This is a genomic window from Luteimonas sp. TWI382, assembly GCF_039674545.1.
Lineage (GTDB): Bacteria > Pseudomonadota > Gammaproteobacteria > Xanthomonadales > Xanthomonadaceae > Luteimonas.
In genome coordinates, this window is record NZ_JBDJNS010000004.1 from 55,453 (window position 1) to 112,778 (window position 57,326).

Consider the following 57,326-nt stretch of genomic DNA (forward strand, 5'->3'; position numbering starts at 1 on the left):
GCTGCTGGCCTATACCCACGTCGCCCACGACTGCATCGTCGGCAACCATTGCGTGTTCTCCAACAACGCCACACTGGCCGGCCACGTCGAGGTCGGCGATCACGTGATCCTCAGCGGCTTCGTCGGCATCCACCAGTTCTGTCGGATCGGCGCGCACGCGTTCATCGGCATGGGCGCGTTCGTCAACGGCGACGTGCCGCCGTTCGTGATGGTCGCCCAAGACGGCTACGGCCGCCCGCGCGGCATCAACGCCGAGGGTCTCAAGCGCCGCGGCTTCGACGCCGACCGCACCGCCGCGATCAAGCGCGCCTATCGCGCGCTGTACGTCTCGGGCGAACCGCTCGAGGCTGCCCGCGCTCGACTGGCGGAACTGGCCCAGGACAGCGCCGATGTCCGCGCGATGCTCGCGTTCATCGACGCCAGCGAGCGGCCGCTGCTGCGCTGACGCCCGGATCGGGAATTCGGGATTCGGGCGTCGAGCGGGCACAATGCCCCGATCCCTGCGCCGTCGATCTGTCGTGTCGAATCCCGAACCCAGCATCCAGAACGTCCAACGCGCCGCCAAGCCCCCGCTTCGCGTCGCGCTGGTCGCCGGCGAAGCCTCCGGCGACCTGCTCGGTGCGGGGCTGATCGAACGCTTGCGGGCGAGCCACCCCGATATCGAGTGCGTCGGCGTCGGCGGCGATGCGATGCGCGCGGCCGGGATGACGACCTGGTACGACGCCTCGGAACTGGCGGTCATGGGCTTGAGCGAGGTGCTGCGGCACCTGCCGCGCTTGCTGCGGTTGCGCCGCGCGTTGCGCGCCCGCCTGCTGGCCTGGCGGCCGGACGTGTTCGTCGGCATCGACGCACCGGACTTCAATCTCGGGCTGGAGCGCACGCTCAAGCAGCACGGCATCCGCACGGTGCACTACGTCAGTCCGTCGATCTGGGCTTGGCGCCAGGGCCGCGCGGCGAAGATCGGACGCAGCGCAGACCGGGTGCTGTGCCTGTTCCCGACCGAGCCGCCGATCTACGCCGCACACGGCGTCGATGCGCGCTTCGTCGGCCATCCGCTGGCCGAGATGCTCGCGCTCGAGCCCGATCGCGATGCCGCGCGCCGGGCGCTTGCGCTCGACGGCGACGCGCCGGTGCTGGCGGTGCTGCCCGGCTCCCGGCTGGGTGAGATCGGGCGCCTGGGCGACACCTTCCTCGATGCTGCCGCCCGCGTCGCCACCCGTCTGCCGGGCCTGCGCATCGTCGTGCCGGCGGCCAATGCCGGTTGCCGTGCGGCGATCGACGCCCTGCTGGCGCATCCGCGGTTCGCCGCGCTTGACGTGCGCGTCCTCGATGGCCAGGCGCGCGCCGCGATGGTCGCCTCCGACGTGGTGCTGCTGGCCTCGGGCACCGCGACCCTCGAGGCACTGCTGGCCAAGCGGCCGATGGTCGTGGGCTACCGCATCGCCCCGAGCACGGCGTTCATCGTCCGGCTGCTGAAGCTGATGAAAGTCGATCGCTATTCTCTGCCCAACATGCTCGCCGGCCGCGCGATCGTGCCCGAGCTGATCCAGGAGGACTGCACGCCCGAACGGCTGGCCGAGGCGGTGCTGCACTGGTTCGAAGACCCCGCCGCCAGCGCCGCGCTGCAGCCCATCTACCGCGACCTGCATCTGCAGTTGCGCCAGGGCGCTTCGGCGAGCGCCGCCGACGCCGTTGCGCAGCTGGCGCCGCCAGCGCTGCCGGCCGGTTCCCATCACGGGACGCCGGCATGACCCGGCGCCTGCGTGTGGCCGGCGTCGATGAAGCCGGGCGCGGCCCCTTGGCCGGCCCGGTCGTGGTCGCGGCCGTCGTGCTGCACCCCAAGCGGCCGATCGCCGGCCTCGACGACTCCAAGAAGCTGACCGAAAAGCGCCGCGAGGCGCTGTATCCGCAGATCGTCGAGCGCGCGCTGGCCTGGCGGATCGAGTTCGTCGGCGTCGAGGAAATCGACCGCATCAACATCTACCACGCCACGCACGTCGGCATGACCCGCGCGGTGCAGGCGCTGGCCCCGGCCGCCGAGCGGGTGCTCGTCGACGGCAACCGGCTGCCGCCCGGCCTGCCGTGTCCGGCGCGCGCGATCGTCGGCGGCGACGCCATCGAAGAAGCGATCATGGCCGCCTCGATCCTCGCCAAGGTCGCCCGCGACCGCGCGATGGTCGCACTGCACGCGCAGTTTCCTGTCTACGGCTTCGACCGCCACAAGGGCTACAGCGCCCCGTCGCACTTCGCCGCGCTCGAGCGCCACGGCCCGTGCATCCACCATCGGCGCAGCTTCGCCCCCGTCTCCCGGCTGCTCGCACCCGCGCCGCCGCCCGCGCTGGCGGATCTGTTCGGCGCGCCCGCCCTGGCCTGAACGCCGACTGCCCTGCGGCGGCTGCCCGGCCGCGCCGCGCGGCAGTCGCCCGGCTGTCAAGCCTTGTCCGCCCCCCGCCACGGCCCTACCCTGACGCTCCGGCCGCCTCGCCCCCGCAATGCCCGCGCGCTTCGTCCACCTTCACGTCCACAGCGAATACTCGCTCGCCGATTCGACGATCCGGATCAAGGCGCTGGTCAAACGCTGCGCCGAGCTCGGCCAGCCCTCGGTCGCGCTGACCGACCGCAACAACCTGTTCGCGCTGGTGAAGTTCTACCGCGCGGCCGAAGGCGCGGGCATCAAGCCGGTCATGGGCGCCGATATCTCGCTGGCCGAAGGCGACGAGCCGGCCTCGACGCTGACGCTGCTGTGCCGCGACCACGACGGCTACCTGTCGCTGTCGCGTCTGCTGACGCGCGCCTGGATGGAGGGCCACCGGACCGACGGCGTGGTGGTGCGGCCCGATTGGCTGCGCGAATGCAATGCCGGCCTGTTCGCGATCGCCGGGCGCCACGGGCCGGCCGCGCGGTTGCTCGCTGGTGGCCGCCATGACCTGGCACGGCAGTGGTACACGCAGTGGCGCGAGGTGTTCGACGAGCGCTTGTTCCTGCAGCTCACCCGCTGCGGCGTCGATGAGGAAACGGTCCACAACGCGCTCGCGATGCAGGTCTCGTCCGACCTGTCGCTGCCGGTGGTGGCCGGCAACGACGTGCGCTTCCTCGATGCCGAGGGCTTCGACGCGCACGAGGCGCGCGTGTGCATCGCCACCGGCCGGGTGCTCGACGATCCACGCCGGCCTCACCTCTACACCCGCGAGCAGTACTTCAAGTCGGCCGATGAGATGGCCGCGCTGTTCGCCGACGCGCCCGATGCGATCGACAACACGCTGGCGCTGGCGCAGCGCTGCAATCTCGAGTTGCGCCTGGGCACCTACTACCTGCCCGCTTACCCGGTGCCCGCTGAGGAAACCCTCGACAGCTGGATCCGGGTGCAATCGCGCGAGGGCCTGGAGGAGCGGCTGGCGAAGTACCCGCTGGCGCCCGGACACACCCGGGAAAGCTATTTCGAGCGGCTGGACATCGAGCTCGACGTCATCTGCAAGATGGGCTTCCCGGGCTACTTCCTGATCGTCTCGGACTTCATCAAGTGGGCCAAGGAGCACGACATCCCGGTCGGTCCGGGCCGCGGTTCGGGCGCCGGTTCGCTGGTGGCCTGGGCGCTGAAGATCACCGATCTCGACCCGCTGCCCTACGACCTGCTGTTCGAGCGCTTCCTCAATCCCGAACGCGTGTCGATGCCCGACTTCGACATCGACTTCTGCATGGACCGGCGCGACGAGGTCATCGATTACGTCGCCGCCAAGTACGGCCGCGACCGCGTCAGCCAGATCATCACCTACGGCACGATGGCGGCCAAGGCGGTCGTACGCGACACCGGCCGCGTGCTGGGCTTTCCCTACGGCATGGTCGACGGCATCTCCAAGCTGGTGCCGATGACGCTGGGCATCGGCCTGGAGGATGCGCTGGGGCGCACCGACAAATCGCGCAGCGACGATGCCTGGCGCTCGGACGAGTTGATCGCGCGCTACAACGACGAGGACGACGTCCGCGACCTGCTGGACCTGGCGCTACAGCTCGAGGACCTGACTCGCAACGCCGGCAAGCACGCCGGCGGCGTGGTCATCGCGCCCTCGCCGCTGTCGGATTTCTGCCCGCTGTTCGCCGAACACGACGAAGGCGGCCGCGGCCGCAACCCGGTCACCCAGTTCGACAAGGACGACGTGGAATCGGTGGGCCTGGTGAAGTTCGACTTCCTGGGCCTGCGTACGCTCACCATCATCGACTGGGCGGTCAAGGCCATCAACCGGCGGCGCGCGGCGGCCGGCGAGGCGCCGCTCGACATCGCCGCGCTGCCGCTCGACGATGTGGCTTCCTACGACCTGTTTGCCCGCGGCGATACGGTCGCGGTGTTCCAGTTCGAATCGCGCGGCATGCGCGAACTGCTCAAGCGCGCGCAGCCCGACACCTTCGAGGACATCATCGCGCTCGCCGCGTTGTTCCGTCCCGGCCCGCTGGGTTCGGGGATGGACAAAGAATGGGTCGACCGCAAGCACGGCCGCACGGACGTGACCTATCCGCACCCCTCGCTCGAGCCGGTGCTCTCGCCCACCTACGGCGTCATCGTCTATCAGGAACAGGTGATGCAGATCGCCCAGGTCCTGGCCGGCTATTCGCTCGGCGGCGCGGACCTGCTGCGCCGCGCGATGGGCAAGAAGAAGGCCGAGGAGATGGCCAAGGAACGCGCCAAGTTCGAGGCCGGCGCGGCCGCGAACGGTGTCGATCCCAAGGTCGCCACGTCGATCTTCGACCTGATGGAGAAGTTCGCCGAGTACGGCTTCAACAAGTCGCACTCGGCCGCCTACGCGCTGGTCGCCTACCAGACCGCGTGGCTCAAGGTGCATTACCCGGCCGAGTTCATGGCCGCCGTGCTGTCCTCGGACATGGACAACACCGACAAGGTTACCGGCTTTCTGACCGAGGCGCGGGCGATGGGCCTGGAGGTGCTGCCGCCCGACGTCAACGCCTCGGCGTACATGTTCGAGGCGATCGACCCCACGACGATCCGCTACGGCCTGGGCGCGGTGAAGGGCGTGGGCCGCGGCGCCTGCGAGAACGTGGTCGAAGCGCGCGCGCGCGGCGGGGTCTACACCGACCTGCTCGACTTCTGCCGCCGGGTCGATTCGCAGCGCCTGAACAAGCGCACGCTCGAAGCCCTGATCAACGCCGGTGCGCTCGACGCGCTGGGCCGCAACCGCGCCTCGCTGATGCTGCAATTGCCCGAGGCGATCAAGGCCACCGACCAGCTCGCGCGCAACCGCAGCGCCGGCATCGTCGACATGTTCGGCAGCGCCATGGGCGGCGACGACGTGCTGCACATCGATCTGCCCGAATGCGACGAATGGCCGCTGCGGCAGAAGCTCGACGGCGAACGCGAGACACTCGGCCATTACCTCAGCGGACATCCGCTCGACCCCTACCGTGAGGAGTTGCAGGCGCTGGTGGGCACCGACCTCGGCCAGCTCGACAGCCTGTGGGCCGCGCGCGATGCCAAGGCCGGCGGCAACAGCTGGCGACCTGAGACCCAGGTCATCGTCGCCGGCCAGGTGTCGTCGATGCGCAAGCGCGGCGACGCGCAGGCCTTCGTGCTGCTCGAGGACGGCCGCGGCCGGCTCGAGTGCGGCTTCTTCTCCGAGACCAGTGCCGAGTACGCGCATCTGCTGACCCGCGACCGCATCCTGATCGTCGAGGGCGGCCTGCGCGAGGACGAGTTCAGCGGCGGCTTCGCGTTGCGGGTCAAGCGCTGCTGGGATTTCCACGCGGTCTGCCCCGAACACGCGCGTCGGCTGTCGCTGCGCCTGGACCTGCGCGTGCCCGGCACGATGGCGCGGATCGAACAGCTCCTGGCGCAGCACCGGCCCGGCAAGACCGCGCTGCGCCTCGACCTGCTGCTGCCCGCCGGCGCAGCCGGCACGCTCGAGGTCAACGGCAGCCACGGCGTCCGCGCCGATGCCGAACTGCCCGGCACGCTGCGCGCGCAGCCGGGCGTGCGGGTCGCTCGGCTCGACATGAGCAAGCCATGGGCGCACTGAACCGGGCCGGCTGAAGGCCCCACTCCCCCCCGTCCAAGAGAGACACGATGATCCGATCCTTCGCTACGGCGAGCGCTGTGTTGCTGCTCGCCGCCTGCAGCCCGTCCACGCCCTCGTTCGAGATCGATAACCCCACCGACGCGCCAGTCCAGGTCACCATCGACGGCAAGACCCACGAGGTGGCGCCCGGCGCGAGCGCGGCGCTGGAACTCGACGCCGGCCCGCACACACTGCGCGCCGAGCGTACCGGCGAGGTCCGGATCTCGGTCTGCGGCGCCGAACGCGGCACGTTGATCAACCCGACGCTGTCGGACTACGTGCTGGCCCGCGAGATCTACGTCGCCGACGCGTCCAAGCTGCGCAACTTCGGCGCGGCGATCGCCACCGTTGAGCTCGGCGACGCGGTCTACGAAGGGCCCTTCGAGCAGTACACCGGCCTGTTCATCGACCGGTCCTGGGACTTCGGCGTGCGCGAGGCGTTCCCTAAGCAACAGACCGTGGCGCGGATTCCGGAGAATGGCGGCAAGATCAGCACCAAGCTGTTCACGCCCCAGGCATTCATCGACTACATCGAGGACGCCAGCGACCGCCAGGGCGAGTTTGCGCGGCTGCACCCAGGCGGCTACACGCAGCCGGCGCGGGCGCTGGAGACCGCACCGGCCGAGCTGCCGCCGCTGCCGCAGGCGTTCGAGCCCCATTCGGCGCCGCTGCGCCAGGCCTACGCGCAGCGCCTGCAGGTCAACGATGCGGCCGATTGCGAGGCGGTGCGCAAGCGCTCGCACGAGGCCCTGATGGCCGTCACCGGCGCAACCGCGATGCTGCACGTCGATCAGAGCCCCCAGGACAACCAGGCCTACAACGATTTCATCGACCTCTACGGACGGCTGATGGGCGCCGGCGCGCTGGTCCTGCCCCGGTGAGGCCCGGCCGCCCGGTCGCCCTTCCGGCCGTTCCAACGCACCCCGCCGTACGGGGCGCCCAGGGCCGGTCGGCTACACTTTCCCCCAAGTCACCCGACGGCGCGTCATGAACCCGAACTACCTCGATTTCGAGCAGCCCATCGCCGACCTGGAAGCCAAGATCCAGGAACTGCGCCAGGCCAGCGATGGCCCGGCCGTCAACATCGACGCCGAACTGGCCACGTTGCGCGACAAGCTGCGCAAGCGCACCGCGCACATCTTCCGCGATCTGACCCCGTGGCAGGTCTCGCAGTTGGCACGCCACCCGCAGCGGCCCTACACCAACGACTACATCCGCACGTTCTGCGACGAGTTCGAGGAACTGGCCGGCGACCGCGCCTACGGCGACGATGCCGCGATCGTCGGCGGCCTGGGCCGCATCGATGGGCGCAGCGTCATGATCATCGGCCACCAGAAGGGCCGCGACACCAAGACCAAGGTGCGGCGCAACTTCGGCATGCCGCGCCCGGAGGGCTACCGCAAGGCGCTGCGGCTGATGAAGATGGCCGAGCGATTCAAGCTGCCGCTGCTGACCTTCATCGACACGCCCGGTGCCTACCCGGGCATCGGCGCCGAGGAGCGCGGCCAGTCGGAAGCGATCGCGCGCAATCTGATGGAGATGGCCGAGTTGCGCGTCCCGATCATCTGCACCGTCATCGGCGAAGGCGGCTCGGGCGGCGCGCTGGCGATCGGCGTGGGCGACCGTACGGTGATGCTCGAGTACAGCACCTATTCGGTGATCTCGCCCGAAGGCTGCGCGTCCATCCTGTGGAAGGACGCGGCCAAGGCGCGCGATGCCGCCGAGCAGCTCGGCCTGACCGCCAAGCGGCTCAAGCAGCTGGGGCTGATCGACAAGGTCGTGCGCGAGCCGATCGGTGGCGCCCACCGCAATCCGCGGCAGACCGCGACGCGGCTCAAGGCGGTGCTGATGAACGAACTCGACCAGCTCGAGCAACTGCCGGTCGAGACCCTGCTGCAGCGCCGCTACGAGCGTCTGCGCAGCTACGGCGCCTACGAGGCAGCGTGATCGCATCGGGACGGGCGTCTGCCCGTCCCGTACCGCGCTTTTCGGGCGACGCGCGCTGTTACCAAGCGCGCTGGTACTGCGCCGGCGGCTCGAGCGACGCGCCCAGCGCCTGCGCCGCGCGCCTGGGGAAGTAGGGATCGCGCAGCAGCTCGCGCGCCAGCAGCACCACGTCCGCGTCGCCGTCGGCGACGATGCGCTCGGCCTGCTCGGGCGTCGTGATCAGCCCGACCGCGCCGGTCGCGATGCCGGCCTCGGCGCGGATGCGCCGGGCGAACGGCACCTGGTAGCCGGGCACCGCATCGATCTGCTGCGCCGGCGACAGCCCGCCCGACGACACGTCGAGCAGGTCGACCCCGCGCGGCGCCAGCAGCCGCGCCAATGCGACGCTCTGCTCGACGTCCCAGCCGCCCTCGACCCAGTCGGTCGCCGAGAGCCGGAGCCACAGCGGCAGCCGCTCGGGCCAGACGTCACGCACCGCATCGACGACCGCCAGCACCAGACGCGTCCGGCCTTCGAAGCCGCCGCCCCAGGCATCGTCGCGGGTGTTCGACAACGGCGAGAGGAACTGGTGCAACAGATAGCCGTGGGCGGCGTGGAGTTCGACCAGCTCGAAGCCGGCGGCGAGCGCGCGCTGCGCGGCCGCGCGGAATGCCGCGACGACGCCGGCGATGCCGTCGGCATCGAGCGCGACCGGCGCGGGGTAACGCTCGCTGTAGGCCGACGCCGACGGCGCGACGACCTGCCAGCCGCCGTTGGCCTGCGCGACCGCGCCATGGCCCCGCCACGGGGCGTAGGTGCTCGCCTTGCGCCCGGCGTGCGCCAGCTGGATTCCAGGCACCGCGCCCTGCGCACGCACGAACGCCGCGATCGGCGCCCAGGCCTGCGTCTGGGCATCGTTCCACAGGCCGACGTCGTCGGGCGAGATGCGACCTTGGGGCAGTACCGCCGTGGCCTCGGCGATCACCAGGCCGGCGCCGCCGACCGCGCGGCTGCCCAGGTGCACCAGATGCCAGTGGTCGGGCATCCCGTCGACGGCGCTGTACTGGCACATCGGCGAGACGGCGATGCGGTTGCGCAGCGTCAGCGCGCGTTGCGCCAGCGCAGAGAACAGATCGGACATTGCAGGTTCCTGCAGGCGGGTCGCCGACTGTAGGCCCTGTGCCCCCGCGTCCGCGACCACGCGGCCGGATCGCTGCATTCCGATCGCATGGCACCATGCGCGGATGTCCGCGCCGTTCCCAGACCCGACGCTGCCCGCGCCGCCCGGCGACGGACCGCTGCACGTGGCGTTCAGCGGCGGCCTCGACTCGACCGCCCTGCTGCACCTGCTCGCACACGATGCGCGCGCGCGCGTACGCGGCCTGGTCGCGCTGCACGTCCACCACGGCCTGCAGCCGCAGGCCGACGCCTGGGCCGCGCATTGCGAGGCCGTCTGCGCCGCGCTGGGCGTGCGCTGCGAGGTGCTGCGCGTGACCGTCGCGCGCGACGGCGACCGCGGCCCGGAGGCCGCGGCGCGCGAGGCCCGCCATGCCGCGCTGCAGGCGCGGTTGCCACCCGGAGCGGTCGCGGTCCTGGCCCACCACCGCGACGACCAGGCCGAGACCGTGCTGCTGCGCGCGTTGCGCGGGGCCGGTCCCGACGGGCTGGCCGCGATGCGGCCACTGCGGCCCTTCGGCGCCGGCTGGCTGTGGCGGCCGTTGTTGGCAGTAGCGCGCGCGCAACTGCTGGCCTATGCCATGCGCCACGGCCTGCATTGGATCGAGGATCCGAGCAACGCCGCAGACGACGCCGACCGCAACTTCCTGCGCAATCGTGTGCTGCCGCTGCTGCGCACACGCTGGCCGCAGGCCGACGCCGTGCTGACCGATGTCGCGACGCTGCAGCGCACGACGATCGCCCTGCTCGACGACGAAGACACCGCGGCCCTGGCCAAGGTGCGCACATCCGACCCGGCGATGCTGGACGTGGCACGGCTGCGCACGCTGCCGACCGCGCGCCGTGCGCGGGTGCTGCGGCGCTGGATCGCCGCGCTGGGCCTGCCGCCGCTGCCGCGCCAGGGCAGCGCCTGGTGCGAGGCCACGCTGCAGATGCCTGCGGGGGATCGCAGCCCCCAGTTCGACTGGGCGCACTGCCGGCTGCAGCGCTGGCGCGACCTGCTGCACGCAGGGCCGCAACGCACGCCGCTGCCGCGCGAGTTTGCCGTCGACTGGGCCGGCACTGCGCCGCTCGTGCTGCCCGGCGGCGACCGGTTGCACCTGCACGGGCCACCGCCGGACGCCCCCTTGGACTGGCAGGTCCGGGCCCGGCGCGGCGGCGAGCGGATCGCCCTGCCCGGTCGGCCCCATTCGCACGCGCTCAAGCACGTGCTGCAGGATCGCGCGGTGCCGCCCTGGCTTCGCGAGCGATTGCCGCTGCTCATCGATGCCAGCGGTCGAGTGCTCGCTGCCGGCGACCTCGTCCTGGACGGCGCATTCGAGGCCTGGCTGCACGACGGCGGCCGCCGCTTGCGCTGGGCGCACGACGCGGCAGTGCACGACACACCGGCTGAGACGCCTTCGCCTTGAGGGCCGCACTCAGCCCTCGCCCAGGCGTCATCGCTTAGAATCCAGGCATGGCCAAATCCGCTTCCACGCCCACCCCGCCCGCCCAGGATCCGTCCCCGGTCGCCGACTTCGAAAACGCCCTGGGCCAGCTCGAAGCGCTGGTCGAACGCATGGAAGGCGGCGAACTGAGCCTGGAGGAATCGCTCGGCGCCTACGAGCGCGGCGTCGGCCTGTACCGCCGCTGTCGCCAGGCGCTCGAGGACGCTGAGCAGCGCGTGCGCCTGCTCAGCGACCCGGCCGCCCCGGAGCGCAGCCAGCCGTTCGGCGGCGAGCAGGTCGACGATCCCGATGCCTGACGCCGCCGGCGCGATCGCCGCGCGCATCGGTGACTGGCGCGCCCGCACCGACGCCGCATTGCAACGCGCGCTCGACACCGCCGCAGGCGGCGAGCCGCGTCTGGACGCCGCGATGCGCCATGCGGTGCTGCTCGGCGGCAAGCGCATGCGGCCGCTGCTGGTCCACGCCACCGCGGCGGCCTTCGGCGCCGCGCCCCCGCAGGCCGATGCGCCGGCGGTCGCGGTCGAACTCGTACACGCCTATTCGCTGGTCCACGACGACCTGCCGGCGATGGACGACGACGCGCTGCGTCGCGGCCAGCCGACCGTGCACGTCGCCTTCGACGAAGCCACCGCCATCCTCGCCGGCGACGCCTTGCAGACCTTGGCGTTCTCGGTGCTCGCCGAAGCGCCGCTTGCGGCCGAAACGCGGCTGGCGATGGTCGCGCGGCTGGCCTCGGCATCGGGCGCGCTGGGCATGTGCGGCGGCCAGGCGATCGACCTTGCCGCGACCGGCGGTGGCGGTACGCGCGACATCGCGGGCCTGGAGCGTCTGCATGCGCTCAAGACCGGCGCGCTGCTGCGCGCGGCGGTCGCGCTCGGGGCACTGGCGGCCGACGTCGACGCCACGACGCGGGCCCGGCTCGACGATTTCGCGACCGCACTCGGCCTCGCGTTCCAGATCCGCGACGACCTGCTCGACATCGAAGGCGACAGCGCGACGCTGGGCAAGACCGCCGGCAAGGACATCGCACAGGACAAGGCCACGTTCCCGGCCCTGATCGGTGCAGACGCCTCACGCGCGCGACTGTCCGAGCTCGCCTCGCGCATGCGCGACGCACTGGCACCGTTCGGCGACACCACCGCGCCGCTGGCCGAGCTCGGCCGGCAGGCCATCGAACGCGACCACTGAGCCGGGCGGGCCGGAAACGCAGTCCACATCCGCTGCCGGCCTGAGCCGGCATCTTCCCGTCGACGCTCTGCGGCTGCGCATGACCACACCGGCCGCCCTTGCGGTGCTGGACCCGACCGACGCGAGCGGACACACCCCACGCTGATGCACACGAGCCCGCGCGATGCCGCACGGAGGCCGAGCGGACTGCGCGCTACGGCGTCAGCCGATCAGGCGCAGCGTGAGCGGGTAGCGGTAGGTCTCGCCGTTCCAGGCCTTGACTGCGGCCACGATGCCGCAGACCAGCCAGAGCACTGCCAGGGCGACCGCGCCCAGCACCAGCAACAGGCCGAGCGGCAGCGTGACGATCGCCCCGATGCCCAGCGTCAGCACCGTCATGCCGAGCAGCATGAGCCCGGTCACGCCGAGCGCGCAGGCGTAGAGGAACATGCTCAAGTTGAAGTTCAGCGCTTCCAGCGCATGGCCGGCAACGAAGGCATCATCGTCGCGCTTGACCAGGTAGACGGTGCCGGCGACGACGATACCGGCCACGCCCGACATCCAACTCGTCAGCAAGGCAAGCACCAGTGCGCCGATGTGCGTACCGGCGGCCCACTGGCGACTGACGATGGCGGGCGGGGCCTGGGGAAGGGTCGATGCATACATGGGGGGGGTCTCCAGGAAACGTCGAGGGCAGATCCATGATGGCGCCGCGCGTCGGCGGCGCAAGCCAACCGATGGCACCCAACCGATGGCAGGGGTGCGATACGACCGCAGGGGATCGCCCTGAGATTGTAAAATCGCGATCGCCCCAACCCAACAACGGGGGTCAGAGTGCAATTTCGCCTCGCGAAATTGCACTCTGACCCCGGTTTTGATGGCGCTGGGCGCGACGCCCTGCCACCAGTCTGCTGCAGACCTCTGCAATCTGCCTTCGATCACCGCTTGGCCGTCTGCTGAAGGGTGCGCATTCCCGCACGCTGGAGAAGAAGGAAGAACCCCGGCACACAGGCCGGGGTTCGAGAGGCTGCGGTGCGTGCCGGTCAGCTGATCAGGCGCAGCGCGAAGGGATAGCGGTAGGCCACGCCCTCTTTGGCCTTGAGTGCGGCGACGATGCTGAACACCACGCACAGGATCCACAGCACCAGGTTGATCAGGCCGCCGATCAGGATGATCGTCAGCACCATGCCGATGACGTAGCCGATGGTCAGCGTGATCTGGAAGTTCAGCGCTTCCTTGGCCTGGTCGGTGACGAAAGCCTTCTCGGGCCGGTCCTTGTGCACCAGCCACATGATCAGCGGCACGATGAAGCCCAGGATGATGCACGACAGATGCGTGAGCATCGCGAACGTGCGGTCGTCCTGCGTGGTGGCCGCGGCCGGTGCCGGATCGAAATCGTTCATTGCGAAGTCCCCATAGGCAAGGTGAAAGAAGATGCGCTGGGCCAGGCGACGATCGCCGCCGCGGCCGGCGGTGCGAGCATACGTCAATCCGTGCCGGCGACCGTCATCCGGCCGACCAGAATCGACCCGGTGCGCACATGCGACCGCGGATCGACATCGGTGCCCACCGCCTCGATGCCGGCGAACATCTGCCTCAGATTGCCGGCGATGGTGATCCCGTCGACCGCGTGGCGGATCTCGCCGCGCTCGATCCAGAACCCGGCCGCGCCGCGCGAATAGTCGCCGGTCACCGCATTGACGCCCTGCCCCATCAGCTCGGTCACCAGCAGTCCGCGGCCCATGTCGCGCACCATCGCGTCGAGATCGCCTGCATTGGCGGCGATCTCCAGGTTGTGTACGCCGCCGGCGTTGGCGGTGCTCTGCAGGCCGAGCCGGCGCGCGGAATAGCTGCCGAGGATGTAGCGCTGCAGCACGCCGGCCTCGACCAGCGGCGACTCGCGGGTCGCCACGCCTTCGGCATCGAAGGCGGCGGACTGGAACCCGCGCGTCAGGAACGGCCGCTCGTGGATCGAAAACCAGGTGGGGAACAGCTGCGTGCCGGCGCTGTCGAGCAGGAAGCTGGCGCGCCGATACAGCGCGCCGCCCGAGACCGCACCGAGCAGGTGCCCGACCAACGACCGGGCGACGTCGGCCTGGAACAGCACCGGGTAGCTGCCGGTCGGCACCGGCCGGGGATCGAGGCGCGCGAGTGTGCGCTGCGCGGCCCGGCGGCCGATCGCCGTTGCCGGCTCCAGGTCGTCGGCCGCCAGCGCCACGCTGTACCAGCCGTCGCGCTGCATCTGCTCGCCACTGCCGGCGATCAGCGCGCAGCCGATGCTGTGGTGGCTGCTGCGCTCGGCGCCGACGAAGCCGTGGCTGTTGGCGTAGACGTGCAGCGCACGCGCGGTCGAGACCGATGCGCCATCGGAGTTGCCAATGCGCGCATCGGTGTCGCGACCCGCGGTTTCGCAGGCCAGCGCCAGGTCGACCGCGCGATCGGCGTCGAGCGCCCAGGGGTGCCAGGCGTCGAATTCGGGGAAGCGACCGTCGGCGCCCGGCCGCGCCATCAGTTCGGCGTCGGCCAGGCCCGCGGCGGGGTCGTCCTCGGTGAAGCGGGCGATCGCGCAGGCTTGGTCGACGGTCGCCGCCAGGCTCTCCTCGCGCAGGTCCGCGGTGCTCGCGCTGCCCTTGCGGCGGCCGAAGTAGACCGTCACCGCGATGCCGCGATCCTGGGTGGACTCGACCGTCTCGACCTCGCCCATGCGCACGTCGATGTTGAGACCGGCATCTTCCGAGCAGGCGACCTCGGCCTGACTGGCACCCTGGGCACGGCAACGCTCGAGCAGGCGCTGCGACAGCCCGGCCAGCGCATCGAGGCGAGCGATGGCGTCGTCACCCGGCACGCGGTCGGCAATCTGCGATGGGGACATGGTCAATGGCTTATCCTGTTGCGATGAGAGGCATAGACGAAGACAGCGGCGAGTATCTGAGCCCGAGCCGCAAGCAGCAGCGCCGCGAGGCGCTCGAGGTGCTGGCGCTGGCCGAGGCGCTGGTGGCGCTGCCCGAGGGGCGGCTGGCGAAGCTGCCGGTGCCCGACGCGCTGCTGCCGCACATCGCCGAGACGCGACGGATCACCTCGCACATCGCGCGCAAGCGGCAGATGGCGTTTCTGGCCAAGCAGATGCGCCGCGAGGAAGACGAGACGCTGGAGGCGATCCGCGACGCGCTCGACGCCGGCGGCGAGGCTTCGCGCATCGAGACCGCGATGCTGCACCGCGCCGAGAGCTGGCGCACGCGCCTGCTCGACGAGGGCGACGGCGCGCTGGCCGAACTGCTGGAGGCCTACCCGCAGGCCGACCGCCAGCGCCTGCGCCAACTGGTGCGCAACGCGCTGGCCGAGCGGGCGAAGAACAAGCCGCCGGCGGCGTTCCGGGACCTGTTCCGGCTGCTGCGCGATACGGTGGCGCACAAGCCCGAAGCGCCTTGAATCGCCATTGTTGACCGGCGATACGACAGCGCAGCCTGGCTGCGCGCGCGCCAACGTGCAGCCTGGCATCACGAGTCCCGAACCACCGATTACGGCGTTCAAGCCTGGGTACCACCCACGGTGAGCCCGTCGATCAGCAGCGACGGCTGGCCCACGCCGACCGGGACGCTCTGGCCGTCCTTGCCGCAGATGCCCACGCCGTCGTCGAGCGCCATGTCGTGGCCGACCATGCGCACGCGCTGCATCGTCTCGGGGCCATTACCGATCAGCGTGGCGCCCTTGACCGGGGCGGTGATGCGGCCATCCTCGATCAGGTAGGCCTCGGTCGCCGAGAACACGTACTTGCCGCTGGTGATGTCGACCTGGCCGCCGCCAAAGTTGACCGCGTACAGCCCCTTTTTCACCGAGCGGATCATGTCCTGCGGGTCGTCGCGGCCAGCCAGCATGTAGGTGTTGGTCATGCGCGGCATCACCCGGTGCGCGAACGATTCACGGCGGCCGTTGCCGGTCGAGGCGACACCGCTCAGGCGCGCGTTGAGGGTGTCGTGCATGTAGCCGGTCAGCACGCCGTCCTCGATCAGCGTGGTGCACTGGGTCGGCGTGCCTTCGTCATCGACGTTCAGCGAACCGCGACGGCCGGCCAGCGTGCCGTCGTCGACGATCGTCACCCCGGGCGCGGCCACGCGCTGCCCGACGCGCCCGGCATAGGTGCTGGTGCCCTTGCGATTGAAGTCGCCCTCCAAGCCGTGGCCGACGGCCTCGTGCAGCAGCACGCCGGGCCAGCCGGCGCCGAGCACGACGGGCATCACGCCGGCCGGCGCGTCGACGGCCTCGAGATTCACCAGGGCCTGGCGCAGCGCTTCGCGCGCGAAGTGCTCCGGACGTCCGTCGCCGAGCAGTTCGGCATAGCTGTAGCGCCCGCCGTAGCCGGCATAGCCGGACTCGCGGCGGCCGTCCTGCTCGACCAACACCTGGATGTTGAGCCGGACCAGCGGGCGCACGTCGCCGGCGAGCACGCCATCGCTGCGCGCGACCAGGATGGTGTCCACGCCGCCCGTCAGGCTGACGCTCACCTGCTGCACGCGCGGGTCGGCGGCGCGCAGGAAGCGGTCAATCCGGCGCAGCGCTTCGACCTTCTCCGCGCTGCCCAGTGCGTCGATCGGGTCGCCGGATGGGTAGAGATCATGCGCGCGCGCGCGCACCAGCGCCTGCGGGGCATGCGCGCGGCCGTCGCGGGCGATCGCACGCGCCGAGCGCGCCGCGCCCAGCAGGGCCACCGCATCGATGTCGTCGGAGTAGGCCAGGCCGGTCTTCTCGCCGCTGATCGCGCGCACGCCCACGCCCTGCTCGATCGCGTGCGAGCCGCTCTTGACGATGCCGTCCTCGACCGACCAGCTCTCGCGGCGCGCGTGCTGGAAGTACAGGTCGCCGAAGTCGATGCCCGGGCCGAGCAGCGCAGAGAAGGTGCGGTCGAGATGTGCGCTGTCGAGGCCGGCGGGCAATAGCAGACGGGACTGCGCGAGGGCCAGCGCGTCGCCAGTCGCGGGGGAGAGATCGGTCATCCCTCAAGTGTGGGGCCTGGTGGAGGAATGGCAACCCACCGCGCGCGCCTTCCGGTGACGCACGCGATCGATCAAGGGCCGGTCGGCGGCGCAGGCGCCGCCTCGGGTGGCCGCGCATCGCGGCGCTCGACGACCTCGACCTTCGGATCCTGCCACGGGCCGCTGACGTGGTAGTTGCGTGCGCCCATTTCGGCCAGCGGCCGCCGCAGCACTGCGTTGGCGACCGCGCCCACCGCCGCGCCCACCGGGCCTGCGGTCAGCGCCCCGACCGCGGGCAGCAGGTTGCCGGTCTTGGGCAGCACTTCGATGTCCTGGTCGTGGGTGCGCGCCTGCAGATCGGCGGTGCCGCGGATGCGGATCTCCGCCGCCGGGCCGTCGATCGTGACCCCGTCGCTGCGAGCCAGGCCCTGGCCGAAGCGGATCTCGCCGGCAATCCGGCTGAAGCCGAAGCCGCGATTGAAGAAATCGCGGAAATCGAGCATCAGCCGGCGCGGCAGCTCGGCCACGCTCAGCAGCCCCAGCACACGTCCGGCGCCGGGCTCGACCTCGACCAGTTGGCCGTCCTTGACCGTGACCTGCAGCGCCCCTTCCAGCGATGCGACCGCGAACGCGTTGGGCGCGCCGGGCCAGGCGGCATCGAAGTCCACCCGCCCCTGACCGCCGACGATACTGCCGGCAAAGCCCAGGCCGGAGGCCAGACGGCCGAAGTCGTCGCTCTCCAGGTCGGCTTCGAGCGTTGTGCGCGCAGCGGTGCCGCGTCCGGTCCAGCGGCCGCGCAGCTCGATCCGGTGTTGCGGCGACTGCACCCGCAGGTGATCGAGCGCAACGCCGCCGGGCACACGCACCAGGCTGCCATCGGCGGTGCCCAGTTGCAGGGGGCCGACGCGCAGGTCCTCGATCGCCAGCCGGATCGGCCGCAGCGTCGCCGGATCGATCGTGTCGGCATCGCCCGGAGACGCCGGCGGCTGCGCTGCCCGCGGTTCATCGGCCGGCGGCTGCGCCTGCATCGGCCAATGCAGGCGCTGCAGCGTCGCGACCACCGGCGCAGCGTCCGCGTCGGGCACACGCACGCCGCCCGCCAGCGCCGCACCATCGAAACGCAGGCTGGTGCCGGCGCCCTGACGGACCGCGGTGATCCGGGTCTGGCCGAAACCGGCGCCGGGCAGACGCAGGTCGAGCGCGGTCAGGTCCACGCCCACCAGGCGGGGCGCATCCGCGCCCTCGTCGCCGCCGGCCGCCAATCCGATCCAGTCGGCGAGTTCGATGACCGGGGTGCGCCCGCCGATCGCGATCCCCGAGGCCGGCGGCGCCTCGGCGACACGCCCGCTGCCGAAAGTCAGGCGCACGCCGGTGCCGGCATCGCGCGCACGCGCGCGCACCGCGAGTCGATCGCCGAATCCGACCGCGATGTCGCCGGCGTCGAACGGCAGCGACGCATCGATCGTCGTGCGCAGCGCTTCGCCGGCCGGTTTGGCCAGCGGTGCCGGCAGCCGCAATGCCGTGCCGACAAGATCGGAACGCAGCAGCAGGCGCGCCGGAGCCTGGCCTGGCGCGGGCGCACGCGCGACCGAGACCTGCACCTGCCAGGGCGCCGCCCCGTCGACATGGGGACGCAACCAGCCCAGGTCGGGCGCGCGTGCGAGCAGGTCGTTGGCCGCGAGCGTGGCGGCGAGCTCGGCTTCGAACGCCTGGTCGCGGTCACGGACATGGCCCTCGCCCGCACGCAGCGCCAGCGTGCCGGCATGCCCCTCGGTGCGAGCGGCCAGCCGCTCGCCGGAAAACCCGTTCTGATCGAAGCGTGCGCTGCCGCGCACATCGCTGAAGTCGAGCGCAAAGCGGCCTTCGCGTGCCGACACGCCGTCCAGCGCAACGCTGCCGTCGAGCCGCACCGGCGCGTCGTGCGGCACCGCCAGCGTCAGTGCGACGCGCGCCGGACCGGACACCTTGAGGTTGTCGAGGGTCTCGGCATGCTCGGCGTGGAACGGGCTTTGCCGCATCAGCGTCAGCAACGCGCCAGCATCGGCCTGGGTGGTGGCGCGGACCTCGACCGGGCTGTGCGCGTAGTGCTGCATCCCGGCCTCGATCGCACGCACCGGCACCCCGGCCAGTTCGCCATGCGCGTCCTCGACCGAGAAACCATCGTTGACGAAACGCACCCGCCCGCTCATCCGCTCCAGCGCCGGCCAGTCGTCCTGGAAGCGGATCGTCGCGTCTTCGATCCGCGCCCGCGCGTCGAACACGCCCCGGCGATCGTGTCCGTCGGCGCTGCTGAAGGGCCAGTCGCCCAGCTCGCCGGAGACGATCGCGCGGCCGTCGCGGACCGTGCCGGCGACCAGTGCCATGTTCAGCCAGTCCATCGCGGCAGCCGGCATTTCGTGGCGCACCCAGAACTTCTTGGCGACCGGCACCTGCGCCGCGTCGACCACCGCTGCCAGATCGATGCGCGGGCGTGCGCCGTTGCCGTGGAACGCCAGGCCGCCGCGCACGTCCGCGGCGTAGCCGTCGCCTTCGATCCGCAGCGCCGGTGTCTCGACGCGCCAGTCGCCGTCCTCGCGCCACGCCGCGATCTCGCCCTCGAGCCGCAGCGGATGCGGCACGCCGAAGCCCTTGGGCCAGTCGAACACCGGCCGGGCCTGAGGATCGGGACGGAAGACCAGGCCATCGGCATCGCCGGTCAGGGTGCCGGTCAGCCCGTGCAGGCCGGGCGTCGTTCCGACCGGCGCGAAGCCCAGGTTCTCGATCCGCGCGGCGACCCGGGCCGGGCCACCGGGCAACGCGGCGACCTCGACATCGGCGAGCACCGCCTGCGGCGCGGCAGCCTGCAACCAGGCGCGCAGCGACGGCGACAGGCCATCGCCGAGCGCAGCCAGCGCCAGCAGCGGCGCGACTTCGACGCGTGCCGCACGCATCGCATAGCGCGAACCGCCAGCCAGTACGAGCCCGTCGAGCGTCTGCTCGCGACCGTGCTGGACCATGCGCAGCGTCGGCGCGTCGAGTCTCCAGTCCGCGCCCTCGTGCTCCCAGCGCAGTTGCGCGCGCACGCCGTCGAACGCCACCGCACCCTGGGCGTCGCTGCCCTGCCCGCTCGGCTCTGCGCGCCGCAGCGACAGCGTGTCGAGCGCAATATCGGCCGTGGCCGCAACGACCCGGCGCTCGCGCAATTCCAGCCACGCCGCGACCCGGCCGTGGCCTTCGCCGATCGCCGCACCACTGGGCGCCAGCAACGGCGACCAGACCTGGAGGTCGTTGCGCGGCATCGCGACGTAAGCCCGTCCGGTGAGGTCGTCGCGCAGCAGATCGACCCGCAGATCCAGCGGCGCCCCGTTGACCTCGACCCAGGCCCGGGCCGCGGCGCGCACCCGGCGCCGGTCGACCTGCATCCGCAGATCGACCCGCGGCAACGTGTGCCGCAGCGACAGCGAGGGCGCATCGATCGTGAGCCGGGCACCGATGACCTGCAGCTCGCCGAGGCCTTCGAGCGTGGCCAGCGGATCGTCGCTGGGCGTCGCGCTGCCGGGCAGGCCACGGACATGCCAGCCACCGTCATCGTCGCGCTCGAGGGTCAGTGCCAGCCCCTGGATCCGCAGTTCGGTCAGCGAACGGCCCGGCAGCAGGCCCGAGTACGGCGTGACCTGGATCTCGGCACTGTCGATCGGCACCGCGGTCGCCGGCTCGCCGATGCGCAGCCCGGTCACCCGCAGCAGCGGTCCGCGTCGGCTCCACTGGGTGCGCAGGGTCTCGAATGCGACCGGCCGGCCGGCACGTTCGCTGAGCCAGCGCTCGACGCTGCGCGGATTGCGCTCGACCCACGGTAACGCCAGCTGCGCCAGCGCCACCGCGCCGATCGCGACCAGCACCACCGACAACGCCGCCACGTACCACGCGCCCAGATGCGCGCGGCGCAGGCGGTTCGCCCACGCCGCCGTCATCGTCGTGCCCTAGAGCAGCACAACGTCGAACTGCTCCTGCAGGTACTGGTCGTCGGACTGGAACCGGATCGACTTGCCGAGGAACTCCTCGAGCTCGACGACCGCGGCCGACTCCTCATCGGTAATCGTCGCCACGACCTTCGGCGAGGCGATGACCAGCAGCCGGTCGGCATCGAACTGGCGCACTGCGCGCACGATCTCGCGGAAGATCTCGTAAGTCACCGTCTCGACGGTCTTGACGATGCCCCGGCCGCCGCAGGCGCCGCACGATTCGCCGAGCTGGCGCTGCAGGCTCTCGACAGTGCGCTTGCGGGTCATCTCGACCAGGCCCAGCGGCGAGAAGTCGTAGACGGTGGTCTTGGCATGGTCGCGCGCGAGCGATTTTTCGAGCGTGCGCAGCACCTGGCGGCGATGCTCGGGGTCGGCCATGTCGATGAAGTCGATGATGATGATGCCGCCCAGGTTGCGCAGCCGCAGTTGCCGGGCGACCGCCTGCGCGGCCTCCAGATTGGTGCGGAACACCGTCTCCTCGAGATTGCGCTGGCCCAGGAACGAACCGGTGTTGACGTCGACGGTGGTCATCGCCTCGGTCTGGTCGATGACCAGGGTGCCGCCGGACTTGAGCGCGACCTCCTTGTTGAGCGCTCGCTGGATCTCGTCTTCGACGCCGTACAGGTCGAAGATCGGCCGCGACCCGGCATAGCATTCGATCCGGTCCACCAGCCGCGCCTGTTCGGCCGGCCCCGGCGCCGGCAGGTACTGCGCGGCGAACACGCACAGCTTCTCGTAGGTGTCGCGCGAGTCGACCTTGACCTTGTCGACATCGCGGCGCATCAGGTCGCGCACCGCGCGCATCGGCAGGGTCAGGTCCTCGTAGACCCGGCTGCCGACCTTCGCCTCGCCGACGGTGCGCTCGATCAGCGCCCAGGCCCGCTGCAGGTAGGCAATGTCCTCGGCCAGCGCCTCCGCGCTCTGGCCCTCGGCATTGGTGCGCACGATGTAGCCGTGGCCGCCGGTGGCGGCAGCGAGCTCGGACACCAGCGTTTTGAGCCGTAACCGTTCGGCCTCGTCCTCGATCCGCGCCGACACACCGACCGCACGCGACTGCGGCAGCAGCACGAGATAGCGCGAGGGAATGCTGATCTGGGTCGTCAGCCGCGCGCCCTTGCTGCCGATGGGGTCCTTGACCACCTGGACGACGATCTCCTGACCGTCGCGCAGCAGTTCGTTGACCGGCAGCGTCGGCCCCGATGGCGGGAACAGGCTCTCGCCGTCGCCATCGCCGTTGGCCTGCGGCGCACGCATCACGTCGTTGGCGTGCAGGAAGGCCGCCCGTTCCAGGCCGATGTCGACGAACGCCGCCTGCATGCCCGGCATCACCCGCTGCACCCGGCCCTTGTAGATATTGCCGACCACGCCGCGCCGCCAGCCGCGCTCGATGTGCAGCTCCTGCAGCATGCCGTTCTCGACCACGGCCACGCGCGTCTCGCGCGGAGTGACATTGATGAGGATCTCTTCCGACATGCCCGATCAGGCCTCCTGCGCCTGCGCGACGAACGGCCGCGGGGCCAGCCCGAAATCGCCCAGCAGCGCGCCGGTCTGCTGCAACGGCAGGCCGACCACGCCCGAGTAGCTGCCGGCCAGGCGTGCGACGAACAGCTCCGCGCCACCTTGGATCGCATAGCCGCCGGCCTTGCCGCGCGGCTCGCCGCTGGCGACGTAGGCTGCGATGGTCGCCTCGTCGAGCGGAGCGAAGGTCACCTCCGTGATCACCGTCGCCTGGGCCTGACGATCGGCCCCGACCAGCGCCACCGACGAGATCACCTCGTGGGTCCGCCCCGAGAGCCTGCGCAGCATCGATGCGGCTTGGGCATCGTCGCACGGCTTGCCGAAGACCTCACCGTCGAGGACGACCTCGGTGTCGGCGCCGAGCACGACCGCGCCGGGCTCGGCCGCCAGCGTACGCAGCCCGGCATCGGCCTTGTCGCGTGCGACACGGCGCACGTAGTCGCCCGCGCGCTCGCCCGGATCGCGGCACTCCACGACATCGACGTCGACGACGCCAAAAGGGAGTCCGAAACGGGCCAACAGGGCGCGGCGGCGCGGGGATTGCGAGGCGAGATACAACATCGGGCAAGGATACCGCGCAGCGGCCGCGCAGCCGTCGACGCCAAGTCGATCAACCCCGTTCCGGCTCACGACCCGTTCACTGCCCTGTGACGACCCTTGTTCCGTCGTCCTTGGAGACCACCATGCGCCCCAATCCGCTTCGCCCCTTGCTGCTCGCCTGCAGCCTTGCCCTTGGGACCGTTTCGATGACTGCCACCGCCCAGGACCATCAGGTCGCCGCCGCCCCCTCAGACGGCACCCTGCTGTCGATCTCGGCCAGGGCCGAGGCCAGCCGCGTGCCCGACATCGCCACACTGTCGACTGGCGTGGTCACGCAAGCCGGCGACGCCAACGGCGCCATGCGCGCCAACGCCGAGCAGATGACCCGGCTCACCGCCGCGATCAAGGCCGCCGGCATCGCCGAGCGCGACGTGCAGACCTCGGGTATCAACCTGAGCCCGCAGTATCACTACGCCGACAACCAGCCGCCGAAGATCACCGGCTACCAGGCCAGCAACACGGTCAATCTGAAGGTCCGCGACCTGCGTCGGCTCGGCTCGGTGCTCGATGCCCTGGTCGCCAACGGCGCCAACCAGATCAACGGGCCGACGTTCGAGATCGACAATGCGCAAGCCGTGGAGGACGAAGCCCGCGCCGCAGCGCTGAAGCAGGCGCAGCAGCGCGCCGAGCTCTACGCCAATTCGCTCGGCATGCGGGTGCGGCGCATCGTGAGCATCAGCGAAGGCGGCGGTTTCGCCCAGCCGCGCCCGATGATGGCGATGCGCGCGATGGCGCAGGACGCCTCCACCCCGATCGCGCCGGGCGAGAGCACGCTCAGCGCGAATCTCAACGTCGTGTTCGAACTCGGGCGCTGACATGAGCCGCAAGGACACGCCGCCCGCCGCACCGCCCAAGCCCGGCCAAACGCCGGGCTACTCGGAAAACCATCCGCGCGACCGCGAGGACGCACGGCAACCCGCCCCCGAGCGCAAGCGCAATCCGGACGAAGGCGGCCTCGACCGCGAACCCGAACGCATGCCCGGCGACTGACGTACCGGCGGATCCGGTCGCGCGCCGCGCGTGACCGGACCGCCCGTCCGCCGGCAACGACCACTCGTCGCCGGCCGCTTGTCTGGACACAAGATCGGTGCCCAGGCTGCAAACAGACACGGCGACCGTGTGCGGCGCTGCCTGCCCCCGGGTCGCCACGCTTCCGCTGGCCGCCCGGCCGGCACGACAGGAGGTGGCGCATGGTGCTGCAGCAGACCGCTCCCCGCATGCGGGGCTTCGCGAATCCGGACCGCCGTCCGGACCCGGTCCGGATCGTCGGCATCGCCGGCACCCTCGCCTTCAATGCAGTCGTGTTGTCGGTGCTGCTGGTGCCCGCCGGCGGCGGCGACCGGCTCTCCCTTCCCGATGCCGCGCCGCAGCTCGACTTCCGTTGGCTGACGCCTCCGCCGCCGACGCCGCCGCGCCCGCCCGAGACCCGCGAGATCGTCGCACCACGACCGCTGCCACCGGCCATCGCCACGCCGGCACCGGTCGCGGTGGCACCCGCGGTCGATGCCGCCGCCGTCGTCGAGCCCATGCCCAGCCCGTTTGCGGCGCCCGCGCCCGGCACCGATGGCGCGGTGGCGCCCCCGGCACTGAGCGCACCTGCGAGCGGCGTGCAACTGCAGTACGCCGCCGCGCCACCGCCGTCCTATCCGCGCGCTTCGCTGCGCGCCGGCCATACCGGCGTGGTGCAGCTCGAGGTGCACGTCGGCATCGATGGGCGGCCGTTGTCGGTGCGCGTGCACCGCAGCAGCGGGCATCGCGACCTCGACCAGGCCGCGCTGCGTCAGGTGCAGCGGCACTGGACGTTCCAGCCGGCCATGCGCGACGGGCGCCCGATCGAGGCGATCGGCGTCGTTCCCATCGCGTTCGATCTCGACCGCGGCTAAGCGCTGCAACCGGCGCGCCGGCATGCCCGGTGCGTCGGAAAAGCACGGATATGCACACGCGCGGCCGCGATCATGCAGCCCGCGGCCGCGCGCGCCGGTCGCCATGGCGTCGGCGGCGAAGTGCGCGAACCTGGAGAGATGCGATGTACAGAAGCGCGATTGCGGCAACGTCGCGCGCCGGACGTCTCGCGCGTTGGACGTCTCGCGCGCTGGGCGTCGTCGAACCGGCCTGTCGACGATGCGGGTCCGCAGATCCGGGGCATAGCGCGAACTTCGGCACGAGCGAAACGACAGGCAACAAAAAAGCCGACGATCTCTCGCCGGCTTCTCTGTTTGTTCTGGCGCGCCCGGAAGGATTCGAACCTCCGACCCCCAAGTTCGTAGCCTGGTGCTCTATCCAACTGAGCTACGGGCGCCTTGAACAGGAGCGGAATTTTGCAGGTAAAGCGAAATTCCGTCAATGCCTTTACGAAGATTTTTTTCTTTCGTCGGTGTCGCCGACGTCGGAATCCAGGCAATGGCGGAGAGTGAGGGATTCGAACCCTCGATGGAGCTTTTGACCCCATACTCCCTTAGCAGGGGAGCCCCTTCGGCCTCTCGGGCAACTCTCCGAAACATCACGTCAGGCGATGAATTGCTCGACGCGGTGCGAAGGATACCGACTCACCTCGCCTGCGGCAAATCCTCGTCCACATCGGCCTGTGCGTCGACGCCTTCGCCGCGGTGGATCCGCTGGTAGATCTCCTCGCGGTGGACGGCGACATCCTTGGGCGCAGTGATGCCAATGCGCACCTGGTTGCCCTTCACGCCCAGTACCGTTACCGAAACCGAGTCCCCAATCATCAACGTCTCACCGACGCGACGGGTCAGAATCAACATAGAAATCTCCTGAGGCCGGCGTGGAACGCCCCACCGGCGTGGCCTGCAATTCGGACCGTTCTCGACCTTGGGAACCGATTACAGACCAATTGAACCGTGAAGGATGTCGTCTCGAACGCGGCTGGTCAACCGGGCTCGAAACGTGTTTAGCGTGCGCTTATCCGACCCGCGCCCCGACCCAGGCCCCGACCTCGGCCAGGGCCGAGCGCAGTGCGGGGCCATCCTCGCCGCCACCCTGCGCCAGATCAGGACGTCCACCGCCCTTGCCGCCGATCCGTCCTGCGATCTCCGACAACAATTCGCCGGCCTTGACGCGTCCGCTCGCCTTGCCTGACACACCTGCAACCAGCGCCGCACGTCCATTGCTGGCGCCGGCAAGCACGATGACCGCATCGCCCAGCTGCTGTTTGAGCCGATCGACCGCATCGCGCAGTGCCTTCGCATCCAGTCCTTCGACGCGTGCAGCCACCACGTGGATACCGCCCACGTCGACCGCGCCCGTGGCGAGGTCCGCCGTCGCACCGCTGGCCGCCTTGGCCTTGAGCGTATCGAGCTCGCGCTCGAGCTGCTTCTGCCGGTCGAGCAGCGCCCGCAGCCGCTCGCCGACCTCCGCACCGGTGCCGCCCAGCAGGCCCGCCGCCTGACGCAAGCGATCCTCCTCGGCACGCACATGGTCGAGCGCCGCCTGGCCGGTCAGCGCCTCGATCCGTCGCACGCCGGCCGACACACCGCCCTCGGACACCAGCTTGAACAGCCCGATGCGGCCGGTCCGGTCGACGTGGGTGCCGCCGCACAGCTCGACCGACTCGCCCATCGTGACCACGCGGACGCGCTCGCCGTACTTCTCGCCGAACAACGCCATCGCGCCGGCGTCGAGCGCGGCCTGCATGTCCATCTGCTCGATCGAGACCGGATGGTTCGCCCGGACCTCGACGTTGACCCGGCGCTCGATCTCGGCCAGTTCCTCGGCTGCGACCGGCTGGAAATGCGAGAAGTCGAAGCGAAGCCGCTCCGGCGCCACCAGCGAGCCCTTCTGCGCGACGTGCGTGCCGAGCAGCTCGCGCAGCGCGCCATGCAGCAGGTGGGTCGCACTGTGGTTGAGTACGATCGTGCCGCGGCGCTCGGCATCCACCGCGCCGCGCACACGGTCGCCACGCCGCAGCGCACCGTTGGCGAGTCGCCCCAGGTGGCCATGGAACTGACCGGCGAGCTTCTGTGTGTCGCCGACCTCGAAGCGCAGCCCCTCAGCCTCGAGCACGCCGGTGTCACCGACCTGCCCGCCCGACTCGCCATAGAACGGCGTGCGGTCCAGGATCACCACCGCCTCGTCACCCGCCTCGATCGCATCGACCGGCCGGCCGTTCTTGAGCAGCGCGACGACCTCCAGGCCGTCGGCCTGCGTGGCGTCGTAGCCGACAAACGCGGTCGGCGAAAGCTGCGCAACCAGTTCGGCCGGCAGCGCCGTACCCGATGCGAAGCGTCCGGCCGCGCGCGCGGTTTCGCGCTGACGCTGCATCGCGGCGTCGAAGCCGGTCATGTCGACCTCGAGCCCGCGCTCGCGCGCGATGTCGGCCGTCAGATCCAGCGGGAAGCCGTAGGTGTCGTAGAGCCGGAACGCATCCTCGCCGGGAATCGCGCCCTGGCTGCGGGCGGCGACCTCATCGAAGATGCGCATGCCGGCATCGAGCGTCTCGGCAAAGCGCTCCTCTTCGGCGCGCAGTGCGCGTTCGACCAGCGTGCGCTTGTCGCGCAGTTCGGGATAGGCTTCGCCCATCGCCGCATCGAGCGTGTCCACCATCGCGTGGAAGAACGGCTGACGGACGCCCAGCATCCAGCCGTGACGCAATGCGCGGCGGATGATCCGGCGCAGCACGTAGCCGCGCCCTTCGTTGGACGGCAGCACACCGTCGACGATCAGGAAGCTGCAGGCGCGGATGTGATCGGCGATCACGCGCAGCGACTTGTTCTCCAGGTCCGCGGTGCCGGTGAGCTCGGCGGCCTTGCGGATCAGCGCCTGGAACAGATCGATCTCGTAGTTGCTGTGCACGCCCTGCAGGATCGCCGCCAGGCGCTCCAGGCCCATACCGGTGTCCACGCACGGCGCAGGCAGCGGCGCCAGCGTACCGTCAGCCTGGCGGTCGAACTGCATGAACACCAGGTTCCAGATCTCGATGAAACGGTCGCCGTCCTCGTCGGGCGAACCGGGCGGCCCACCGGGAATGTGCGCGCCGTGGTCGTAGAAGATCTCGGTGCACGGCCCGCAGGGGCCGGTGTCGGCCATCTGCCAGAAATTGTCGGAAGCGAACGGCGCCCCTTTGTTGTCGCCGATGCGGACGATGCGGTCCTCCGGCACGCCGACCATGTCGCGCCACAGCGCGTACGCCTCGTCATCGGTCTGATAGACGGTGACCAGCAGACGCTCGGCCGGCAGCTTCCAGACCTGGGTCAGCAGCTCCCAGGCCCAGGCGATCGCGTCCTTCTTGAAGTAGTCGCCGAACGACCAGTTGCCCAGCATCTCGAAGAACGTGTGGTGACGCGCGGTGTAGCCCACCGCATCGAGATCGTTGTGCTTGCCGCCCGCGCGCAGACAGCGCTGTACGTCCGCCGCACGCACATAGCTGCGCTTTTCCGCGCCCAGGAACACATCCTTGAACTGCACCATGCCGGAGTTGGTGAACAGCAGCGTGGGATCGTTGCCCGGCACCAAGGGTGCCGATGGCACGATGGTGTGGCCCTTGCTGCGGAAGAACTCGATGAAATCGCTGCGGATCTGCGCGGTCGTGGAGCTGTGCGTGGTCATGTGCCTGGCGTGACGGGACGGGCATGCCCCAGGCCGGGAATCACCGCCGTTGGCGGGGCCGGTCCGGAACTCGCGCCCAAGAACGGCAAGATTAGCAGGCCGGTCGCCTTCGATGGCCCAACCGTCCGCCCAGGCGCCATCGGCGCCGCCGGAGATTCACGCCTCGCGCAGACGCCGGACCGCCGCGTAGGCGACCTCGCCGCCGAACCCGCGCCGGAGCAGGAAATCCACCGCCTTGCGCCGGAGCGCCGGATCGGCCTGGAGCGCGGCCCCGTCGTAGCGTCGGGCGAGCAGGTCGCAAGCCCGGGCCTGCCAGTCGCCCTCGCCGTCCTCGTCCAGTGCTTCGAATGCGGCGGCGACCTGCGCCGAATCGAGTTGGTGCATCGCCAGTTCGGCCTCGATGCGCTGCGGCCCGTAGCCATTACCGGCGCGCGAGCGGGCCAGGCTGGCCGCAAACCGGGCGTCGTCCTGCCAGCCCTCGCGGGTCATCCGCTCGACCGCGGCGTCGGCGTCTTCGGTCTCGACGCCTTTGGCCACCAGCTTGCGCCGCAGTTCCAACTGCGAGTGCTCACGCCGCACCAACAACGACAGCGCCCGCTGCGCAGGCGTCATCTGCCGACCACGCCGACGCGGGGGCGCAGCCTCGATCGCATCCCCCTCGTCGGCCGCCAACGCGCTGCCCCGCCCGACGTCCGGCACGGAACCATCGTGGTCCCCGATGCCGGACGCCAACCGGGCGCCTCCGGCGCTCGCCTCAGTCGTCGGCGGCGTCTTCGCCATCGCCTGCCACCACAACCGCCGGCATCAGCCGCTCGCGCAGCGCGGCCTCGATCCGGGCGGCGACTTCCGGGTTGTCCTTGAGGTACTGGCGCGCGTTCTCCTTGCCCTGTCCGATGCGCTCGTCGCCGCAGCTGTACCAGGCGCCAGCCTTGTCGACCAGCTTGGCTTCCACGCCCATGTCGATCAGCTCGCCCTCGCGGCTGATGCCCTCGCCGTAGAGGATCTCGGTGACGATCTGCTTGAACGGCGGCGCCATCTTGTTCTTGACGACCTTGATACGCGTCTGGTTGCCGATGATCTCGTCGCCCTTCTTGATCGCGCCGATGCGGCGGATGTCCAGGCGGACCGAGGCGTAGAACTTCAGCGCGTTGCCACCGGTGGTGGTTTCCGGACTCTGGCCCGGCATCATGATGCCGATCTTCATGCGCAGCTGGTTGATGAAGATCACCATGCAGTTGCTGCGCTTGATGTTGCCGGTGAGCTTGCGCAGCGCCTGGCTCATCAGGCGCGCCTGCAGGCCGGGCAGCTGATCGCCCATCTCGCCTTCGATCTCGGCCTTGGGCGTGAGCGCGGCGACCGAGTCGACGACGACCATATCGACGGCGTTGGAGCGCACCAGCATGTCGGCGATCTCCAGCGCCTGCTCGCCGGTATCGGGCTGCGACACCAGCAGGTCGTCGAGATTGACGCCGAGCTTGGTGGCGTAGGTGGGGTCGAGCGCGTGCTCGGCGTCGATGAACGCCGCGGTGCCGCCGGCCTTCTGGCACTGGGCGATCGTCTGCAGCGTCAGTGTGGTCTTGCCCGAGGACTCGGGGCCGTAGATCTCGACCACCCGGCCCTTGGGCAGGCCGCCGATGCCGAGCGCGAGGTCGAGCTGCAGCGAGCCGGTGCCAATGACCTCGGCCGCCTCGGCGCTGCCGTCGCCCATGCGCATTACCGAGCCCTTGCCGAACTGCTTCTCGATCTGGCCCAGGGCAGCTGCGAGCGCGCGCTTCTTGTTCTCGTCCATCGTGGTGGTCCTTGTCATTCGTGTTCCAGGAAGTTGAAGGCATCGTCGCAGGCGTGGATCGCACGGGCTGCGACGCGATGCGGTGATCTCGATCCTGCGCCGCCATCGGCGCGCAGGACAGCGGGGGAGTCCGCACGCGAGCTTCGGGGAACGCCCCGTCGGCGATCGGACGTCATCCGGGGCATCGGGCGGCCGTCACCGGTTGGGCCTGACGAGGCCGCAGTACAGGCCCTCGATCGCGAAATCCTGGTCGGGCAGCACCTCGATCGGGGCGTAGTCGGGATTGCGCGGCAGCAGACGGATCCGATCCTTGCCGATCTTCAGCAGCTTGACGGTGATCGCGTCGTCGAGCCGGGCGACGACGATCTGGCCCGACTGCGCGTCGCGCGTGCGGTGCACGCCGATCAGGTCGCCCTCGAAGATGCCTTCCTCGCGCATCGAATCGCCCTTGACCTTGAGCAGGTAGTCGGGCGACGGCGAGAACAGCACGCGGTCCAGGACGATGTAGTCGTCCGGGGTGGGCATGTCGTCGGGCGCGTGGGCGCCGATCGGCGTGCCGGCAGCGACCTGCCCGAGCACCGGCAACCGCAGCGCGTCGCCCGACACCACTTCCGCCAGTACCGCCGCCTGCGGCGCGACACGCAGGCGGATGCCGCGTGCACGGCCGGGCAGCCGCTCGATGGCACCGGCGGCCTCGAGTGCATCAAGGTGGTACTGCGCGGCGCGGACGCCGCTGAATCCGAAGGCGCGGGCGATCTCGGTCTGCGAGGGCGGCATGCCCTCGTTCTCGATGCGGTCGGCGATCATGTCGAGGATCGCGTGCTGGGTCGGCGACAGGTCCATGGTGAGTAGTATTACTACTAACCCACGCCCGAGCAAGTCCCCACGCGCGCTTCAGTCGGCCGGTGCCGCCGGCAGGGACCGCGGCGCGGCGGCGTTGGCAATGGTGCCCAGTTCGGCGAGCACCGCGGTCGCATAGCAGCCGGGCGGCAGTGCGAATGCCAACTGCAGCACGGCCTCGCCCTGCCAGGCCCACGCCAGCGTGCCGGGCAGCAGGCGGGTCGCCCGGCGCTCCTGGCTCAGACCGGCGCGCTCGAGCCCCTCGCGCAGCGCGCGCGCGCGCGCGTCGGCCAGCGCCGCCATCTCGATCTCACGCGCAGCGCCAACCGCCCGCGTCTCGCCCCGGCCCCACAGCGGCCCGGTGGGATGGATGTCGTGCGCGGCGGCCCGCGCGGCCAGCGCCTCGCCCCATGGCTCGGGACCAAAGACACTGCGGCTGCCGTCGAGCATCCACACCTCGCCCTCGCAGCCGGTCGCCCAGGTGCCGGCCGTCACCCGCGCCGCCAGGACCTGGTTGAACAGCGCCGAGCGCGCCGACGACAGCAGCAGCGCACGCTGCTCGCGGCCCAGCCGCCGGCGCGGCGCGGCGAAGAAGGCCAGCGCCTTGTCGACATTGCCGCCGCCATGGCCGAAGCGCTGCTCGCCGAAGTAGTTGGGCACGCCCTCGGCGGCGATCGTGTGCAACCGCGCCTCGATCGCCGAGCGCTCGCCAGCCACGTCGCGCAAGGTCAGCGCGAAGCGGTTGCCGGCCAACGCGCCGCGCGGCAGCTTGCGCGCGTGCCGCGAGCTCGCCAGCACCCGGAGCGCCTGGCCGGCGCCCTCGCCCATCGCCTCGAGCGCCGCGATGTCCGGGTCCTCGCGCCCGGGCAACTGCACGGTGAAGCGCTGGGTGGTCAGCGCGTGCCGGTCCTTGAGCCCGGCATAGCCGACCGCGCGCTCGTCGACCCTGGCCCACTGCGCGAGCAGCCGCGCGACGAAAGCGGTGTTCATGCCGCGCTTTTCGATCGTCAGCAGCAGGTGCTCGCCGCTGCCCGAAGGCGCGAACGCATCGAGCTCGTCGACCCGGAAATCCACGGCGTCCTGGCGGATCGTCGCCGACAGCGCCGCCTGCCCGTGGGCGCGCGGCAGCGCAGGCGTGCTCACGCGGACACGAGCAGGCAGGCGGCCTGCGCGGCGATGCCCTCGCCACGACCGGTGAAGCCAAGCGTTTCGCTGGTCGTGGCCTTGACGCTGACACAGTCGAGCGCGATCGCAAGGTCGGCGGCGATCGCCTCGCGCATGGCCAACGCGTGCGGGCCGATCTTCGGCCGTTCGCAGATCACGGTGACGTCGGCATTGCCGACCCGCCAGCCGCGCTCGCCGATCAGCGTATTGCAGTGCCGCAGCAGGGCGCGGCTGTCGGCGCCCTTCCAGCGGTCGTCGCTGGGCGGGAAATGCACGCCGATGTCGCCCAGCGCGAGCGCGCCGAGCATCGCATCGCACAGGGCGTGCAGCGCGACATCGCCGTCGCTGTGCGCGAGTACGCCGCGCGTGTGCGGGACGCGCACGCCGCCGATCATCACGTGGTCGCCATCGCCGAAAGCGTGGACATCGAAGCCCTGGCCGATGCGAAAACGGGGCGTGTCGGACATGGTGCGCACCTGCGGGGAAGGGGGCCGCAGCTTGCCACGGTTCGACGGCAAGGCAAGCGCAGCGCGCTGCGCCGTGCCAGACGCGGCCTCAGCCGCGCTGGGAGAGCTCGAACGCGAAGCGCGCCAGATCGGCCGGGGTCGTGATCTTGAAGTTGTCGTCGCGGCCCTCGACCAACAACGGGCGGGCCCCCTGGCGCTCCATCGCCATCGCCTCATCGGTGACGACGATGCCGGCAGCATGCGCTGCTTCGAGCGCACGCCCCAGTTGCAGGCGCCGGAACAACTGCGGGGTCAACGCGCGCCACAGCCGCTCGCGCGGCTCGGTGCGGTCGATGCCGCCATCGTCGCCGGCCCGCTTGAGGGTGTCGCGCACCGGCGCGGCCAGAATGGCCCCGACCGGATCGGTGCGCCCGCGCTCGAGCAACGCGTCGAGATCGGCGGCGGCGAGATTGGGCCGCGCGGCGTCGTGGACGAGCACGAAATCGTCCGCGCGCACGGTGTCGGGCAGCGCATGTAGCCCGGCGAGCACCGAATCGGCGCGACTGTCGCCCCCATCGGCCCGCAGCAGCGGCGTGTCGCCCAGCCCAGCCCGCAGGCCATCGAGGTCCACGGCATCGGCGGCGGCCAGCACCAGCACGATGCCCGCCACGCCCGGGTGGCCCGCAAGACATGCCAACGTATGCGCCAGCACGCTGCGGCCCCCGACCTCCAGGTATTGCTTGGGCACGTCGCCACCGAAACGCGTCCCGCGCCCGGCGGCGGGCACGATCGCCCACAGGCCGCCGCGCGCGGGTTCGGCGATCATCGAGGATCTCCGTCGTCGGCGTCCGGAGCGGCCGTGTGCTCGGTCGGCAACGGCGCCACCCGCACATCGTCGACCACGCGGTAGAAGGTTTCGCCGGGCTTGATCATGCCCAGTTCGCCCCGCGCGCGCTCCTCGATCGCGGCCTCGCCGGACTTCAGGTCGGCGACCTCGGCAGCCAGCGCGTCGTTGCGCTGCTGCAGGCCCTCGTTCTGCCGGGCCTGCGCCTCGACCCGCGCACGCAACTCCTCGACCTGCGTCGTCCCGCCGACGCCGTACCACAGCCGGTACTGCAACCATCCCAGCAGTACGGTCAGCATCAGCAGGACGACGAGGATCGCGCGCATGGCGGTGGTCCGGGATCAGCGCTTGAGCGAGACGAACGCGTCGCGGCCGGCGTAGCGAGCCTGGCCGCCCAACGCCTCCTCGATCCGCAGCAACTGGTTGTACTTGGCGACGCGGTCGCTGCGGCACAGCGAGCCGGTCTTGATCTGCGTGGCGGTGGTGGCGACCGCGATGTCGGCGATCGTCGTGTCCTCGGTCTCGCCGGAGCGATGGGAGACGATCGCCGCATAGCCGGCGGCATCGGCCATCGCGATCGCCTCGAGGGTCTCGCTCAACGTACCGATCTGGTTGACCTTGATCAGGATGGCGTTCGCGGTCTGCGAGTCGATGCCTTCCTTGAAGATGCGCGGGTTGGTCACGAACAGATCGTCGCCGACCAGCTGCACCTTCTGACCGATGCGCTCGGTCAGCAGCTTCCAGCCCGCCCAATCGTCCTCGGCCATGCCATCCTCGATCGTGACGATCGGGTACTGCGCGGCCCAGTCGGCGAGGAAGTCGACGAACTGCTCGCCGCTCAGGCGCTTGCCCTCGCCCACCAAGTGGTACTTGCCGTTGTCGTGGAACTCGCTCGAGGCCACGTCCAGGCCCAGCAGCACGTCCTCGCCCGCGGCGTAGCCGGCCTTGCCGATCGCCTCGAGAATGGTGTCGAGCGCCTCGACGTTGCTGCGGAAGTCCGGCGCGAAGCCCCCCTCGTCGCCCACTGCCGTGCTCAGGCCGTGCCCCTTGAGCACTGACTTGAGCGCGTGGAAGATCTCGGTGCCGGCGCGCAGCGACTCGGAGAAGCTCGAAAAGCCGACCGGCAGGACCATGAACTCCTGGAAGTCGACATTGTTGTCGGCGTGCGCGCCGCCGTTGATGATGTTCATCATCGGCACTGGGAGAGTGGGCGCGTTGAGCCGTCGCCCCTCCGGCGACGGCTGCGCCTGCGAGCGCCCGGCCACGGATGGCCGGGCGGGGCCATCCGAAGCCGATCCCGTTGCGCCATGGACGGCAGCCACTTGCGTCACATCGATATCGGCTAGGTGCTTCCACAGCGGCACCTTCTTCGAGGCGGCGAGCGCGTGCGCGTTCGCCAGCGACACGCCCAGCAGTGCGTTCGCGCCCAGCCGGCCCTTGTTCTCGGTGCCGTCGAGGTCGATCAGCCGCTTGTCCAGCCCGGCCTGATCGGTCGCGTCGAACCCGGTCAGCGTCTCGGCGATCGCGCCGTTGACGTTGGCCACCGCCTTGGTCACGCCCTTGCCCAGGTAACGGGTGCGGTCGCCATCGCGCAGCTCCACCGCCTCGCGTGCACCGGTCGAAGCGCCCGAGGGCACCATCGCGCGGCCGAAGCTGCCATCGGCCAGGGTGACTTCCGCTTCCAGGGTCGGGTTGCCGCGCGAGTCGAGGATTTCACGGGCGTGGATCTTGGCGATTGTGGTCATGGGCTCGCTGTGTCGTGTTGGACGGAGAAGTGAGGAAGACGCATTGTGGCTGCAGACGTCCGCCGATGGGACGGATCGGTGCGGGGCGCGGCGCAGGACCGGTGGATCCGTCGGTCCGCGCTCCCGCCTGCACCGGGCCGTTTAGACCTCGGATTCGAGCAGGCCGTGGCACTTGGTGACCGCGTCGAGCTCGAGCATGGTCTCCAGCAGCGCGCGCATCCGGTGCAGCGGCCAGGCATTGGGACCGTCGCTGAGTGCTTCGGCCGGCCGCGGGTGGGTTTCCATGAACACGCCGGCGACGCCGACCGCGACCGCCGCGCGCGCCAGCACCGGCACGAACTCGCGCTGGCCGCCGCTGGAGGTGCCCTGCCCGCCCGGCAACTGCACCGAATGGGTGGCGTCGAACACGACCGGGCAGCCGGTGTCGCGCATCACCGCAAGCGAGCGCATGTCCGAGACCAGGTTGTTGTAGCCGAAGCTCGCGCCGCGCTCGCAGACCATGATCGCGTCGTTGCCGGTGGACTTGGCCTTGTCGACGACCGGCTTCATGTCCCACGGCGAGAGGAACTGCCCCTTCTTGATGTTGACCGGCTTGCCGGCGCTGCAGACCTTCTTGATGAAGTCGGTCTGGCGCACCAGGAAGGCGGGGGTCTGGAGCACGTCGACGACGCTGGCGACCTCGTCCATCGGCGTGTACTCGTGGACATCGGTGAGCACCGGCACGCCGATCTGCCGCTTGACCTCGGCCAGCACCCGCAGCCCCTCCTCCATGCCCGGGCCGCGGAAGCTGGTGCCGGAGGTGCGGTTGGCCTTGTCGAAGCTGGACTTGAAGATGAAGGGGATGCCCAGCGCGCCGGTGATCTCCTTGAGCTGGCCGGCGACGTCGAGTTGCAATTGCTCGCTCTCGATCACGCAGGGACCGGCGATCAGGAAAAACGGCCGGTCGAGACCGACATCGAAGCCGCAAAGATTCACTCGAGTTCTCCAAGCAGGCGCCAGACCCGGGCGATGCCCGAGCCCAGCAGACAGGCCGCGCCGCACAGCGCCAACGGCGCGGCAGCGAGCAGGATGATCAGAGCGAAGGGCGCGAACGCCATGCCATAGGCATCGCTGTACCCATTCGCTTTCAAGTAGAGCACGTACGCAGCCAAGCCCACCCCACAGGTGGCGGTCGCGGCAATCAGCAACCACACGCCGAGCCGCGCGGTGTCCAGGCGCGGCGCCCCCGTCGACACGGCAGGCGCCGTCTCCACCAGGGGCGCGCTGGTCACGCTTGCGCTTCCTTGAGCAGCTTGCCGCCGGCCTTCTTCTCGCGCGCGGCGCGGACAAAGCCGACGAACAGCGGATGGCCGGTGCGCGGCGTGGACAGGAACTCGGGATGCGCCTGGCAGGCAATGAACCAGGGATGGTCAGGCAGCTCGATCATCTCGACCAAGAGGTCGTCCATCGATTTGCCGCTGATCACCAAGCCCGCGTCCTCGAGCTGGGTGCGGTAGCGGTTGTTGAACTCGTAGCGGTGCCGATGGCGTTCGCCGACCACGTCCTTGCCGTAGAGCGCGCGGGCGCGGGTGCCGGGCTTGAGCCGCTGCTCCTGCAGGCCAAGCCGCATCGTCCCACCCAGATCGCTGGTCTCGCTGCGCCGCTCGACCTCGCCCGACTGTGTGCGCCACTCGGTGATCAGGCCGATCACCGGGTGCGGCGACTGGCGGTCGTTCTCGGTGCTGTTGGCGCCCTGGAGCCCGGCGAGATTGCGGGCGACGTCGACCACCGCCGCCTGCATGCCGTAGCAGATGCCGAAGTACGGCAGGCCGGTGGTGCGCGCGTACTCGGACGCCAGCACCTTGCCCTCGAAACCACGATCGCCGAAGCCGCCGGGCACGAGCACGCCATCGACATCGGCCAGCCACGCGGCCGCGCCGTCGCGCTCGATGTCCTGCGATTCGATCCACTTCAGGCTCACGCGCGTGCGCTGGCGGATGCCGCCGTGCTTGAGCGCCTCGCCGACCGACTTGTAGGCGTCCTTGTGGTCGACGTACTTGCCGACGACCGCGATCGTGACCTCGTCGAGCGGGCGTTCGACCGCGTCGACGACGGCCAGCCACTCCGACAGGTCGGCCGTCGGCGCGGCCTTGGCATCCAGGCCCAGACGCTGGACGATCAACTGGTCCAGGCCCTGGGCGTGCAGCCACATCGGGATCTTGTGGATGTTGTCCAGGTCGACCGCCGAGATCACCGCTTTCTCGGAGACGTTGGTGAACGAGGCGATCTTGCGCCGCTCGCTGTCGGGCAGCGGCTGCTCGCTGCGGCACAGCAGCACATCGGGCTGGATGCCGATCGAGCGCAGTTCCTTGACCGAGTGCTGGGTGGGCTTGGTCTTGAGCTCGCCGGCCGCGGCGATGAACGGCACCAGCGTCAGGTGCATGAACACCGCTTTCTCGCTGCCGCGGTCGGTGCGGATCTGGCGGATCGCCTCCAGGAACGGCAGCGACTCGATGTCGCCGACGGTGCCGCCGATCTCCACCAGCGCCACGTCGAAGCCCTGGGTCGCCTGGTCGATCGCACGCTTGATCGCATCGGTGATGTGCGGGATCACCTGCACCGTCGCGCCCAGGTAGTCGCCGCGGCGCTCCTTGCGGATCACGCTCTCGTAGATCTTGCCGGTGGTGATCGAGTTCTTGCCCGAGAGGCGGACGTTGATGAAACGCTCGTAGTGGCCCAGATCCAAGTCGGTCTCGGCACCGTCGTCGGTCACGTAGACCTCGCCGTGCTGGAACGGGCTCATCGTGCCCGGATCGACGTTGATGTAGGGATCGAGCTTCATCATCGTCACCCGCAGACCGCGGGCTTCGAGGATGGCGGCCAGGGACGCTGCGGCGATGCCCTTCCCAAGGGAAGAGACCACGCCGCCGGTCACGAATACGAGCGGAGTGATGGAGCTGGTGGGGAGCGTCATGAGAACAGCGGTCGCTGGAAAGCCCCATTCTACAGGCTGCGGCGCCGCCGCGCTGGGCACCGGCGCCCGGATGGACGAACGCCCCGGCAGGCCGGGGCGTTCGCGGGCTGGCTACGGGAGCCGGACGGTCAGGCCGGGACGTCGGCCTGGTCGGCCGCGCGCTCGGACGCCTCGGTGTCGAGCTTGGCTGCATCCCTCGCTTCGTCCTCGATATCCTGCGCCTCGTTCATGGCATCGGATGCATAGGTCTCGGCCGCAGCCTGCTCAGCGGCCTGGGCGGCGGCCTCGGCGGTCTGCGCGTCCTGTTCGGCCTGCTGCGCCGCGACCTCTGCCTGGCGGACCTGCTGTTGGACGTCCTGGGCATCCTGCGCGAACGCAGGGGCGGCAAAGGCGGTGGCAGCGGCGACAGCGGCGACAGCGAACAGCAGAGTGCGGGTCTTCATAGGTGGTTCTCCAATGCGGGACAGGTCCCGGTTGCGATACCTCGATGATGGGTGCGCCCTGGGGCGCGGCGTGCCGCTTGGGAGCGGCGACGGGTCCAACCTAGCCACGCGCGACCGGCCTCCAACTGAACAACTGGCCGCTTACATCGGCTGCACATGGGCTTAACGGACCCGAAATCGATTACATCGCGTCGTGGCGCGGTTGTGCTCGGACACAGGTTCGAATCGACGTCCGGGCAATTCCTTTACCATGCGCCGACCTCCCCGCTGCATCGCCGAATGAACAACCGTTACAACGCTGCCGACATCGAAGTCCTTTCGGGCCTGGACCCTGTCAAGCGCCGCCCGGGCATGTACACCGACACCGCGCGCCCGAACCATCTGGCGCAGGAGGTCATCGACAACGCGGTCGACGAAGCGCTGGCCGGGCATGCGCGCGGCATCGAAGTGCGGCTCTACGCCGACGGCAGCTGCGAGGTCGCCGACGATGGCCGTGGCATGCCGGTGGACATCCATCCCGAGGAGAAGATTCCGGGCGTGGAACTGATCCTCACGCGGCTGCATGCGGGCGGCAAGTTCAACAACCGCAACTACACCTTCAGCGGCGGCCTGCACGGCGTCGGCGTCAGCGTGGTCAATGCGCTCTCGACGCTGGTCGAGGTGCATATCAAGCGCGAAGGCAGCGAGCACCGCATCACCTTCCGCGATGGCGATCGCGCCACGCCGCTGGAAGTGGTCGGCAGCGTCGGCCGCAAGAACACCGGCACGCGCGTGCGCTTCTGGCCGGACCCGAAGTACTTCGACTCGCCGAAGTTCAGCCTGCGCGCGTTGCGCCACCTGCTACGCGCCAAGGCAGTGCTGTGCCCGGGCCTGCGCGTCACCTTGCACGACGAGGTCAGCGGCGAACGCGACGCGTGGTACTACGAGGACGGCCTGCGCGATTACCTGCGCGGCGCGCTCGAGGGGCGCGAACTGCTGCCGCCCGAGCTGTTCGTCGGCGGCCTGGGCCGGGAGACCGAGACCGTCGACTGGGCGGTCGCCTGGCTGCCGGAGGGCGAACTGGTCCAGGAGAGCTACGTCAACCTGATCCCGACCGCGCAGCACGGCACCCACGTCAACGGCCTGCGTACCGGCTTCACCGATGCGCTGCGCGAGTTCTGCGATTTCCGCAGCCTGCTGCCGCGTGGGGTCAAGCTCGCGCCCGAGGACGTCTGGGACCGCGTCGCGTTCGTGCTGTCGCTGAAGATGACCGATCCGCAGTTCAGCGGCCAGACCAAGGAGCGCCTGTCGTCGCGGCAGGCGGCCGGCTTCGTCGAGGGCGCCGCCCACGACGCGTTCTCGCTGTGGCTCAACCAGCACGTCGAACTGGGCGAGCGGATCGCGCAATTGGCGATCGAGCGCGCGAGCGCGCGGCTGAAGACCGAGAAGCAGATCGTCCGCAAGAAGGTCACCCAGGGCCCCGCCCTGCCCGGCAAGCTGGCCGACTGCATCAGCCAGGACCTCTCGCGCACCGAGCTGTTCCTCGTCGAGGGCGACTCGGCCGGCGGCAGCGCCAAGCAGGCGCGCGACAAGGATTTCCAGGCGATCCTGCCGCTGCGCGGCAAGATCCTCAACACCTGGGAAGTGGCCAGCACCACGGTGCTCGGCTCCGAAGAAGTGCACAACCTCGCGGTCGCAATCGGCTGCGATCCGGGCAAGGACGACATTGCCGGGCTGCGCTACGGCAAGGTCGTGATTCTGGCCGACGCCGATTCCGACGGCCTGCACATCGCGACGCTGCTCAGCGCGCTGTTCCTGCGACATTTCCCCGCCCTGGTCGCGGCCGGCCACGTGTTCGTCGCGATGCCGCCGCTGTTCCGCGTCGATGTCGGCAAGCAGGTGTTCTACGCGCTCGACGAAGAGGAGAAGCGACTGCTGCTGGAGAAAATCGCGCGCGAAAAGCTCAAGGGGCAGGTCAATGTCACCCGCTTCAAGGGCCTGGGCGAGATGAATCCCTCGCAGTTGCGCGAATCGGCGATCCATCCCGACACCCGACGCCTGGTACAGCTGACCGTGGACGACGACCTGGAGACGCGCTCGCTGATCGACATGTTGTTGGCGAAGAAGCGGGCCGGAGATCGGAAGGCGTGGCTGGAGACCAAGGGCGATCTGGCAACACTGGAAGTTTGACGGCGATTCGTGTTCCGTCCCGCCGTGGTGACGGCGTGGACATTGCCGCGACGGCGCGTCGCGCGTGGCGCGGGCGATCTGGCCACGTTGGAGGTTTGATGGCGAATCGCTCACGATGTTGCATGTGTAGGCAAGCCCCTGTGCCGCGGACATTCCAGTGATCGCCCACACCCTCCCGGTCGTGCTGGTGGTGCTGCTCGGCGTCTGGCTGCGGCGTTCGCCGCGCACGCCCGAGGGCTTCTTCCCGGCGATCGAATGGTTCACGTTCTACGTCGCATTTCCAGCGCTGTTGTTCGTCAATACCGCGCAGTTGGCCGTCTCGGCGGTGCAGTTGCGCGACCTGGCCGCGGCCACGCTGCTACCGACATTACTGTTCGCCGCCGCCGTCGCGCTGTCGCTGCGGCTGGCCCGCGGCCTGCCCGATGCCAGCCGATCCTCGGTGATCCAGGGCGCGACCCGGCCGAGCACCTACTTCGGCCTGTCGGTCGCGGCGGTCGTGTTCGAGCGCGACACGGCCGCGCTGGTGATGCTGGCGCTGGCGATCTGCCTGCCGGCGGTCAACGTGATCGCAGTGGTGGCGCTGACCCATTGGAGCGAACGGCCGACAAGTCCAGGGCGGGTCGCGCGCGGCTTGGCCAGCAATCCGATCATCATGGCGACCGCCGCCGGCGCAGCGGTCAATCTCTCCGGGCTGCCGCTGCCGATCGCGCTCGCTCATGGCCTGGAGATTCTGGGCGGCGCGGCGCTCGCGCTCGGCCTGATCTGCGTCGGCGGCGGCCTGGTGTTCGCATGGTCGGCCTCCCGCCCGGCGGCACTGGCCGCGACCTCGGCACTCAAGCTGCTGGCGCTGCCGCTGGTCGCAGTGCTCGCCTGCCGGCTGCTCGGCGCCAGCGAGGGGGTGACGGCCGCCAGTTGCTTCTATGCCGCGCTGCCGACGGCGTCCAATGCCTACATCATGGCGCGTCAGATGGGCGGCGATGCGCCGCTGATGGCCGCGCTGATCACACTGCAGACCCTGCTGGCTGTGGTCACGGTGCCGGTGGCGATGCACCTGCCGGCCTGGCTCGCGGCCTGAGCCGCGGGGGCGGCCTCAGCCCTGATCGGCCTGGCCGACCGCCTGCTCCGGGATGCGCCGGGTGCGGCCGAGTTGGGCGAAGATCCCGGCCGAGACCATCGTGAGCGCGCCGACGCAGACGAACGTCCAGCGGAATGCGGCGATGACCGGCTCGCCGCCGCCCGACTCGCCGAAAGCGGCCAGCAGGCCGCCGGCGGTCGCGACCCCGAGGCTCATCGCCAGCATCATCACCATCGACAGCAGGCTGTTGCCGGCACTGGCGTGCTCGCCGTCGAGGTCGCGCAGCGTCAAGGTGTTCATCGCGGTGAACTGCAGCGAGTTGACCGCGCCGAAGCACGCAAGCTGGACGATCTGCAGCCACAGCGGCTGGCCCGGATGCACCAGCGCGAAGCTCGCCATCGCCAGCCCGGTCAACAAGGTGTTGATCACCAGCACCTTGCGGTAGCCGAATCGCTGCACCAGCGGCACCACGATGCGCTTGGAGAACATGCCCGCGAACGCGACGGGGATCATCATCATGCCCGCGCGCGCCGGCGGCACGCCCAGACCGACCTGCAGCAGCAACGGGATCAGATAGGGCATGCCGCCGCTACCCAGCCGCGCGAACAGATTGCCGAGCACGCCGACACTGAAGGTCCGCACCCGGAACAGCGACAGCGGGAACAGCGGCGCCGGAGCGCGAGCGGCGTGCAGCCAATAGGCGACCAATGCGCCGAAGCCGGCGACCAGCACCACCACCAGCGCCGCGCCCCGCGCGGCGTGCCCCGACAGGGCATCGACCGACAGCGATACCGCCGCCATGCCGAAGGCCAGCAGGCCGTAGCCGAGCAGGTCGAAGCGCGACACCGGCGCGCGCAGGTCGGGCATCAGCCGGAGCGTGGCCAGCGCACCGGCCACGCCCAGCGGAAGGTTGATCAGGAAGATCCAGTGCCAGCTCGCGACCTCGACCAGCCAGCCACCGAGCGAGGGCCCGATCAACGGCCCGATCAGGCCTGGCACGGTGACGAAGGTCATCGCGGCAAGGAACTCGGTCCGCGGCACCGCACGCAGTACCGCGAGCCGGCCGATCGGCAGCAGCATGGCGCCGCCCACGCCCTGCAGCACGCGCGAGGCCACCAGCGCATGCAGCGTCTGCGACAACGCACAGGCCAGCGACCCCAGGGTGAAGACGACGATCGCGGCCAGGAATACCCGGCGGGTGCCGAAGCGGTCGGCCAGCCAGCCCGAGGCGGGGATCAGCACCGCCACCGTCAGCGCATACGCCACGACCACCGCCTGCATCCGCAGTGGCGACTGTTGGAGACTGGCGGCCATGGCCGGCAGCGCGGTGTTGACGATCGTGGTGTCCAGCATCTGCATGAACACCGCCGCCGCGACCAGCCACAGCATCGGCCGGTGGGGGCGCAGGACATCGGGTCGGCTCATGGCGGGCAGCATGCGGCCTTGGGTGTCACGAATCTGCCAAGCGTCAGCCGGTTCGACTGCCCTGCGCGTGGGTGATCGCGGTCTGAAGCAGGCGCTGCAGCAGTGGCTGCAGCGCTGCGGCCCGGGCCGCGTCCCAGGCGAAGCTGGCCTCGTCCATGTAGCAGCGCTGGCTGATTTCCAACTGGACCGCTTCGATGCCCTCGTCGGGCGCCGCGTAATGCCGGGTGATGTAGCCGCCGCGGAAACGGCCGTTGGCGACCCATTCGTAGTCCGCCTGTCCCTCGAGCAATCCCGAAATCCGCGCTTCGAGCGCCAGGCTGCAACTGCTGCCACCGGCGGTGCCGAGGTTGAGATCGGGCAGGCGCCCGTCGAACAGGAACGGCAGGGTGCCGCGAATCGAGTGCCCTTCCCACAGCACCACCCGGCGATGGCGGGCGCGCAGACGAGCGAGTTCGTCGCGCAAGGCAGCATGGTAGGGCCGCCAGTAGCGGTCGACCCGCTCGGCGATCTCGCCCGCGTCTGGCGCGGCCCCGTCCAAGTAGACCGGCCCGCCGTCGAAACGCACCTGCGGGCACAGTCCGGTGGTGTTCTGTCCCGGGTACAGCGACGTGTCGTCCTCGGGTCGGTTGAGGTCGATCACATAGCGCGAGTAGCGCGGGACCAGGATCGAGGCGCCGAGTGCGCGCGCGAAGGCGTACAGCCGGGACACGTGCCAGTCGGTATCCGGCACGGCCCGGGCCTCGGGGGTGAGGCGCTGTGCGAGATCGTCGGGCAGCCGGGTGCCGTCATGCGGCAGGCTGACCAGCAGCGGCGCGGTGCCGCGATGGAGTTCGAGGATATCGGCCATGGCCCATTGTAGGGCCCCGCGCCGTCGCCATCGCGCACTAGAGATCCATCGACCATTCCATCTGCAGCGAACGCCCCAGGGCGTTGTAGAGCCCGCGGTCGTAGAACGGCCAGTTGCCGTTGGTGCGGTCCACCGGCGGCTTGCGGTTGGCGATGTTGTTGACCGAGAACAGCACGCCGTAACGCTCGCCGAAGCGGTAAGAGACACTGCCGTTGAAGGTCGTCCACGGGCCGATGTCGCGGGCGCGGCCGGCCGCGTTCCAACTGCGCGCATTGCGCACGCCCCACAACGTCGCGGCGAGCGGGCCGCGGTTCCAGGCGACGCTGGCGGTGGTGCGGTGTTGAAGTTCGTTGGAGTTGGCGCAGCACAGCAGATCCTCGACTGGATCGTCGGCCTGCGGCTGGCGGTCATGACTGAGCGTGCGGTAGTAGCCCAGGTCGACATCGAAGTCGCCGACGCTGCCGGCAGTCCAGCGATAGCGTGCCGCCGCCTGCACACCGGTCTGACGCTGGCGCGCGAGATTGATCGGATACGTCCGGACCTCGGCAACGCCGTTGGGATCGACCGGATCACTGCCCGGGCGCCGCTGGACCTGGGCGATCACGTCGCGACAGGTCGGCGAATCGATGTCGTAGCGGGTCTGCCCGTTCTCCGACACGCCCAGCCGGCAGTTGGCTTCCAGTTCCAGGATATCGGCGATACCCAGCAGTTCGACCTCGTCCTCGATCTCGATGGCGTTGTAGTCGAGCGACATCGTGAACGCATTGCCCGGCGTCGACCACACCACGCCATAGGTGAACGTCCGCGCGGTGATGTCGCGCAGGTCGCGATTGCCCTGCCCCAGATGCCGGGTGGACTGGTCGGACTGCGGGCATGCGTCGTAGTCGTCGACGCCATAACCCGCCTGCCGGCAGCGATAGTAGTCGGTGGTGCTGGTGAACCCGCTGGTCTCCGACGCATAGAGATAGAACATGTCCGGCGAGCGGAACGCGGTGGCGTAGCTGCCGCGCAGCAGCAGGGTGTCCAGCGGACGGAACTCCAGACCGGCCTTCCAGGTCGGCTTGCCGTTGCCGCCCCCTCCGTCGAGCGCGTACTTGTCGTAGCGCCCCGACAGGTTGATGTCGAAGTTGCCGGTCACCGGCACCTGGAACTCGACACCGGCCGCGTACAGATCACGCTCGCCGCGGGCGATCGTGCCGCCGCCGGCGTTGCGGAACAGATCGCGCGCATCGGCCGACTGCGAACGGTTGGAAAAGCGCTCGCGCTGGCCCTGCACGATCGCCGCAAAGCCCACGGGCCCGGCAGGCAGCGTGAACAGCTCGGCATGGGTGAGCAGCGCCGTGCCCCCCTGGTTCCAGGCGGTGGATTTGGCGCGGTTGATCGCGCTCCAGGCATCGTAGTGTTCCGGCGTGATCGGCCGATACAGCGCTGCCTCGTCGGGTGCATGGATCGGATACCCGGCGGCGTCCACGCCCAGCTTCGGGCCGAGGTAGTGGTCGTCGACGCCGTTGCGGGCGAGGAAATCGGTGGCCTTGCGGATGGCGCCGGTGCCCGAACGGTTGAGATACACGTCGTAGTCGAAGCCGCTGTCGCCCAGCGTGCCGCGCACGCCGGCCGCGACGTTATAGCTGCGGGTGTAGACACGCTGGTCCTTGGCGTGCAGCCCCACTTCCTCGGGGGCGAAGATGCGCTGCCACTGTTCATAGCGGCCGGTGGTCTGGTTGTAGAAACTCTGGTTCCACGACGGGCTGCCGCCGGTGTAGGTCGGTCGGCTGTAGCTGAGCAGCACATCGGTATAGAACTCGGCGTGCTCGCCGAGCGCGCGGCGCAGGAACAGGCTGCCGCTGGCGCTTTCGCTCTCGCTGAGCAGCGAGGCCGTGCCGACGTTGCGCAGGCTGCCGCAGTAGCGGCCGCCACCGTCGATGTCGCGCAACGCGTACTCGGTGCTGCCCCCGTAGAGGTACGACAGTGGCGCGCAGGCCGCCGCGCCGGGGTCGATGTAGCCCGTCGCCCCGGCGGTCAGATCCTGGCGCAGGAACGTGCGCGCCGGATCGACCGGGCCGGTCGGGTTGTCGGCGGCGCTGTCGGTGGCGTCGCGCTCGAAGGCGTAGATCGGTTTTTGCCGCTCGTACTGCAGGCCGTAGCTGACATCCCAGTCGCCGAGCGCATGGCCCATGCTGAACTGCAGCCGGTGATTCTCGCCGCCGCCGTCGCTGTAGCCGCCGATGCGATAGCGCGCATGCGCGCCCTCGATGCGGTCCTTGAGCACGATGTTGACCACGCCGGCGATCGCCGCCGAGCCGTAGACCGACGATTGCCCGCCAGTCAGCACATCGACCCGCTCGACCATGCCCATCGGGATGTTGGCGATGTCGACGATGCTGGTGTTGCCGTTGTAGCCCAGAGGGTAGCTGTTGACGGGCCGGCCGTTGATCAGCGTGAGCGTGTAGCTGGGCGACAGACCGAACAGGCTCACGGTCTTGGCGCCGGGCGTATAGGTCCCGGTGCTCTGTGCATCCTGGACGGGCCCGCTGGACTGCGGCAACGCGCGCAATGCGTCGAACAGATTGGTGAAGCCCTGCTGCTCCATCTGCTCGGCGGTGATCGTGGTGACCGGGGACGGTCCTTCGATCTGCGCACGTGGAATCAGCGATCCGGTGACCCGGATCGCATCGATATCGGTGGGCTGGCCGGAAGGCCGGGCCACATCCGACGGCGCGGCCGGCGGTGCGGTGGTCTGGGCGGACACGGCGCCCGACACCAATGCCGCGGCGATCAACATCGACAAGGGACTGCTGCGCATCTGATCTCTCCCATCAGGACGTGAGGCACGCCCGGCGTGCGGCCGGCGTGTCGTGGCACCGCAGTGCCGAATGGTTCGCATATCGCCCGCCTCGGCCCCAGAAGCACCGGCGGCGAGCGCTTGACCGAACGACGCCGCCCCCTCGGCTTCGCTCCGCTGATCGATTTAATCGTTTCAATTAAGCGTGTCACGCTGCACTGCGGCAAGCATGCTGGCCACTGGCGCCGTGCCGGCGTCGCGCGACCGCGACCACCAAACACATCGAATCCAATGGGGCTGGCGCGAATGTTGCAGCGCGGTTTGCCAAGCCCGGGGATTTTCTGCAGGATCGATGCCACCCTTAAATCGATCTAGACATGACCCGATCCGAAACGCGTCGACGGGTGACCCTGGCCGACATCGCGCGCGCCTGCGGTGTGTCGCCGGCCACCGTCTCCTTGGTGCTCAGCGGCAGTCAGGTGGTCGCAGCCCGGACCCGGCAACGCGTCGAAGCGGAGATCCGCCGCCAGGGCTACGTCTACAACCGCAGCGCTGCCAACCTGCGCCGAAAGACCTCCACCAGCGTTGCCCTGGTCGTCAACGATCTATCGAACCCTTTCGTGGCGGAGTTCGCCGCTGGCGTGGACGAAGCGCTGGCCGGCGCCGGCTGCGTGATGTTGCTGGGCAGCAGCGGCGAGTCGGTCGAGCGCCAGCGCGCGGTGCTGGCGTCGCTGATCGAGCATGGCCCGGCCGGGGTCATCCTGACGCCCGCCGATGGGACGCGCGCCGACGATCTGCGGCCGGTCGTCGGGCTGCACACGCCTGTGCTGTTGTTCAACCGCGAGGTGGCCGACGGCGACTGGGACTACCTGGGCGCCGACAACGCGACCGGCGCACGCCTGGCCACCGAGCACCTGCTGGCGCAAGGCCACCGGCGCATCGCGTTCTTCGGCGGCAGCCGCACATCGAGTTCGTTCCGCCAACGCGCCGACGGCTACCGCGCTGCGCTCGCCCAGGCCGGGGTTGCGCTTGAGCCGCAGTGGATCGTCGAGTGCCCACCCACGCGGATCGCGGCAAGCCTGGCGACAGCGGCGCTGTTCGCACGCGATCCCGCGCCGACCGCGGTGGTGGCCTACAACGATGGCGTCGCTTTCGGACTGATGATGGGCCTGCGCGCGCGCAACATTGCGCCAGGCCGCGATTTCGCGATCACCGGCTTCGATGACACGCCCGAGGCCTGCGCCCAGGTGCCGGCGCTCACGACGCTGGCCACCGGCCCACGCGCGCTCGGACGGCAGGCGGTGGACATGGTCCTTGAGCGCGGCCGCGCACCCGATGCGCCGCGGTGCACGACGATCGCGCCGGTGCATCTGGTCGAGCGCGACAGTTCGCTGACCTACGCGCATGCGCCTGGCGGACAGCGCGACCGTACGGCGCGTCCTCCCACTCGCGACCGGAGCACCCCGGCATGACCCCACGCCTCTCGACGCGCACGCTGCTGGCGTGCGCGCTCGCCGCCGCCGCTTCCATGCTTCCCGCGCAGGCGCAAGACGCCGCCGGGTTCGCCACTTCGTTCGAAACCGAAGACCCCCAACCGACGATGGAGGCGACCGGCACGTTCGAAACCGAAGACCCCCAACCGACGATGGAGGCGACCGGCACGCTCGCCGTACGCGTGGGTGACGGCCCCCAGGCCCCCTACGCCGCGCGTGCCGGTGTCGGCTACAGCGGTCTTAAGGCACTGCGCTACGAGGCCGCGGCGCCTGCTCGTCAGCGGCTGTTCGACGTCGACATCGCCGTCGAGCCGGACACCGAACTGTCGTGGCTGGTGCTGCCGGAGATCGTCGACGGCGATACCGACGCATCGACATGGGTCTCGCTGGATCTGCTGCTCGACGACGGCAGCCGGTTGTCTGCCGGCGACGCGCGCGATCAGCACGGCGTGAGGATCGGCGCGCCCGCGCAGGGCGCATCGAAATCGCTGTATCCACAGCAATGGGCGCGCAAGGCGGTGCGCCTGGGCGACGTGGCCGGATTGCGCGGCCGGCGCGTGGTTGCGATCGAGCTCGACGTGCAACCGCCGGGCGGCACCGTTGCGCGCGGCTGGATCGACGACATCGCACTGGCGCAGGTGCCGCGCCAGACACGGGCGCATCCCAGCGACTGGGTACTGACCACGCGTGGTACCCAGTCCAACGGCCGCTTCTCGCGCGGCAACAACGTTCCTGCGACTGCGGTACCGCACGGCTTCAACTTCTGGACGCCGGTGACCGATGCGGGGGTGCTGAACTGGCTCTATCGCTGGAACGAACAGAACGACGCGGCCAACCGGCCGCGACTGCAGGCGCTGGCGCTCAGTCACCAGACCAGCCCCTGGATGGGCGACCGCCAAACCTTCCAGTTCATGCCCTCCAGCGATCGCGGCGTGCCCGAAGCCGATCGCCGGACGCGTGCCCTGGCGTTCGACCGCAAGACCGAGACCGCGCGGCCACACCTGTACCGGGTGCGCTTCGACAATGGCATCGAGGCGGCACTGGCGCCGACCGACCACGCAGCCGTATTCGAGTTCGCTTTTCCCGCCAACGGCGATGCGAACCTGCTCTTGGACAACGTCGATGCGCGCGGCGGGCTGGAACTCGACGCTGAGACCGGGACACTGACCGGCTACACCGACGTGCGCAGCGGCCTGTCCACCGGCGCGACGCGCATGTTCGTGGTCGCCCGCTTCGATACGCCGTGGCGCGACAGCGGCGTCATCGACACCGGCCGGCCCACCGGCTACATCAAGTTCGCCGGCGACGGCGCGCGCACGGTACGCATGCACGTCGCGACCTCGCTGATCTCGGTCGAGCAGGCCTGGCACAACCTGGCACTGGAGATGGGCGAGTCCGACACCGTTGCCAGCGTATCGGAGCGCGCCCGTGCGCGATGGGATGCATTGCTGGGCCGCTTCGAGGTCGAAGGCGCCAGCGACGACCAGCGCACGACGCTCTATTCCAATCTGTACCGGCTGTTCCTGTATCCCAACAGCGGCGCAGAGAACGCCGGCAGCACGACCCAGCCCGACTGGCGTTATGCCAGCCAGATGAGCAGCGCCGACGACAACGCCCAGGGCAACGCCCGGCGTACCTTCGCGCCGGTGCGCGACGGCCGGATCGTGATCAACAACGGGCTGTGGGACACGTTCCGCACTGCGTGGCCGGCCTACACGCTGTTCGCGGCCGACAACGCCGGTGCACTGGTCAATGGCTTTCTCGATCAATACCGCGCCGGCGGCTGGCTGGCGCGCTGGTCGTCGCCCGGCTACGCCGACCTGATGGTGGGCACCAGCACCGATGTCGCCTTCGCCGATGCCTGGCGCAAGGGCGTGGCGGGGTTCGATCCGGCGCTGGCCTACGAGTCCGCGCTCAAGAACGCGACCGTGGTCCCGCCCAGCCGTCACGTCGGGCGCAAGGGCATGGCCGAGGCGACCTTCCGCGGCTATGCCGACACCCGCGTGCCCGAGGGCATGTCGTGGACGATGGAGGGTGCGCTCAACGACTTCGGCATCGCCGGCATGGCCCAGGCGCTGGCCGACCACGCCGAGACACCGCAGTCCCGACAGCGCTACGACGAGGAAGCCGAGTATTTCCGCTACCGCGCGGCCGCCTATGCGCACCTGTTCGACCGGCAGGCCGGGTTCTTCCAGGGCCGCGATGCCAGTGGCGCGTGGCGCGTGCCGTCGGCGCAGTACGACCCGCGCGTCTGGGGCCACGACTACACCGAGTCCAACGGCTGGACGTTCGCGTTCACCGCACCGCACGACGGCAATGGGCTGGCTGCGCTCTATGGTGGCCGCCAGGCCCTGGCGGCCAAGCTCGACGCGTTCTTCGCCACGCCCGAGACGGCGGACCCGACGTTGGTCGGTTCCTATGGCGGCGTGATCCACGAGATGACCGAGGCCCGCGACGTGCGCCTGGGCATGTACGCGCACAGCAACCAGCCCGCACACCACATTCCGTGGATGTATCTCTATGCCGGGCAGCCCTGGAAGACCCAGCGGATCGTGCGCGAGGTGCTGTCGCGGCTGTACCTGGGCAGCGAGATCGGCCAGGGCTACCCCGGCGACGAGGACAACGGCGAGATGTCGGCCTGGTATCTGTTCGCATCGCTCGGCCTGTACCCGCTGCGGATGGGCGCGCCCGAGTATGTGATCGGTTCGCCGCTGTTCGAACGCGCCCGCGTGCGCCTGGGCGAAGGCAGGACGCTGGAGGTCCGTGCCATCGACTACGCGCCGGAGCATGTCTACGTGCAATCGCTGACCGTCAACGGGCGCCCCTGGCACCGCACGTGGATCCCACACGAGATCATCGCGGCCGGCGCCACGCTGGAATTCCACATGGGACCCGAGCCCTCGACCTGGGGCAGCCGGCCGGAAGACGCGCCGCCCTCGCTGACGCCTGTCGGCCAGGCACCGACGACGCTGGCCGACCTGGCGGTCGCGGGCGCGCGCGCGACGGTGGCCGGCGAGGAGGCAGGCATCCTGATCGATGACGATGCCACCAGCGGCCTGTGGCTGCGTGGCGACGACACCGCGGTCGAGGTCGCGCTGCCGCAGCCTGGCCGCGCGCGCTTCTACACGTTGACCTCCGGCGAACGCACGATCCGGGACGCGGACTGGACGCTCGAGGCGCGTCGCGGCGACGGCCCGTGGCGCACGATCGACACTCGCCGGGCCCAGACCTTCGAATGGCCGCGCCAGACGCGCCCGTTCCGCATTCAGACGCCTGGCGACTTCGATACCTATCGCGTGCGCTTCTCGGCGCCCGGTCGCCTGCAATTGGCTGAACTCGAACTGCTCGCCCCCTTCACCCCCGTCCCGCTGGAGACCCGCCGATGACCCGCCCTGCCCGTCTGCTCCCGCTGCTGTGCCTGCTGCCGCTCGCCACGGCTGCGGCAATGGAGACCACGATCGAGCGCGACGGCGTGACGCTCGTCTACCGCGATGCGACCGATGCGCTCGATGCCGGCATGCGCGACCGCATCGTCGACACGTTCTTCTCGACCTATGCGCGCCAGCGCGCGGACTTCAACCCCGCAGCGGCCGATGCGGTCGACATCGTCATCGACCCGGACTACGACGGCGTCGCCTTCGTCGACAACAAGGGCCAGGCGACGATGACGATCAACCCGGCCTGGCTCATCGAGCGCCCTGGCGATGTCGATCTGGTGACCCACGAAGCCATGCACATCGTCCAGTCCTATCCCGGCTACGGCGATGGCGCGCCGGTATGGCTGACCGAAGGCATCGCCGACTATGCACGCGATCGTTACGGCCTGGACAACGCCGCCAGCGGTTGGGCGCTCCCGGACACCGTCGCCGACGAGCACCGCTACGACACCGGCTACCGGGTCAGCGGCGCATTCCTCAAATGGGCCGACACTGCGCACCCGGGCTTGGTGCACAAGCTCGATGCCGCGCTTCGGGCGGGGGCCTACACGGCCGACACCTGGGCCGCGCTGACAGGCGAGACGATCGACGCGACCTGGGCCCGTTATGCGCAGGCGCGCGCTGGCGAGCGCGACGCGAAGTCGCTGCCGCGCGCCCGACGCCTCTGAGACCACGAGTTCGGCACCGCAACGAGCCGCCCATTTGCGTAATGATGCGTGATGCGCGATGCTTGATGTGGCCCATCATGGAGCGCCACCTATGCGCACGACCCTGTCACTCGACGACGATATCCTCGCCGCGGCCCGCGCGTTGGCCCAGGCGCAGGGGCGCAGCCTTGGGGAGGTGGTGTCCGACTTGGTCCGCAAGGGCCTGACGCCGGCCGCACCACCGCCGCGTTATCGCAACGGGATTCCGCTGCTGCCGGCCCGGCCTGGCGCCGAGCGGGCGACACTCGAGCTGGTGAATCGCCTCCGCGACGAGGCGCCATGACACCGCATCGCGTGGAAGAGCGCGCGCCCGGCTGGCCGCCGGGTGCGCCGGTGCATCTACTCGACGTCAACGTGCTGCTGGCGTTGCTCGACCCCCTCCACGCACACCACGACCGCGCCCACGACTGGTTCGCACAGGAAGGCGCGCAAGGCTGGGCGTCGTGCCCGATCACCCAGAACGGTGCGCTGCGGATCATGTCCAACCCGCGCTATGCCAACCCGGCCGATTCGGTCACCGAGGCGGCGCAGGTGCTGGCCGGTCTGTGCGCGCATCCGGGGCATCGCTTCTGGCCCGATGCGCTGAGCCTGCTCGATGCGCCGCACGTCGCGCACGACCGGCTGCTGACCTCAGGCCAGGTCACCGATACCTACCTGTTGGCACTCGCCGTCCAGATGGGCGGCCGCCTGGCCAGCTTCGATCGCCGCTTGGTGGTCGATGCAGTCCGCGGGGGTGCGCAGGCGCTGCATCTGCTGCCCTGAGCCATCGAGTTGCGCACCGGTCAGCGCATCAGCACCACTTCCTCGGCGCTGGTGGGATGGATGGCAACGGTGTCGTGGAAGTCGTCCAGCGTGGCGCCCATCTTCAGCGCGACCGCGAAACCCTGCAGGATCTCGTCGGCGGCATCGCCGAGCAGGTGCAGGCCGACCACACGACGCGCCTCGCCCACGCAGATCAGCTTGAACAGGCTGCACTGCGAGGTATCGGCCAGCGCCTCGATCATCGGGCGGAAGCGGCTGGTGTACACGTGCACGTCGTCGCCATGCCGTTCGCGCGCCTGGGCCTCGGTCAGGCCGACCATCGCCAGCGGCGGGTGCGAGAAGATCGCACTGGGCACGTTCTCCGCATCGAGGCGCGCATCGGGCCGGCCGCCGAACAAGCGGTCGCACAGCCGGCGCGCAGCCGCGATCGCGACCGGCGTGAGCGCCGGACCACAGCCGCAGATGTCGCCCACCGCATGTACGCCCGGCGCGGGCGTGTCCTGGAACGCATCGACCGGCAGGTGGCCCTGCGGGTCGGGCACGATGCCCACGCGCTCCAGGCCCAGGTCGTCGGTGTTGGGCCGCCGCCCGGTCGCGAACAGGACCTGGTCGTAGTCGGCGAGCCGCTCGTCACCATCGGTCTGGATCGCAATCCGACCGTCGGCCTGCCGATGCAGGGCCTGTGAGGCCACCCCCAGGCGCAGCACGATCCCCTGCTGGGTGTAGTTGTCCTGCAACTGGGCGACCAGCTCAGGCTCGGCCTGGCGCACCAGCCGGCCGTCGCGCACGACCAGATCCACCTGGCTGCCCAGCGCCTGCAGCACGCCGGCCAGTTCGACCGCGACGTAGCCGCCACCGATGACCGCCACGCGCGCCGGCGCCTGTGTCCAGTGGAAGAAATCGTCCGACACCACGCCCAGCGATGCGCCGGGAATCTGCGGGACGATCGGGCGCGATCCAGTCGCAAGCACGATGTGGGGGGCGCGCAGCAGCGCGCCGTCGGCCGTCTCCACCGCGCCCTCCCCCGCCAGCCGGCCACGCGTGGGCAGCAGCAGCACGCCGTCGCGATCGAGCCGCCGGCGATAGCTGGCGTGGATGCCGTGGATGTAACGCTGGCGATCGGTCAGAAAGCATGGCCAGTCGAAGGCCGGACGGCCACCGCGCGGCAAGTCGTATCCCAGCCGCGCGGCATGGCCGATGCGCAAACCCAGATCGGCGGCCAGCCACATCGCCTTCTTGGGCACGCAGCCGACGTTGACGCAGGTGCCGCCCAGGTCTCTCGGTTCGAGCAGTGCGACCCGCCGGCCGTACTCGGCAGCCCGAAAGGCCGCGGCGAGCCCGCCCGACCCGCCGCCCACGACGATCAGATCGAATGCGAGCGCATCGCCGGACGCGCTCATGCAAACCTCGCCGGCGCGAAGGGGGCCGGATCGAAGCCGGGCGGTGTTCCGCAGATCAGGTCGCGGATCAGGTGGGCAGTGGCAACACTCATGCTGATGCCGAGCATGCCATGCCCGGTCGCCATCCAGGTGTGACGATGCCCGGGCGCGGCACCGATCAGCGGCAGGTCGTCGACACAGACTGGGCGCAAGCCCGTCCACGTCTCCTCGCGCCGCGGCGACGCCGGCAGATGCAGATACTCGGCGGCCGCGTGTTCGATCGCATCGATCCGAACGCGATTGAGGCTGCGGTCGTAGCCGGCGAACTCCATCGTGCCGCCCAGCCGCAGGCCGGCGTCCCAGACCGTCACGAACACGCTGCGTTCGTGTAACACCATCGACCGTCGGGGCGCGGACGCCGGACGTGCGTAGGTCATCGAGTAGCCCTTGCCCGGCTGTACCGGCACGCGCAGCCGCAGCCCACGCGCGACGCCGGGCGACCAGGCCCCGGCGGCCAGCAGCAGATCGCGGCCGACGAAGTCGCCGCGCGAGGTCGCCACATGCACGCCCTCGGCGGTTTCCTCGGCCGACAGTACCTCGCAGTGTTCTTCCAGCGTACCGCCCGCCGCGCGGAACGCCGCGGCCAACCCCGCGACATACGCATCGGGCCGCAGGCGTGCATCGCCCGGAAAGCGCACGACGCCGGCAACGCCCTCGCGCAACGCCGGCTCCTCGCGCAGCACGCGCGGGCCGTCGATCTGCTCCAGCGCCAGGCCCAGCCCGCGCAGTACGCGCGCCTCCGCCTCGAAGGCATCGAACTGCGCGCGATCACGATAGACGTAGTCGATCCCGGTCGCTGCGAACTCGCACGCGATACCGTGATCGGCGAGCCAGCCCGGGAAGGCCGCGCGCGAGGCCTGCAGGATCGCGGCCCGCGCGCGCGTGGCGTGCTGCCAGTCACGGCGGTTGCAGCGCAGTGCGAACCCCGCCAGCCAGGCCCACAGCGCGGGATCGAAACGCGGTGCGATGCGCAGCGGCGCATCGCTGGCGAACATCCAGCGCAACGCACGCGCGATCGCACCCGGCGCCGCCAGCGGTGCGGCATGACTGGGCGTGATCGTGCCGCAGTTGCCGTGCGAGCTGCCGCAGCCCGCCGTGCCTGCCTCGAGCACCCGCACCCCGCGCCCGGCTTCGACCAGCGCCAGCCCGCAAGCGAGGCCGACCGCGCCGCCGCCGACGATCAATACGTCGTCGCGAGGGCTCATGCCACCTGGTAGGCGCGCCGCCACGCCGGCCGGTGGCCGTAGGTCGCCCAGCGCCACAGCCATTCCACCGGCCCATGTCGATGCCGCGCCAGCCAGACCGGGCTGATCGCAAGCTGCAGCGCGAACACCGCCAGCACCAGGCCGGTCTGCGCTGCGCGCCCAAGTTCGCCCCAAAGGGCAGCGCCGTAGCCGTAGAACAGTAGCGAACACACCAGCGATTGCGCGAGGTAGTGCGTCAACGCCATGCGCCCGGCGGGCGCGAAGACGCGCAGCGCCCGCTGCCCGGACGCCGACGTCCAGGCCAGCACCAGCAGTGCGACATAGGCCAGCGACATCGGCAGCGACCCGAGCAGCATCAAGCCCGTCGACAACGCAGCGCGCGGCGCGAGCGGACTGTCGAACGACGTGCCCAGCCACACGCCCAGGCCCGTGAACAGCACCGCGGGCGGCGTCACCCAGGCCAGCAGCCGCCACCAGAAGCTGCGGTGCCGGGCAGGTGCGCGCAGCCAGCCGCCGCGCAGCAACCAGCTGCCGACCAAGAACACGCCGGCGATCATCGGCACCTGGAACAGCTGACTCTGCAGCCCCAGTTGCAGATAGTCGGACACACGCCGTTGGGTGATCTCAGCGAAGCTGCCGGTCGGGTAGATGCGCTCGGCAGCTTCGCGCCCCGACGCAAGCGCGCCCGCAAGATCGGCCAGCATCGATTCGGGCACCAGCGCCAGCAGCGCGGCATTGGCCAGATAGAACGCCCCGACGCCGCCATACAGCGCCAGCCCGACGGCGAGCTGCCAGCGCGGCGCAATCTCGCGCATCGCCAGCAGCAACAATCCGGCGATCGCATAGCTGTGCAGGATGTCGCCCCACCACATCAGCGTGATATGCAGCAGGCCGAAGGCAAGCAGGACCGCTTGGCGACGCAGGACCACCGGCGCGACCGGATGCCCCGAGGCGGCGATGCGCGCGCTCATGAGCGCAAAGCCCATGCCGAACAGCAGCGAGAACATCGTCCAGAACTTGCCGGCGACGAAGACGTGGACGCTCCAGGCGACCGCCCAGTCCAAACCGCTGGCCTCGGGCGCGATGCCCGCACCCATCTCCTGCATCGGCCGCGAGAACCCTTCGATGTTCATCGCGAACACGCCCAGCAGCGCGACGCCGCGCAGGGCGTCGAGGATCTCCATCCGCTCGATAGCGGGCACCGGGCCCAGAACGGCGTGCCGTGGCGCACTCATCGCATGTCCCCCGATCGACGGACCCGGCCCGGCCGCGCGACGCCTCCCCGCGTCGCGCACCGTTGGCGGATCAGTGGTGGTGGCCGCCGTCGCCGT

48 protein-coding genes, 2 tRNA genes and 1 pseudogene (2 of these 51 only partly in view) are annotated in these 57,326 nt (G+C 70.2%); 20 read left to right on the top strand and 31 right to left on the bottom strand.

What is annotated here, in order from left to right; genetic code table 11:
- The 6 genes from lpxA to ABE505_RS03990 all read left to right on the top strand — a co-directional run.
- Nucleotides 1–445, top strand: partial view of an acyl-ACP--UDP-N-acetylglucosamine O-acyltransferase gene (lpxA, locus tag ABE505_RS03965; RefSeq protein ID WP_346445026.1) — the 3' portion only. Its footprint begins 341 nt before the window's first position; the window shows 445 of its 786 coding nt (coding positions 342–786); the start codon falls outside the window, past its left edge; it ends in the stop codon at nt 443–445.
- A gap of 73 nt (nt 446–518) precedes the next feature.
- Complete coding sequence (gene lpxB / locus ABE505_RS03970; RefSeq protein ID WP_346445028.1) at nt 519–1,751, top strand: lipid-A-disaccharide synthase; 1,233 nt, start codon at nt 519–521, stop codon at nt 1,749–1,751.
- Entirely contained in the window at nt 1,748–2,374 is a 627-nt protein-coding gene (gene rnhB / locus ABE505_RS03975; RefSeq protein ID WP_346445030.1) for a ribonuclease HII, read from the top strand. Before lpxB ends, rnhB begins: the two co-directional genes overlap by 4 nt.
- A gap of 118 nt (nt 2,375–2,492) precedes the next feature.
- A complete protein-coding gene (dnaE, locus tag ABE505_RS03980; protein ID WP_346445032.1) occupies nt 2,493–6,023 on the top strand; it encodes a DNA polymerase III subunit alpha in 3,531 nt (1,176 codons plus the stop codon).
- A gap of 47 nt (nt 6,024–6,070) precedes the next feature.
- Complete coding sequence (locus tag ABE505_RS03985) at nt 6,071–6,943, top strand: hypothetical protein (RefSeq protein WP_346445034.1); 873 nt, start codon at nt 6,071–6,073, stop codon at nt 6,941–6,943.
- A 106-nt stretch (nt 6,944–7,049) separates the two neighbouring features.
- The gene (locus ABE505_RS03990; RefSeq protein ID WP_346445036.1) at nt 7,050–8,009 is read left to right on the top strand and encodes an acetyl-CoA carboxylase carboxyltransferase subunit alpha; all 960 of its coding nucleotides are present in this window, start codon (nt 7,050–7,052) and stop codon (nt 8,007–8,009) included.
- A gap of 58 nt (nt 8,010–8,067) precedes the next feature.
- On the opposite strand, the gene ABE505_RS03995 is transcribed toward ABE505_RS03990, so the two are convergent.
- Entirely contained in the window at nt 8,068–9,129 is a 1,062-nt protein-coding gene (locus ABE505_RS03995; protein ID WP_346445038.1) for an NADH:flavin oxidoreductase/NADH oxidase, read from the bottom strand.
- A 103-nt stretch (nt 9,130–9,232) separates the two neighbouring features.
- Between ABE505_RS03995 and tilS the strand changes: the two genes are divergently transcribed.
- The 3 genes from tilS to ABE505_RS04010 are packed head-to-tail and all read left to right on the top strand — an operon-like array spanning nt 9,233 to nt 11,800.
- Entirely contained in the window at nt 9,233–10,573 is a 1,341-nt protein-coding gene (gene tilS / locus ABE505_RS04000) for a tRNA lysidine(34) synthetase TilS (RefSeq protein WP_346445040.1), read from the top strand.
- A gap of 47 nt (nt 10,574–10,620) precedes the next feature.
- Nucleotides 10,621–10,908, top strand: a complete 288-nt coding sequence (locus tag ABE505_RS04005) for an exodeoxyribonuclease VII small subunit (protein WP_346445042.1) — start codon at nt 10,621–10,623, stop codon at nt 10,906–10,908.
- Nucleotides 10,901–11,800 carry a farnesyl diphosphate synthase gene (locus ABE505_RS04010; protein ID WP_346445044.1) on the top strand — a complete coding sequence of 300 codons (900 nt, stop codon included), beginning with the start codon at nt 10,901–10,903 and terminating at the stop codon, nt 11,798–11,800. The genes ABE505_RS04005 and ABE505_RS04010 overlap by 8 nt, the downstream gene beginning before the upstream one ends.
- 201 nt (nt 11,801–12,001) lie before the next feature.
- On the opposite strand, the gene ABE505_RS04015 is transcribed toward ABE505_RS04010, so the two are convergent.
- The 3 genes from ABE505_RS04015 to pmbA form a co-directional block, all read right to left on the bottom strand.
- The gene (locus ABE505_RS04015) at nt 12,002–12,445 is read right to left on the bottom strand and encodes a DUF4870 domain-containing protein (RefSeq protein WP_346445045.1); all 444 of its coding nucleotides are present in this window, start codon (nt 12,443–12,445) and stop codon (nt 12,002–12,004) included.
- 377 nt (nt 12,446–12,822) lie between these two features.
- Nucleotides 12,823–13,182 (bottom strand): DUF4870 domain-containing protein, encoded by a 360-nt coding sequence (locus ABE505_RS04020; protein WP_346443686.1) that lies wholly within the window; start codon nt 13,180–13,182, stop codon nt 12,823–12,825.
- Nucleotides 13,183–13,265: 83 nt separating this feature from the next.
- Entirely contained in the window at nt 13,266–14,651 is a 1,386-nt protein-coding gene (pmbA, locus tag ABE505_RS04025; protein WP_346443687.1) for a metalloprotease PmbA, read from the bottom strand.
- A gap of 23 nt (nt 14,652–14,674) precedes the next feature.
- Between pmbA and yjgA the strand changes: the two are divergent.
- Nucleotides 14,675–15,178 (top strand): annotated as a pseudogene (yjgA, locus tag ABE505_RS04030) (ribosome biogenesis factor YjgA); the annotation flags it as partial.
- Between the two features lie 128 nt (nt 15,179–15,306).
- Here the strand turns inward: yjgA and tldD are convergent.
- From tldD to ABE505_RS04050, 4 genes are all read right to left on the bottom strand, one after another.
- On the bottom strand, nt 15,307–16,770 hold the full coding sequence (gene tldD / locus ABE505_RS04035; RefSeq protein WP_183425824.1) for a metalloprotease TldD: 1,464 nt from the start codon (nt 16,768–16,770) through the stop codon (nt 15,307–15,309).
- 71 nt (nt 16,771–16,841) lie between these two features.
- Entirely contained in the window at nt 16,842–20,699 is a 3,858-nt protein-coding gene (locus tag ABE505_RS04040; RefSeq protein ID WP_346443688.1) for a YhdP family protein, read from the bottom strand.
- 9 nt (nt 20,700–20,708) lie between these two features.
- A complete protein-coding gene (gene rng, locus ABE505_RS04045; RefSeq protein ID WP_346443689.1) occupies nt 20,709–22,223 on the bottom strand; it encodes a ribonuclease G in 1,515 nt (504 codons plus the stop codon).
- A gap of 6 nt (nt 22,224–22,229) precedes the next feature.
- A complete protein-coding gene (locus ABE505_RS04050) occupies nt 22,230–22,829 on the bottom strand; it encodes a Maf family protein (RefSeq protein ID WP_346443691.1) in 600 nt (199 codons plus the stop codon).
- A 122-nt stretch (nt 22,830–22,951) separates the two neighbouring features.
- On the opposite strand from ABE505_RS04050, the gene ABE505_RS04055 reads away from it, so the two are divergent.
- The 3 genes from ABE505_RS04055 (at nt 22,952) to ABE505_RS04065 (ending at nt 24,751) form a co-directional block, all read left to right on the top strand.
- Complete coding sequence (locus ABE505_RS04055) at nt 22,952–23,683, top strand: SIMPL domain-containing protein (RefSeq protein WP_346443693.1); 732 nt, start codon at nt 22,952–22,954, stop codon at nt 23,681–23,683.
- A 1-nt stretch (nt 23,684) separates the two neighbouring features.
- Nucleotides 23,685–23,858 carry a hypothetical protein gene (locus ABE505_RS04060; protein WP_346443694.1) on the top strand — a complete coding sequence of 58 codons (174 nt, stop codon included), beginning with the start codon at nt 23,685–23,687 and terminating at the stop codon, nt 23,856–23,858.
- 200 nt (nt 23,859–24,058) lie between these two features.
- The gene (locus tag ABE505_RS04065) at nt 24,059–24,751 is read left to right on the top strand and encodes an energy transducer TonB (protein WP_346443695.1); all 693 of its coding nucleotides are present in this window, start codon (nt 24,059–24,061) and stop codon (nt 24,749–24,751) included.
- A 339-nt stretch (nt 24,752–25,090) separates the two neighbouring features.
- On the opposite strand, the gene ABE505_RS04070 is transcribed toward ABE505_RS04065, so the two are convergent.
- The 16 genes from ABE505_RS04070 to ABE505_RS04145 form a co-directional block, all read right to left on the bottom strand.
- Nucleotides 25,091–25,167: transfer RNA gene (locus ABE505_RS04070), tRNA-Arg, on the bottom strand.
- 102 nt (nt 25,168–25,269) lie between these two features.
- Nucleotides 25,270–25,362 (bottom strand) — tRNA-Ser (locus ABE505_RS04075).
- A 52-nt stretch (nt 25,363–25,414) separates the two neighbouring features.
- Nucleotides 25,415–25,630 (bottom strand): carbon storage regulator CsrA, encoded by a 216-nt coding sequence (csrA, locus tag ABE505_RS04080; protein WP_346443696.1) that lies wholly within the window; start codon nt 25,628–25,630, stop codon nt 25,415–25,417.
- 157 nt (nt 25,631–25,787) lie between these two features.
- On the bottom strand, nt 25,788–28,430 hold the full coding sequence (gene alaS, locus ABE505_RS04085) for an alanine--tRNA ligase (protein WP_346443697.1): 2,643 nt from the start codon (nt 28,428–28,430) through the stop codon (nt 25,788–25,790).
- Between the two features lie 156 nt (nt 28,431–28,586).
- Nucleotides 28,587–29,042: a regulatory protein RecX gene (locus ABE505_RS04090; RefSeq protein WP_346443698.1), complete on the bottom strand. Its 456-nt coding sequence runs from the start codon at nt 29,040–29,042 to the stop codon at nt 28,587–28,589.
- Nucleotides 29,043–29,184: 142 nt separating this feature from the next.
- Entirely contained in the window at nt 29,185–30,219 is a 1,035-nt protein-coding gene (recA, locus tag ABE505_RS04095) for a recombinase RecA (RefSeq protein WP_346443826.1), read from the bottom strand.
- 195 nt (nt 30,220–30,414) lie between these two features.
- Nucleotides 30,415–31,062, bottom strand: a complete 648-nt coding sequence (gene lexA, locus ABE505_RS04100) for a transcriptional repressor LexA (RefSeq protein WP_346443699.1) — start codon at nt 31,060–31,062, stop codon at nt 30,415–30,417.
- Between the two features lie 51 nt (nt 31,063–31,113).
- Complete coding sequence (gene truD / locus ABE505_RS04105) at nt 31,114–32,202, bottom strand: tRNA pseudouridine(13) synthase TruD (RefSeq protein WP_346443701.1); 1,089 nt, start codon at nt 32,200–32,202, stop codon at nt 31,114–31,116.
- The gene (gene ispF, locus ABE505_RS04110; protein ID WP_346443702.1) at nt 32,199–32,690 is read right to left on the bottom strand and encodes a 2-C-methyl-D-erythritol 2,4-cyclodiphosphate synthase; all 492 of its coding nucleotides are present in this window, start codon (nt 32,688–32,690) and stop codon (nt 32,199–32,201) included. The genes truD and ispF overlap by 4 nt, the downstream gene beginning before the upstream one ends.
- An 88-nt stretch (nt 32,691–32,778) precedes the next feature.
- Nucleotides 32,779–33,495 carry a 2-C-methyl-D-erythritol 4-phosphate cytidylyltransferase gene (gene ispD / locus ABE505_RS04115; RefSeq protein ID WP_346443703.1) on the bottom strand — a complete coding sequence of 239 codons (717 nt, stop codon included), beginning with the start codon at nt 33,493–33,495 and terminating at the stop codon, nt 32,779–32,781.
- Nucleotides 33,492–33,839 (bottom strand): cell division protein FtsB, encoded by a 348-nt coding sequence (ftsB, locus tag ABE505_RS04120; protein ID WP_346443704.1) that lies wholly within the window; start codon nt 33,837–33,839, stop codon nt 33,492–33,494. Before ftsB ends, ispD begins: the two co-directional genes overlap by 4 nt.
- 15 nt (nt 33,840–33,854) lie before the next feature.
- Nucleotides 33,855–35,258, bottom strand: coding sequence for a phosphopyruvate hydratase (gene eno / locus ABE505_RS04125; RefSeq protein WP_346443706.1), 1,404 nt, complete (start codon nt 35,256–35,258; stop codon nt 33,855–33,857).
- A gap of 141 nt (nt 35,259–35,399) precedes the next feature.
- A complete protein-coding gene (gene kdsA / locus ABE505_RS04130; RefSeq protein WP_346443708.1) occupies nt 35,400–36,233 on the bottom strand; it encodes a 3-deoxy-8-phosphooctulonate synthase in 834 nt (277 codons plus the stop codon).
- Nucleotides 36,230–36,529, bottom strand: a complete 300-nt coding sequence (locus ABE505_RS04135; RefSeq protein WP_346443709.1) for a hypothetical protein — start codon at nt 36,527–36,529, stop codon at nt 36,230–36,232. Before ABE505_RS04135 ends, kdsA begins: the two co-directional genes overlap by 4 nt.
- Entirely contained in the window at nt 36,526–38,190 is a 1,665-nt protein-coding gene (locus tag ABE505_RS04140; RefSeq protein WP_346443828.1) for a CTP synthase, read from the bottom strand. The genes ABE505_RS04135 and ABE505_RS04140 overlap by 4 nt, the downstream gene beginning before the upstream one ends.
- A gap of 149 nt (nt 38,191–38,339) precedes the next feature.
- Nucleotides 38,340–38,654 carry a hypothetical protein gene (locus ABE505_RS04145; protein ID WP_346443711.1) on the bottom strand — a complete coding sequence of 105 codons (315 nt, stop codon included), beginning with the start codon at nt 38,652–38,654 and terminating at the stop codon, nt 38,340–38,342.
- A 279-nt stretch (nt 38,655–38,933) separates the two neighbouring features.
- Between ABE505_RS04145 and parE the strand changes: the two genes are divergently transcribed.
- The gene (gene parE / locus ABE505_RS04150; RefSeq protein ID WP_346443712.1) at nt 38,934–40,823 is read left to right on the top strand and encodes a DNA topoisomerase IV subunit B; all 1,890 of its coding nucleotides are present in this window, start codon (nt 38,934–38,936) and stop codon (nt 40,821–40,823) included.
- A gap of 157 nt (nt 40,824–40,980) precedes the next feature.
- Nucleotides 40,981–41,898, top strand: a complete 918-nt coding sequence (locus ABE505_RS04155; protein ID WP_346443713.1) for an AEC family transporter — start codon at nt 40,981–40,983, stop codon at nt 41,896–41,898.
- A gap of 15 nt (nt 41,899–41,913) precedes the next feature.
- Here the strand turns inward: ABE505_RS04155 and mdtD are convergent, their stop codons facing one another.
- The 3 genes from mdtD to ABE505_RS04170 are packed head-to-tail and all read right to left on the bottom strand — an operon-like array spanning nt 41,914 to nt 46,973.
- The gene (gene mdtD, locus ABE505_RS04160) at nt 41,914–43,323 is read right to left on the bottom strand and encodes a multidrug transporter subunit MdtD (protein WP_346443714.1); all 1,410 of its coding nucleotides are present in this window, start codon (nt 43,321–43,323) and stop codon (nt 41,914–41,916) included.
- A 43-nt stretch (nt 43,324–43,366) separates the two neighbouring features.
- Nucleotides 43,367–44,170: an N-formylglutamate deformylase gene (gene hutG / locus ABE505_RS04165; protein ID WP_346443716.1), complete on the bottom strand. Its 804-nt coding sequence runs from the start codon at nt 44,168–44,170 to the stop codon at nt 43,367–43,369.
- 37 nt (nt 44,171–44,207) lie between these two features.
- Nucleotides 44,208–46,973 carry a TonB-dependent receptor gene (locus ABE505_RS04170; RefSeq protein WP_346443717.1) on the bottom strand — a complete coding sequence of 922 codons (2,766 nt, stop codon included), beginning with the start codon at nt 46,971–46,973 and terminating at the stop codon, nt 44,208–44,210.
- Nucleotides 46,974–47,329: 356 nt separating this feature from the next.
- Here ABE505_RS04170 and ABE505_RS04175 point away from each other — a divergent pair, with 356 nt between their 5' ends.
- The 5 genes from ABE505_RS04175 to ABE505_RS04195 all read left to right on the top strand — a co-directional run bounded on the left by ABE505_RS04175 (nt 47,330) and on the right by ABE505_RS04195 (nt 53,351).
- The gene (locus tag ABE505_RS04175) at nt 47,330–48,424 is read left to right on the top strand and encodes a LacI family DNA-binding transcriptional regulator (protein WP_346443719.1); all 1,095 of its coding nucleotides are present in this window, start codon (nt 47,330–47,332) and stop codon (nt 48,422–48,424) included.
- Nucleotides 48,421–51,831, top strand: a complete 3,411-nt coding sequence (locus ABE505_RS04180; RefSeq protein ID WP_346443720.1) for a GH92 family glycosyl hydrolase — start codon at nt 48,421–48,423, stop codon at nt 51,829–51,831. The genes ABE505_RS04175 and ABE505_RS04180 overlap by 4 nt, the downstream gene beginning before the upstream one ends.
- Nucleotides 51,828–52,550: a basic secretory protein-like protein gene (locus ABE505_RS04185; protein ID WP_346443721.1), complete on the top strand. Its 723-nt coding sequence runs from the start codon at nt 51,828–51,830 to the stop codon at nt 52,548–52,550. The genes ABE505_RS04180 and ABE505_RS04185 overlap by 4 nt, the downstream gene beginning before the upstream one ends.
- 91 nt (nt 52,551–52,641) lie before the next feature.
- The gene (locus ABE505_RS04190; protein WP_346443723.1) at nt 52,642–52,872 is read left to right on the top strand and encodes a hypothetical protein; all 231 of its coding nucleotides are present in this window, start codon (nt 52,642–52,644) and stop codon (nt 52,870–52,872) included.
- Nucleotides 52,869–53,351, top strand: coding sequence for a TA system VapC family ribonuclease toxin (locus tag ABE505_RS04195; protein WP_346443725.1), 483 nt, complete (start codon nt 52,869–52,871; stop codon nt 53,349–53,351). Before ABE505_RS04190 ends, ABE505_RS04195 begins: the two co-directional genes overlap by 4 nt.
- A 20-nt stretch (nt 53,352–53,371) precedes the next feature.
- Here the strand turns inward: ABE505_RS04195 and gorA are convergent, their stop codons facing one another.
- The 4 genes from gorA to ABE505_RS04215 form a co-directional block, all read right to left on the bottom strand.
- The gene (gene gorA / locus ABE505_RS04200; protein ID WP_346443726.1) at nt 53,372–54,751 is read right to left on the bottom strand and encodes a glutathione-disulfide reductase; all 1,380 of its coding nucleotides are present in this window, start codon (nt 54,749–54,751) and stop codon (nt 53,372–53,374) included.
- Nucleotides 54,748–55,995, bottom strand: coding sequence for an FAD-dependent oxidoreductase (locus ABE505_RS04205; protein ID WP_346443728.1), 1,248 nt, complete (start codon nt 55,993–55,995; stop codon nt 54,748–54,750). The genes gorA and ABE505_RS04205 overlap by 4 nt, the downstream gene beginning before the upstream one ends.
- Nucleotides 55,992–57,230, bottom strand: coding sequence for a DUF418 domain-containing protein (locus ABE505_RS04210; RefSeq protein ID WP_346446208.1), 1,239 nt, complete (start codon nt 57,228–57,230; stop codon nt 55,992–55,994). The genes ABE505_RS04205 and ABE505_RS04210 overlap by 4 nt, the downstream gene beginning before the upstream one ends.
- Nucleotides 57,231–57,300: 70 nt before the next feature.
- Nucleotides 57,301–57,326, bottom strand: partial view of a peptidylprolyl isomerase gene (locus ABE505_RS04215; RefSeq protein WP_346443730.1) — the final stretch only. It continues 454 nt past the right edge of the window; only the last 26 of its 480 coding nucleotides appear in the window; its start codon lies off the right edge, out of view — the gene reads right to left on this strand; it ends in the stop codon at nt 57,301–57,303.

Excerpts from the sequence above, each read along its gene's own strand:
- rnhB (WP_346445030.1), top strand. The coding sequence starts at position 1,748 with ATGACCCGGCGCCTGCGTGTGGCCGGCGTCGATGAAGCCGGGCGCGGC.
- dnaE (WP_346445032.1), top strand. The coding sequence starts at position 2,493 with ATGCCCGCGCGCTTCGTCCACCTTCACGTCCACAGCGAATACTCGCTC.
- ABE505_RS03985 (WP_346445034.1), top strand. The coding sequence starts at position 6,071 with ATGATCCGATCCTTCGCTACGGCGAGCGCTGTGTTGCTGCTCGCCGCC.
- ABE505_RS03990 (WP_346445036.1), top strand. The coding sequence starts at position 7,050 with ATGAACCCGAACTACCTCGATTTCGAGCAGCCCATCGCCGACCTGGAA.
- ABE505_RS03995 (WP_346445038.1), bottom strand. The coding sequence starts at position 9,129 with ATGTCCGATCTGTTCTCTGCGCTGGCGCAACGCGCGCTGACGCTGCGC.
- tilS (WP_346445040.1), top strand. The coding sequence starts at position 9,233 with ATGTCCGCGCCGTTCCCAGACCCGACGCTGCCCGCGCCGCCCGGCGAC.
- ABE505_RS04005 (WP_346445042.1), top strand. The coding sequence starts at position 10,621 with ATGGCCAAATCCGCTTCCACGCCCACCCCGCCCGCCCAGGATCCGTCC.
- ABE505_RS04010 (WP_346445044.1), top strand. The coding sequence starts at position 10,901 with ATGCCTGACGCCGCCGGCGCGATCGCCGCGCGCATCGGTGACTGGCGC.
- ABE505_RS04015 (WP_346445045.1), bottom strand. The coding sequence starts at position 12,445 with ATGTATGCATCGACCCTTCCCCAGGCCCCGCCCGCCATCGTCAGTCGC.
- ABE505_RS04020 (WP_346443686.1), bottom strand. The coding sequence starts at position 13,182 with ATGAACGATTTCGATCCGGCACCGGCCGCGGCCACCACGCAGGACGAC.
- pmbA (WP_346443687.1), bottom strand. The coding sequence starts at position 14,651 with ATGTCCCCATCGCAGATTGCCGACCGCGTGCCGGGTGACGACGCCATC.
- tldD (WP_183425824.1), bottom strand. The coding sequence starts at position 16,770 with ATGACCGATCTCTCCCCCGCGACTGGCGACGCGCTGGCCCTCGCGCAG.
- ABE505_RS04040 (WP_346443688.1), bottom strand. The coding sequence starts at position 20,699 with ATGACGGCGGCGTGGGCGAACCGCCTGCGCCGCGCGCATCTGGGCGCG.
- rng (WP_346443689.1), bottom strand. The coding sequence starts at position 22,223 with ATGTCGGAAGAGATCCTCATCAATGTCACTCCGCGCGAGACGCGCGTG.
- ABE505_RS04050 (WP_346443691.1), bottom strand. The coding sequence starts at position 22,829 with ATGTTGTATCTCGCCTCGCAATCCCCGCGCCGCCGCGCCCTGTTGGCC.
- ABE505_RS04055 (WP_346443693.1), top strand. The coding sequence starts at position 22,952 with ATGCGCCCCAATCCGCTTCGCCCCTTGCTGCTCGCCTGCAGCCTTGCC.
- ABE505_RS04060 (WP_346443694.1), top strand. The coding sequence starts at position 23,685 with ATGAGCCGCAAGGACACGCCGCCCGCCGCACCGCCCAAGCCCGGCCAA.
- ABE505_RS04065 (WP_346443695.1), top strand. The coding sequence starts at position 24,059 with ATGGTGCTGCAGCAGACCGCTCCCCGCATGCGGGGCTTCGCGAATCCG.
- csrA (WP_346443696.1), bottom strand. The coding sequence starts at position 25,630 with ATGTTGATTCTGACCCGTCGCGTCGGTGAGACGTTGATGATTGGGGAC.
- alaS (WP_346443697.1), bottom strand. The coding sequence starts at position 28,430 with ATGACCACGCACAGCTCCACGACCGCGCAGATCCGCAGCGATTTCATC.
- ABE505_RS04090 (WP_346443698.1), bottom strand. The coding sequence starts at position 29,042 with ATGACGCCTGCGCAGCGGGCGCTGTCGTTGTTGGTGCGGCGTGAGCAC.
- recA (WP_346443826.1), bottom strand. The coding sequence starts at position 30,219 with ATGGACGAGAACAAGAAGCGCGCGCTCGCAGCTGCCCTGGGCCAGATC.
- lexA (WP_346443699.1), bottom strand. The coding sequence starts at position 31,062 with ATGGACCTGTCGCCGACCCAGCACGCGATCCTCGACATGATCGCCGAC.
- ispF (WP_346443702.1), bottom strand. The coding sequence starts at position 32,690 with ATGTCCGACACGCCCCGTTTTCGCATCGGCCAGGGCTTCGATGTCCAC.
- ispD (WP_346443703.1), bottom strand. The coding sequence starts at position 33,495 with ATGATCGCCGAACCCGCGCGCGGCGGCCTGTGGGCGATCGTGCCCGCC.
- ftsB (WP_346443704.1), bottom strand. The coding sequence starts at position 33,839 with ATGCGCGCGATCCTCGTCGTCCTGCTGATGCTGACCGTACTGCTGGGA.
- eno (WP_346443706.1), bottom strand. The coding sequence starts at position 35,258 with ATGACCACAATCGCCAAGATCCACGCCCGTGAAATCCTCGACTCGCGC.
- ABE505_RS04145 (WP_346443711.1), bottom strand. The coding sequence starts at position 38,654 with ATGAAGACCCGCACTCTGCTGTTCGCTGTCGCCGCTGTCGCCGCTGCC.
- parE (WP_346443712.1), top strand. The coding sequence starts at position 38,934 with ATGAACAACCGTTACAACGCTGCCGACATCGAAGTCCTTTCGGGCCTG.
- mdtD (WP_346443714.1), bottom strand. The coding sequence starts at position 43,323 with ATGAGCCGACCCGATGTCCTGCGCCCCCACCGGCCGATGCTGTGGCTG.
- hutG (WP_346443716.1), bottom strand. The coding sequence starts at position 44,170 with ATGGCCGATATCCTCGAACTCCATCGCGGCACCGCGCCGCTGCTGGTC.
- ABE505_RS04170 (WP_346443717.1), bottom strand. The coding sequence starts at position 46,973 with ATGCGCAGCAGTCCCTTGTCGATGTTGATCGCCGCGGCATTGGTGTCG.
- ABE505_RS04175 (WP_346443719.1), top strand. The coding sequence starts at position 47,330 with ATGACCCGATCCGAAACGCGTCGACGGGTGACCCTGGCCGACATCGCG.
- ABE505_RS04180 (WP_346443720.1), top strand. The coding sequence starts at position 48,421 with ATGACCCCACGCCTCTCGACGCGCACGCTGCTGGCGTGCGCGCTCGCC.
- ABE505_RS04185 (WP_346443721.1), top strand. The coding sequence starts at position 51,828 with ATGACCCGCCCTGCCCGTCTGCTCCCGCTGCTGTGCCTGCTGCCGCTC.
- ABE505_RS04190 (WP_346443723.1), top strand. The coding sequence starts at position 52,642 with ATGCGCACGACCCTGTCACTCGACGACGATATCCTCGCCGCGGCCCGC.
- ABE505_RS04195 (WP_346443725.1), top strand. The coding sequence starts at position 52,869 with ATGACACCGCATCGCGTGGAAGAGCGCGCGCCCGGCTGGCCGCCGGGT.
- gorA (WP_346443726.1), bottom strand. The coding sequence starts at position 54,751 with ATGAGCGCGTCCGGCGATGCGCTCGCATTCGATCTGATCGTCGTGGGC.
- ABE505_RS04205 (WP_346443728.1), bottom strand. The coding sequence starts at position 55,995 with ATGAGCCCTCGCGACGACGTATTGATCGTCGGCGGCGGCGCGGTCGGC.
- ABE505_RS04210 (WP_346446208.1), bottom strand. The coding sequence starts at position 57,230 with ATGAGTGCGCCACGGCACGCCGTTCTGGGCCCGGTGCCCGCTATCGAG.